This window comes from Bradyrhizobium sp. (assembly GCF_035309285.1).
GTDB lineage: Bacteria > Pseudomonadota > Alphaproteobacteria > Rhizobiales > Xanthobacteraceae > Bradyrhizobium.
Window position 1 is genome coordinate 1 of the sequence record NZ_DATGFH010000171.1, and the last position, 43,397, is coordinate 43,397.

At 63.5% G+C, this 43,397-nt stretch carries 42 protein-coding genes and 1 tRNA gene; 21 read left to right on the forward strand and 22 right to left on the reverse strand.

From position 1 onward, the window contains the following. Positions 1-364: 364 nt before the first annotated feature. Positions 365-2,908: a TIGR02302 family protein gene (locus tag VKR55_RS31110; RefSeq protein WP_324409229.1), complete on the reverse strand. Its 2,544-nt coding sequence runs from the start codon at positions 2,906-2,908 to the stop codon at positions 365-367. A gap of 380 nt (positions 2,909-3,288) precedes the next feature. Between VKR55_RS31110 and VKR55_RS31115 the strand changes: the two genes are divergently transcribed. Continuing rightward, positions 3,289-4,194: an NAD(P)-dependent oxidoreductase gene (locus VKR55_RS31115; RefSeq protein WP_324409230.1), complete on the forward strand. Its 906-nt coding sequence runs from the start codon at positions 3,289-3,291 to the stop codon at positions 4,192-4,194. Positions 4,195-4,495: 301 nt separating this feature from the next. Here the strand turns inward: VKR55_RS31115 and lysA are convergent, their stop codons facing one another. The 3 genes from lysA to argH all read right to left on the reverse strand — a co-directional run bounded on the left by lysA (position 4,496) and on the right by argH (position 7,555). Continuing rightward, positions 4,496-5,761, reverse strand: a complete 1,266-nt coding sequence (gene lysA, locus VKR55_RS31120) for a diaminopimelate decarboxylase (protein WP_324409231.1) — start codon at positions 5,759-5,761, stop codon at positions 4,496-4,498. Between the two features lie 16 nt (positions 5,762-5,777). Further along, the gene (lptM, locus tag VKR55_RS31125) at positions 5,778-6,065 is read right to left on the reverse strand and encodes an LPS translocon maturation chaperone LptM (protein WP_324409232.1); all 288 of its coding nucleotides are present in this window, start codon (positions 6,063-6,065) and stop codon (positions 5,778-5,780) included. A 98-nt stretch (positions 6,066-6,163) separates the two neighbouring features. Continuing rightward, complete coding sequence (gene argH, locus VKR55_RS31130) at positions 6,164-7,555, reverse strand: argininosuccinate lyase (protein ID WP_324409233.1); 1,392 nt, start codon at positions 7,553-7,555, stop codon at positions 6,164-6,166. A 101-nt stretch (positions 7,556-7,656) separates the two neighbouring features. On the opposite strand from argH, the gene tlpA reads away from it, so the two are divergent. After that, positions 7,657-8,340, forward strand: coding sequence for a thiol:disulfide interchange protein TlpA (gene tlpA, locus VKR55_RS31135; protein WP_324409234.1), 684 nt, complete (start codon positions 7,657-7,659; stop codon positions 8,338-8,340). Positions 8,341-8,440: 100 nt separating this feature from the next. Here tlpA and VKR55_RS31140 read toward each other — a convergent pair whose 3' ends face one another. After that, positions 8,441-8,632 carry a putative motility protein gene (locus tag VKR55_RS31140; protein ID WP_414642503.1) on the reverse strand — a complete coding sequence of 64 codons (192 nt, stop codon included), beginning with the start codon at positions 8,630-8,632 and terminating at the stop codon, positions 8,441-8,443. A 71-nt stretch (positions 8,633-8,703) separates the two neighbouring features. On the opposite strand from VKR55_RS31140, the gene VKR55_RS31145 reads away from it, so the two are divergent. Then, positions 8,704-9,123: a VOC family protein gene (locus VKR55_RS31145; RefSeq protein WP_324409236.1), complete on the forward strand. Its 420-nt coding sequence runs from the start codon at positions 8,704-8,706 to the stop codon at positions 9,121-9,123. Between the two features lie 3 nt (positions 9,124-9,126). On the opposite strand, the gene VKR55_RS31150 is transcribed toward VKR55_RS31145, so the two are convergent. The 5 genes from VKR55_RS31150 to VKR55_RS31170 form a co-directional block, all read right to left on the reverse strand. Beyond that, positions 9,127-10,005 (reverse strand): 3-hydroxybutyryl-CoA dehydrogenase, encoded by an 879-nt coding sequence (locus VKR55_RS31150; protein WP_324409237.1) that lies wholly within the window; start codon positions 10,003-10,005, stop codon positions 9,127-9,129. A gap of 153 nt (positions 10,006-10,158) precedes the next feature. Next, complete coding sequence (locus VKR55_RS31155; RefSeq protein WP_324409238.1) at positions 10,159-11,112, reverse strand: electron transfer flavoprotein subunit alpha/FixB family protein; 954 nt, start codon at positions 11,110-11,112, stop codon at positions 10,159-10,161. Between the two features lie 2 nt (positions 11,113-11,114). After that, the gene (locus VKR55_RS31160) at positions 11,115-11,864 is read right to left on the reverse strand and encodes an electron transfer flavoprotein subunit beta/FixA family protein (protein ID WP_324409239.1); all 750 of its coding nucleotides are present in this window, start codon (positions 11,862-11,864) and stop codon (positions 11,115-11,117) included. Between the two features lie 128 nt (positions 11,865-11,992). Beyond that, on the reverse strand, positions 11,993-12,565 hold the full coding sequence (locus tag VKR55_RS31165) for a cob(I)yrinic acid a,c-diamide adenosyltransferase (protein WP_324409240.1): 573 nt from the start codon (positions 12,563-12,565) through the stop codon (positions 11,993-11,995). A 99-nt stretch (positions 12,566-12,664) separates the two neighbouring features. Further along, entirely contained in the window at positions 12,665-12,859 is a 195-nt protein-coding gene (locus VKR55_RS31170; protein WP_324409241.1) for a twin transmembrane helix small protein, read from the reverse strand. 128 nt (positions 12,860-12,987) lie between these two features. Here VKR55_RS31170 and VKR55_RS31175 point away from each other — a divergent pair, with 128 nt between their 5' ends. Further along, positions 12,988-13,881 carry a YihY/virulence factor BrkB family protein gene (locus VKR55_RS31175; RefSeq protein WP_324409242.1) on the forward strand — a complete coding sequence of 298 codons (894 nt, stop codon included), beginning with the start codon at positions 12,988-12,990 and terminating at the stop codon, positions 13,879-13,881. Here VKR55_RS31175 and VKR55_RS31180 read toward each other — a convergent pair. Continuing rightward, positions 13,808-15,061 (reverse strand): ATP-binding protein, encoded by a 1,254-nt coding sequence (locus tag VKR55_RS31180; RefSeq protein WP_324409243.1) that lies wholly within the window; start codon positions 15,059-15,061, stop codon positions 13,808-13,810. The genes VKR55_RS31175 and VKR55_RS31180 overlap by 74 nt on opposite strands. Positions 15,062-15,148: 87 nt before the next feature. Further along, a complete protein-coding gene (gene gluQRS / locus VKR55_RS31185; protein WP_324409268.1) occupies positions 15,149-16,018 on the reverse strand; it encodes a tRNA glutamyl-Q(34) synthetase GluQRS in 870 nt (289 codons plus the stop codon). A gap of 176 nt (positions 16,019-16,194) precedes the next feature. Here gluQRS and VKR55_RS31190 point away from each other — a divergent pair, with 176 nt between their 5' ends. From VKR55_RS31190 to VKR55_RS31205, 4 genes are all read left to right on the forward strand, one after another. Beyond that, complete coding sequence (locus VKR55_RS31190) at positions 16,195-16,995, forward strand: DNA-3-methyladenine glycosylase family protein (RefSeq protein WP_324409244.1); 801 nt, start codon at positions 16,195-16,197, stop codon at positions 16,993-16,995. Positions 16,996-17,182: 187 nt separating this feature from the next. Further along, a complete protein-coding gene (locus tag VKR55_RS31195) occupies positions 17,183-18,937 on the forward strand; it encodes a flavin-containing monooxygenase (protein ID WP_324409245.1) in 1,755 nt (584 codons plus the stop codon). A 128-nt stretch (positions 18,938-19,065) separates the two neighbouring features. Beyond that, on the forward strand, positions 19,066-20,040 hold the full coding sequence (locus tag VKR55_RS31200; protein ID WP_324409246.1) for a peptidyl-alpha-hydroxyglycine alpha-amidating lyase family protein: 975 nt from the start codon (positions 19,066-19,068) through the stop codon (positions 20,038-20,040). Between the two features lie 391 nt (positions 20,041-20,431). Continuing rightward, on the forward strand, positions 20,432-20,989 hold the full coding sequence (locus VKR55_RS31205) for an HNH endonuclease (RefSeq protein ID WP_324409247.1): 558 nt from the start codon (positions 20,432-20,434) through the stop codon (positions 20,987-20,989). 9 nt (positions 20,990-20,998) lie between these two features. Here the strand turns inward: VKR55_RS31205 and VKR55_RS31210 are convergent, their stop codons facing one another. After that, positions 20,999-21,163 carry a DUF4167 domain-containing protein gene (locus VKR55_RS31210; protein WP_324409248.1) on the reverse strand — a complete coding sequence of 55 codons (165 nt, stop codon included), beginning with the start codon at positions 21,161-21,163 and terminating at the stop codon, positions 20,999-21,001. Between the two features lie 377 nt (positions 21,164-21,540). Here VKR55_RS31210 and VKR55_RS31215 point away from each other — a divergent pair, with 377 nt between their 5' ends. The 4 genes from VKR55_RS31215 (at position 21,541) to VKR55_RS31230 (ending at position 27,463) form a co-directional block, all read left to right on the forward strand. Beyond that, a complete protein-coding gene (locus tag VKR55_RS31215) occupies positions 21,541-24,876 on the forward strand; it encodes an adenylate/guanylate cyclase domain-containing protein (RefSeq protein ID WP_324409249.1) in 3,336 nt (1,111 codons plus the stop codon). A gap of 168 nt (positions 24,877-25,044) precedes the next feature. Then, positions 25,045-26,016, forward strand: a complete 972-nt coding sequence (locus tag VKR55_RS31220) for a S1C family serine protease (RefSeq protein ID WP_324409250.1) — start codon at positions 25,045-25,047, stop codon at positions 26,014-26,016. Between the two features lie 83 nt (positions 26,017-26,099). Further along, positions 26,100-27,170, forward strand: coding sequence for a carboxylesterase family protein (locus tag VKR55_RS31225; protein ID WP_324409251.1), 1,071 nt, complete (start codon positions 26,100-26,102; stop codon positions 27,168-27,170). An 86-nt stretch (positions 27,171-27,256) separates the two neighbouring features. Continuing rightward, positions 27,257-27,463, forward strand: a complete 207-nt coding sequence (locus VKR55_RS31230; protein ID WP_324409252.1) for a hypothetical protein — start codon at positions 27,257-27,259, stop codon at positions 27,461-27,463. Between the two features lie 54 nt (positions 27,464-27,517). Here VKR55_RS31230 and VKR55_RS31235 read toward each other — a convergent pair whose 3' ends face one another. From VKR55_RS31235 to VKR55_RS31250, 4 genes are all read right to left on the reverse strand, one after another. Beyond that, a complete protein-coding gene (locus VKR55_RS31235) occupies positions 27,518-28,105 on the reverse strand; it encodes a DsbA family protein (RefSeq protein WP_414642504.1) in 588 nt (195 codons plus the stop codon). Positions 28,106-28,210: 105 nt separating this feature from the next. Further along, on the reverse strand, positions 28,211-28,996 hold the full coding sequence (locus tag VKR55_RS31240) for a sulfite exporter TauE/SafE family protein (protein WP_324409254.1): 786 nt from the start codon (positions 28,994-28,996) through the stop codon (positions 28,211-28,213). 155 nt (positions 28,997-29,151) lie between these two features. Further along, on the reverse strand, positions 29,152-29,598 hold the full coding sequence (locus tag VKR55_RS31245) for a PaaI family thioesterase (protein ID WP_324409255.1): 447 nt from the start codon (positions 29,596-29,598) through the stop codon (positions 29,152-29,154). Between the two features lie 7 nt (positions 29,599-29,605). Continuing rightward, entirely contained in the window at positions 29,606-30,040 is a 435-nt protein-coding gene (locus tag VKR55_RS31250; protein WP_324409256.1) for an acyl-CoA thioesterase, read from the reverse strand. Between the two features lie 108 nt (positions 30,041-30,148). On the opposite strand from VKR55_RS31250, the gene VKR55_RS31255 reads away from it, so the two are divergent. Continuing rightward, complete coding sequence (locus VKR55_RS31255; protein WP_324409257.1) at positions 30,149-30,706, forward strand: TetR/AcrR family transcriptional regulator; 558 nt, start codon at positions 30,149-30,151, stop codon at positions 30,704-30,706. 50 nt (positions 30,707-30,756) lie between these two features. On the opposite strand, the gene VKR55_RS31260 is transcribed toward VKR55_RS31255, so the two are convergent. Next, on the reverse strand, positions 30,757-31,221 hold the full coding sequence (locus tag VKR55_RS31260; RefSeq protein WP_324409258.1) for a hypothetical protein: 465 nt from the start codon (positions 31,219-31,221) through the stop codon (positions 30,757-30,759). Between the two features lie 191 nt (positions 31,222-31,412). On the opposite strand from VKR55_RS31260, the gene VKR55_RS31265 reads away from it, so the two are divergent. Further along, on the forward strand, positions 31,413-31,676 hold the full coding sequence (locus VKR55_RS31265) for a PsiF family protein (RefSeq protein ID WP_324409269.1): 264 nt from the start codon (positions 31,413-31,415) through the stop codon (positions 31,674-31,676). A gap of 172 nt (positions 31,677-31,848) precedes the next feature. Further along, entirely contained in the window at positions 31,849-32,934 is a 1,086-nt protein-coding gene (locus tag VKR55_RS31270) for an AbrB family transcriptional regulator (RefSeq protein ID WP_324409259.1), read from the forward strand. A gap of 165 nt (positions 32,935-33,099) precedes the next feature. Here VKR55_RS31270 and VKR55_RS31275 read toward each other — a convergent pair whose 3' ends face one another. Next, positions 33,100-33,639, reverse strand: a complete 540-nt coding sequence (locus tag VKR55_RS31275; RefSeq protein WP_324409260.1) for a disulfide bond formation protein B — start codon at positions 33,637-33,639, stop codon at positions 33,100-33,102. 171 nt (positions 33,640-33,810) lie between these two features. Here VKR55_RS31275 and VKR55_RS31280 point away from each other — a divergent pair. Both VKR55_RS31280 and VKR55_RS31285 read left to right on the forward strand, forming a co-directional pair. Continuing rightward, a tRNA-Leu gene (locus VKR55_RS31280) sits at positions 33,811-33,895 on the forward strand. 178 nt (positions 33,896-34,073) lie between these two features. Next, on the forward strand, positions 34,074-35,291 hold the full coding sequence (locus VKR55_RS31285) for a tyrosine-type recombinase/integrase (protein WP_324409261.1): 1,218 nt from the start codon (positions 34,074-34,076) through the stop codon (positions 35,289-35,291). Between the two features lie 48 nt (positions 35,292-35,339). On the opposite strand, the gene VKR55_RS31290 is transcribed toward VKR55_RS31285, so the two are convergent. Both VKR55_RS31290 and VKR55_RS31295 read right to left on the reverse strand, forming a co-directional pair. Then, on the reverse strand, positions 35,340-35,606 hold the full coding sequence (locus VKR55_RS31290) for a helix-turn-helix domain-containing protein (protein ID WP_324409262.1): 267 nt from the start codon (positions 35,604-35,606) through the stop codon (positions 35,340-35,342). Positions 35,607-36,027: 421 nt separating this feature from the next. Continuing rightward, entirely contained in the window at positions 36,028-37,761 is a 1,734-nt protein-coding gene (locus VKR55_RS31295; protein ID WP_324409263.1) for a DUF3363 domain-containing protein, read from the reverse strand. Between the two features lie 773 nt (positions 37,762-38,534). Between VKR55_RS31295 and tnpA the strand changes: the two genes are divergently transcribed. From tnpA to VKR55_RS31315, 4 genes are all read left to right on the forward strand, one after another. Beyond that, entirely contained in the window at positions 38,535-39,434 is a 900-nt protein-coding gene (gene tnpA, locus VKR55_RS31300) for an IS66-like element accessory protein TnpA (protein WP_324409264.1), read from the forward strand. Further along, entirely contained in the window at positions 39,428-39,781 is a 354-nt protein-coding gene (gene tnpB, locus VKR55_RS31305) for an IS66 family insertion sequence element accessory protein TnpB (RefSeq protein ID WP_324409265.1), read from the forward strand. Before tnpA ends, tnpB begins: the two co-directional genes overlap by 7 nt. A 69-nt stretch (positions 39,782-39,850) precedes the next feature. After that, complete coding sequence (gene tnpC / locus VKR55_RS31310) at positions 39,851-41,377, forward strand: IS66 family transposase (protein ID WP_324409266.1); 1,527 nt, start codon at positions 39,851-39,853, stop codon at positions 41,375-41,377. Between the two features lie 111 nt (positions 41,378-41,488). Then, the gene (locus VKR55_RS31315) at positions 41,489-41,698 is read left to right on the forward strand and encodes a hypothetical protein (RefSeq protein ID WP_324409267.1); all 210 of its coding nucleotides are present in this window, start codon (positions 41,489-41,491) and stop codon (positions 41,696-41,698) included. 490 nt (positions 41,699-42,188) lie between these two features. Here VKR55_RS31315 and VKR55_RS31320 read toward each other — a convergent pair whose 3' ends face one another. Then, entirely contained in the window at positions 42,189-42,572 is a 384-nt protein-coding gene (locus VKR55_RS31320) for a transposase (protein WP_324409270.1), read from the reverse strand. Between the last annotated feature and the right edge of the window lie 825 nt (positions 42,573-43,397).

The following is a 43,397-nucleotide window of genomic DNA, read 5'->3' on the forward strand; positions in this document are numbered from 1 at the left end:
GAATTACTGTATTGTGGTGGCGCATGGCGGGATCTTCCTTGTGTGTCTCGAACATTTGGCGATGCTCAAGACCGCAGAAGAATCCACGCCATGCGCCATGTCCACCAAAATTAAACCGGACAGCCGTGGGCTTGACCCGGCCATCCATCAAAAAAGCATCTTGCGAAGGTGATGGATGCGCGGGTCAAGCCCGCGCATGACGATTAGTTGTAGGGTGGGCAAAGCGAAGCGTGCCCACCAGTCAGAACCGACGGAAATGAGAAAGGCGGTGGGCACGGCGCAAGTGCGCCTTTGCCCACCCTACGATCTTCTCGTCACAAGCCCGCGCGTGACAATTGAAATGTGTGGAGGCCGCCCGCGCCCCTCAATAATTATTATTCTTCAACAGCCGCTCGATGTAGTCGAGCTCGACCTTCGGCCGCGACGGATCGGCGAGGCGCTTGCGCAGCTCTTCGAGGATGCGGCGGACCTTCTGCACGTCGATCTCGCCAGGGATCATCTTCGAGAGCTCGTCATATTCATGCGAGCGCAACGGCCTCCCTAAGGGATCGGTGCCGTTGGGTCCGGCCTGCTGCCGTCCCATCCGCTCGCCCTGGCCCTGGCCGTCCTGATCGCCCTGCTGCATGGCTTCCGCGAGCTTCTGGGCGCCTTTGCGCAGCGCTTCGAGCGCCTTGCCCTGCGCGTCCACCGCGCCGTCGGCATTGCCCTCACCGAGCTTGCTGCCGGCATCACCCATGGCGCTGTCGGCCTCACCCAGGCCGTTCTCGCCATCGTCACCCTTATCGGCACCCTGCTGATCCTGATCGCCCTTCTGGCCCGGGCCCATGCCCCGGCCGGCGAGGTCCTGCTGCAGCTTCTGCAGCCGGTCGCGCAGGCTCTGCTGGTCCTGCTGCAGGTCGCTCATGCTCTGGTCGCCCTGCTGCCGCTTGCCGCGCATGCGATCGCGCCGCGAATCCTGACCCTGCTTGAAGGTCTTGTCGCGCAGTTGCTGCTGCTTGCGGATCATGTCGTTCAGCTCGTTGAACATCTGATCCATGTCGCTGTCGCCGGGCTGCTGCTGCGCCATCTGCAGATTTTCAAGCATCTCCTGGAGCTGCTCCAGCAAGGCCTGCGCACCTTCCTTGTCGCCCTGGCGCGACAGCCGCTCCATGCGTTCGATCAGGTTGTCGAGATCCTGCTGGCGCAGGATCTTGGTGTTCTGATCGAGCGGACGGGCGAGCTGCTGCGGATTGTTGCGGAACTGCTGGGCGAGCTCGCGCAGATAATTGTCCAGCGCCGCGCGCAGGTCCTGGGTCAGCTTCTTGATCTCCTCCTCGCTGGCGCCGCGTTCCAGCGCCTGCTTCAAGGCGTCCTGTGCCGCGCGCAACGCCTTGTCGACGTCGCTGATGTTGCCGTCCTCGATGGTGACCGCGAGCCCCCAGAGGCTAGCGACCACGCTGCGCAGATCATCGTCGGTGCGGGCGGCCGCGAGCTGGTGCGTGACGTTGTGGAGGCCGAGATACTGGCCGGCCTCCGGCGTGAACATCTCCGGCGCGATCATCAGCGCATCGAGCGCGGTGGAAACCTCGGAGCTCTTGTTGGCGTCGAGCGCGAGGATGCGGCGCTGCTCGATCAGCGCGCGCGCCAACGGCTTGGTGAACAGCCGCTCCGGCAGGCGCATGTTGAAAGCCTCGCTCTTGCCCTCGTTGCCTGCCTCGTCCTTCGCCGTCAGCGTCAGCGTGACATCGGCCCCGGCGTAGGGATCTTCGCTGAGGTCCTTCACGGTCTGGCCGATGCCGTTGCGGGTTCGCGCGTTCGGCAGCACCAGCGGAAATTTTGGCGGCGTGAACAGCGGGCGCGTCGACGGCCCGTTTTGCGCGGCATCAGCCGGGTGCGCCGTGAACTGGGCGTGCGCTTCGGTCACGCCGTAATCATCCTCGATCTTGTAGGCCAACTGCAGCGAGCCGCGCGCCTGCCGCTGCGGCTCCTTGGCGAGCGAGATCGTCGGCGGACGGTCGGGGACAGCGCTGAACTTCCATTGCGGCTGACCGCTTGGTGCGCGCACATGCACGGTGCCGTCGCCTGCAATGGTGAAGTGCTTCTCGTTGGTGCCCTTGGGAGCCTGCTCGGCCGGCGCGGTCTCGGTGACCCCGCCGCCTGCAATCACATCGAGCGTGCCGCCGCTCGAGCGCACGATCAGCGTCGAACCCACAGGAACCGGCAACTGGCCCGAGACCGGCAGCACGGCAGCTTCCTTGTTCGCGGCCGAGAGGATGATTGGCGGCTTGCCGGTATAGGCCGGCGGGTTCACCCAGGCATCGACGCGGATGGTGGTCGGGGTCAGCACGCCTTCCCAATCGAAGGCGGAGGCGACGCGCAGCATGCGCTCGTCGCCGGCGGCAACATACGCAGCAACCAGCATGACCGCGACGAGGCCGCGCAGTGCCCAGGGATCGTACAGCCGCAGCCGCGGCGACGGCAGGCCGGCGCGAATGCGTTTCAGCGAGGCCAGCGTGCGCTCGCGCTGCGCCTGCCATAGCGCCAGCGCGACCGGATCCTGCGTGGAGAGCGTGTCGGTGAGCGTGGTCGCCGGGCGATGGGCGATACCGGAGCCGCGATCAAGCCGGCTCAACCCCTGGTCGCGGCTCGGCCAGCGAAACCACACCAGCGGCAGCACCGCGGCCAATGCCAGCAGCACGAACAGCACAAGCCCGATTGCGCGCGCGATCGCAGGCACCGCGAGCCACAGGCCGGCCCACGACACCACCAGGAACAGTCCGATCACGGTCAGGAGTCGCGCCAGGTGCGGCCAGGCGCGTTCCCACGCGATTGCATATTTGGCCCGCTGCAGGGCCTGCGTCAGCTTCAACCGGGCGAGGGCTTCCGTCGTGCGCTGCGGCTCGGTCGGGTCAGGGGTCACGCCGTTCATCGAGTCTCCAGTAACCGCAAATCACCCTAACACAATGGCGTCAGCGAGGCATCCGTTCCAGCACGGTATACCGCCCGTTTTGCGCATGACACGAAGGCGTGACCGGGCGCAGCCGATACCGTAAGTTCCGCCCGCCATTCCACAGGAAAGCGACCCGTCGTCGTCCCGGGCAAGCCAACGGGTCCGCGCAAAGCGCGGCCCGATGACAGACTCAGCGCGACCCGGGACCCATAACCACAGGCGGTCGTGTTGCGGAGACCCGGAGTGCCGACCTGGCGCAACAACAGTCGCCTGTGGCCATGGGTCCCCGCTTTCGCGGGGACGACATCGAGTGTGTGGCGCGCGACTTCGCCGACAACAGACGAACGGAAGGAATAAATATGGACATCGGATTTATCGGGCTTGGCAAGATGGGCCTGCCCATGGCGCGCCGACTGATCGAGGTGAAACATCAGCTGATCGTATTCGACACCCGCCAGGAGGCGATCGACCAATTGGTGAAACTCGGGGCGCAAGCCGCAACCTCGCCGAAGGATGTCGCCGACCGCACCGAGACAGTGATGGCGAGCCTGCCCTCGCTCAAGGCTTCGCTGGAGGTTGCGACCGGCAAGGACGGCGTGATCGAGGGCAAAAAGGTCAAGCGCTTCGTCGATCTCTCGACCGTCGGCTCGCAAATGGCGGTGAAGATCCACGACATCCTGCAAAAGCGCAACATCGTGCAGATCGACAGCCCCGTCTCCGGCGGCGTCACCGGCGCCGAGAAGGGGACGCTGGCGGTGATGGTGTCAGGCCCGAAGGCGGATTACGAGGCCGTCAAGCCGGCGCTCGATGTCATCGGCAAGGTGTTTTTGATCTCGACCAAGCCGGGTGCGGGCCAGACCATGAAGCTTGCGAATAATTTCCTGTCGGCCACCGCGATGGTCGCAACCTCGGAAGCTGTCGTGATGGGCGTGAAATCCGGCCTCGATCCGAAGGTGATGATCGACGTGATCAACGCGGGCTCGGGCATGAACACCGCAAGCCGCGACAAGTTTCCGCGCTCGGTCTTGCCGCGCAGTTTCGATTTCGGCTTCGCTACCGGGTTGATGGTGAAAGACGTGCGACTCGCGGTCGAGGAGATGCGCTCGCTCGGGCTATCGATGGAAGTCGCGGAAGCCGTCGGGCGCCTGTGGGAAGCCGTGATCCGCGACCAGGGACCGGAGTCCGATTTCACCGCCGCAATCAAGCCGATCGAGAAAGCCGCCGGCGTCGTGGTCGGCGGCAAGGGCGGCGTGATGGGGAAATAACGTTAGGCCATTCTTTTTCCGCTGTCGTCCCGGGCAAGCGAGCATAGCGAGCGCGACCCGGGACCCATAACCACAAGAAGTTGTGGTTTCGCCAGCTCTTGCCTCGTCATTGCGAGGAGCCAACGGGTCCGCGCGAACGCGCGGCCCGATGACAGGCTCCGCGACGAAGCAATCCACACCGCTACCGCTGCGGCAGTATGGATTGCTTCGCTTCGCTCGCAATGACGACAACGTCGCCCTGGGGTTATGGGTCCCCGCTTTCGCGGGGACGACACCGGTTAGGTGGCCACGACGGTGGCCATCACAACCACGGCGCGGGCTTGTCCATCGCAATCAGCGCGTCGACGTCGAGGCGCGGGCGCACGACCGCGTATTGATCGTCCCTGACCAGCACTTCCGGGACCAGTGGCCGCGTGTTGTAGGTGCCGGCTTGCACCGCACCATAGGCGCCGGCGGTCATGATGGCGAGGAGATCGCCCGCCTTCGGCTCCGGCAACGTGAGGTCGAGCGCGAGATAATCGCCGGTCTCGCAGACCGGGCCGACCACGTCGGCGACGATGGTGCGCGCGTCCTTGCCGGCCTGCCTCACCGGCAGGATGTCGTGATGGGCTTCATAGAGCGTCGGCCGGATCAGGTCGTTCATCGCCGCATCAATGATGACGAAGTTCTTGCCGTCACCCTGCTTCACATAGATCACCTGGCTGACGAGGATGCCGGCATTGCCGACGATCATCCGCCCCGGCTCGAACATCAGCGTGCAGCCGAGATTATGCGTGACGCGCTTGACCATCACGGCATAGGCGTCGGGCGCGGGCGGCGCCTCGCGATCCATGTAGTAGGGAATGCCGAGGCCGCCGCCGAAATCGATATGCGCAATGTCGTGGCCGTCGGTGCGCAAGGTCTGCACAAACTCGGCGAGGATGCGAAAGGCGGTTTCCATCCGCGCCAGATCGGTGATCTGGCTGCCGATATGCATATCGGTACCGATCACCTTGATGCCCGGCAGTTTTGCGGCGCGGGCATAGACCTCACGGGCGTGCACGATCGGAATGCCGAACTTGTTCTCGGACTTGCCGGTCGAAATCTTGGCGTGGGTGCCCGCATCGACGTCCGGGTTGACGCGCACCGAGATGCGCGCAACGCGGCCGGTCTCGACCGCAAGCCTCGAGAGCAGCTCGAGTTCGGGCTCGGATTCGACATTGATACAGAAGATGTCGGCGGCGAGCGCGGCACGCAGCTCAGCCTCGGTCTTGCCGACGCCGGAGAACAGGATTTTTTGCGCCGGAAAGCCGGCGGCGAGCGCCCGCTTCAATTCACCGCCCGACACGACATCGGCGCCGGCCCCAAGCTTCGCCAGCGTGCGCAGCACCGACTGGTTGGAGTTGGCCTTCATGGCGTAACACACCATGACCTTCTCGCCGGCGAAGGCCTCGCTGAAGACGCGGTAATGCCGCTCCAGCGTCGCTGTGGAGTAGCAATAGAAGGGAGTGCCGACCGCCTGCGCCAGATCAGACAGGTTGACCGCCTCGGCGTGCAGCACGCCGTTGCGATAGTCGAAGTGGTTCATGGCGGGGCCGGATGTCTTATTTGGTGTCGGGTCGATTATCGAGGAGCGGGTCGAGGATGAACGACCGCTTGGCGCCTTTGGGCGCGGTCGGCGGCGCATCGGTGCCGTAGCTCGAATTGAACACGCTCGGCTGCTTCGCCGCCTCGCCCTCGGTATCGGTCGGCGCGACGGCGGGATTCGCTCCGCTGGCCGATGGCGGCAAATCGAGTCCACCCTTGCGGCCGCAGCCGGCAAGCGACAACGCGACCACGCTCAAGAGAATGACGGCCCACGCGGAAGCGGTCGGACGCAAGTGATTGTTCACGACGAAATCCCCAAATCGGGCCGCACCATACAAAGAATGCCCTGCCATGGCGAGAGCAACATGACCGTGAAATTGCAGCGAAATTCGTATCCGCAACCTTATTTTCGCTGCTTTTCGAGACGCTTTGCCCACCCTTTCGCCTGCGTGGCCACGTTCCTGGGCGCCGTGCCGCCAAAGCTGGTGCGGCTTTTGACGGAAGCCTCGACCGAAAGCACCTTCAGCGCATCGGCTGTCATCTTCGGCTCGATTTCCTGCATCGCCTTCAGCGGCAATTCATGCAGCGCGACGCCCTGCTTTGCGGCCAGCGCGACGATGCGCCCGGTGACGTGGTGGGCGTCGCGGAACGGCATTTTGAGCGTCCGCACCAACCAGTCGGCGAGATCGGTCGCGGTGGCGTAGCCGTCGCCGGCAGCCGCCTTCATCCGCGCCTCGTCCGGCACGAGATCGGAGACCATGCCGGTCATGGCGCGGATTGCGAGCGACAGCGCGGCAAACGCCTCCAATGCGCCCTGCTTGTCCTCCTGCATGTCCTTTTGATAGGCGAGCGGCAGGCCCTTCATCACGATCAGCAGCGCGGTCAGCGCCCCGATCACCCGGCCCGTCTTGGCGCGCACGAGCTCTGCCGCATCCGGATTGCGCTTCTGCGGCATGATGGAGGAGCCGGTGGTAAACTTGTCGCTTAACCGCACGAGGCCGACCAGCGGCGAGGTCCAGACCACGATCTCTTCCGCTAAGCGCGACAGATGGACGGCGCAAATCGCCGCCGCCGACAACGTCTCCAGCACGAAGTCGCGGTCGGAGACCGCGTCGAGCGAATTGGCCATCGGGCGGTCGAAGCCGAGTGCTTTCGCGGTGGCGTTGCGATCGATCGGAAACGACGTGCCGGCGAGCGCGGCGGCGCCGAGCGGCGATTCGTTCAGCCGCTTGCGCGCATCGGCAAAGCGGCCGCGGTCGCGCGCGGCCATCTCGACATAGGCTAGCAGATGATGGCCGAAGGTGACGGGCTGCGCGGTCTGCAGGTGAGTGAAACCCGGCATCACGGTCGCGGCATGCTCGGTCGCGCGTGCCACAAGCGCGCGCTGGAAATCGGCCAGCGCGGCATCGGTTTGATCGATGGTGTCGCGGACATAGAGGCGGAAGTCGGTCGCGATCTGGTCGTTGCGCGAGCGCGCGGTGTGCAGCCGTCCCGCGGCCGGCCCGATCAGCTCGGAAAGCCTGGACTCGACGTTCATATGGATATCTTCGAGCGCGCGCTTGAAGTCGAACGCGCCCTTGCTGATCTCACCGAGGATCGTATCGAGGCCCTTGCCGATGTTTTTGGCGTCGGAAGCCGTGATGATGCCCTGCTCGGCCAGCATCGCCGCATGCGCCTTGGAAGCCGCGATGTCCTGGGCATAGAGGTGCCGATCCACGTCGATGGAGACGTTGATCTCCTCCATGATCGCATCCGGGCGCTCGGAAAACCGGCCGCCCCACATCTGGTTGCTCATCGCTGTCCCGTCGTTCACATCCGCGCGCGCAAGCGCCGCGCACCCTTTGCCGGCTCCGCCCGGCGTAATATAGGCCCCTCCATAACCGTATCTGGACCAGGATGACAAACGATATGCCCGAACCCCCCTTACCGCGCCCGACCGCCACGCGGCGGATTCCGATCGTCGTCGGTGCGGTCGTGATCGGTGGGCTGATCGGCTATGCCGGCGTGGCCGGGCTTGGCGGGCTGAATACGGGCGGCGATCCCGCGTGCCGGGCGGCGGTCGATACCGCCAAGCGCATCGCGCCGCTGGCGCATGGCGAGGTCGCCGCGCTGACCATGGCCTCGAAGCCCTTGAAGCTGCCGGATCTCGCCTTCGCGGACGCCGACGGCAAGCCGAAGAAGCTGTCGGATTGGCACGGCAAGACCGTGCTGGTGAACCTCTGGGCCACGTGGTGCGTGCCTTGCCGCCGGGAAATGCCGGCGCTGGATCGGCTGCAAACCAGGCTCGAGGGCCCCAATTTTGAGGTGGTGGCGATCAATATCGACACCCGCGACCCCGAAAAGCCGAAGAACTTCCTGAAACAGGCCAACCTGACCCGGCTGGGTTATTATAACGACGAGAAAGCCAAGGTTTTCCAGGATCTTAAGTCGATCGGCCGGGCGCTGGGGATGCCGACCTCGGTGCTGGTGGACGGCCAGGGCTGTGAGATCGCGACCATCGCGGGACCGGCCGAATGGGATAGCGACGACGCCGTGAAGCTGATCGAGGCCGCCGTGAAGCCGTCCGCGGCCGGATTTTAGTCTTTGATTGTCATTCCGGGGCGCGCGTCAGCGCGAACCCGGAATCTCGAGATTCCGGGTCTGATCCTTCGGACCATCCCGGAATGACAACGGAGCCAAGTTAAGCCGAAATATTCAGGTTGCTGCCGATACCGGGGCCGACATTGCCGAGTGAAAGCGTCTGCTGGGCGGCGCCAAGCAGGGTTTCGACCGCTGATTTCTGGGCATTGAGGTCGGATTTCAGCGCCGAGGTCGCGACCTGCGACTGCAGTGCCGCCGTCTGATTCATCAGCACCGCCGCCACCAAGCTCATATCCATACGCGAGCACCCCGAAGGTCCTGCGAGGCACCCTAGGGGAGGAAGGTTAACGAGGGGTATTGCAGATGAAAGTCCTCAACATTCTCGTCCGGCGCTGTTTGCCGCTCGACCGGTTCGACGCCGCGGTCAGCTTCCATGAAGAGCTGATCGGCCAGAAGGCCCGACTCCGTTTCGATTACCCGGCCTACCAGCTCAAGCTCGCGCAGGTGGCTTCCATTCTGTTCATTGCCGGCACGGAAGAAAGCCTCGCTCCGTTCGTCGACACCCACGCGACCTTCATGGTCGATGATCTGCAAGCCTACGCGAACCACCTGCCGACGATCGGCGTCGAAATTCTGAGGCCACCGAAGGTCGTGCCGACCGGCTGGAACATGCTCGCGCGGCATCCGGACGGGTCGCTGATCGAATACGTCGAGCACCGGGATAAGCACCCCGCCGATCAGCTTCCTGATGTTCCCTATCCCGAACGAAGGATTGGCAGCTGACCCCTACCGGGTCGGCACCGGCTTGGGGCCGCGGTAGTCGTAAAAGCCGCGCTGGGTTTTGCGCCCGAGCCATCCGGCCTCGACATATTTCACGAGCAACGGGCACGGCCGGTACTTCGAGTCGGCCAGGCCCTCATGCAGCACCTGCATGATCGACAGGCAGGTGTCGAGGCCTATGAAATCGGCAAGCTCGAGCGGCCCCATCGGATGATGGGCCCCGAGCTTCATCGCCGCGTCGATCGCCTCGACATTACCGACACCCTCATAGAGCGTGTAGATCGCCTCGTTGATCATGGGCAGCAGGATGCGGTTGACGATAAAGGCCGGGAAATCCTCCGACACCGCGATCTGCTTGCCGAGCTTGCCGACGAACTCTTTCGCCGCCTCGAAGGTGGAATCGTCGGTGGCAATGCCGCGGATCAGCTCCACGAGTTCCATCAGCGGAACCGGATTCATGAAGTGAATGCCGATGAAGCGTTCGGGACGGTCGGTGGTGGCGGCAAGGCGCGTGATCGAGATCGACGAGGTGTTGGAGGCGACCAGCGCCTCGGGCTTCAGCACGGCGCAGAGATCGTGGAAGATCTTGCGCTTGACCTCTTCCTTCTCGGTCGCGGTCTCGATGACGAGGTCGCAATCGGAAAGCCCATCCAGCGTCTCGCTCAATGCGATGTGGCCCAGCGCCCCGGCCTTCGCGTCCTCGGTGATGACCTTCTTGGCGACCTGCCGCGACAGATTGCCGTTGATGGTTGCCATGCCGGATTTCAGGCGGTCGGCGGCGACATCGTTGAGGACCACGTCGAAGCCCGCCAATGCCGCAACATGCGCGATGCCGTTGCCCATCTGGCCCGAGCCGATCACGCCGATCTTCTTGATCATCGCCATTCTGTCATCCACCGGAACGGCGCGCATATCGCGCCTGCCCTTCAGTCCTTTTGACGCGTTTTCGCGCGAAAAGGTACCCCCTTCGCCCGAAAACGCTCCGAATATAGCAAGAAATACCGGCCGGGAGTGCCCCATCCGGCCGGTGTCTGGTCCTCACTTTCCGAGCTTGCCGAGCGCTTCCGTCAGTTCGGGAACCGCCTGATAGAGATCGGCGACAAGGCCATAATCGGCGACCTGGAAGATCGGCGCGTCCTCATCCTTGTTGATCGCGACGATCACCTTGGAGTCCTTCATGCCGGCGAGATGCTGGATCGCACCGGAAATGCCGATCGCGACATAGAGCTCGGGCGCCACCACCTTGCCGGTCTGCCCGACCTGCCAGTCGTTCGGCGCGTAGCCCGCGTCGACCGCGGCGCGCGAGGCACCGACACCGGCTCCCAGCTTGTCGGCGAGCGGCTCGATATATTTGGCAAAGTTCTCGCGGCTCTGCATGGCGCGACCGCCGGAGACGATGATCTTGGCCGAGGTGAGCTCCGGACGGTCGCTTTTCGCAACCTCCTCGCCGACGAAACTGGAGAGGCCGGGATCGGCGGCAGATGCCGCACTCTCGATCGGCGCAGCGGGAGAACCCGCAGGCGTCGCCGCAAAGGTCGAGGTGCGCACCGTGATCACCTTTCTGGCGTCCTTCGACTTCACGGTCTGGATCGCGTTGCCGGCGTAGATCGGCCGCTCGTAGGTGTCGGGCGCGATCACCTTGATGATCTCCGAGACCTGCATGACGTCAAGCAGGGCCGCAACGCGCGGCATCACGTTCTTGAAGCGCGAAGTCGCCGGCGCGACGAAGGCGTCATAGGACGGTGCGAGCGCCACGATCAGCGCGGCCAGCGGCTCCGCAAGATCGTGCTCGTAAGCAGCACCCTCGGCGACCAGCACCTTCTTCACACCGTCCAGCTTCGCGGCCGCTTCGGCGGCAGCCTTGGTGCCCTGGCTGCCGCCGGCGACCAGGACATGCACGTCGGCGCCCAATTCCTTGGCAGCCGTCAGCGCCTTGTTGGTGACGTCCTTCAGGGTTTCGTGGTCGTGTTCGGCAATCAACAGCGTCGTCATTTTCAGAGAACCCCGGCTTCGTTCTTCAGCTTGGAGACCAATTCGGCGACGTCCTTGACCTTGACGCCGCCCTTGCGGCCGGGCGGTTCGGATGTCTTCAGCACTTCCAGATGCGGCGCGAGATCGACGCCGGTGTCGGCGGCGGTCTTCTCCGCAATCGGCTTCTTCTTCGCCTTCATGATGTTGGGAAGGGACGCATAGCGCGGCTCGTTCAGGCGAAGATCGGTGGTGACGATCGCCGGCCCCTTCAGCTTCACAGTCTGCAGGCCGCCATCGACTTCACGCGTGACCTTGAAATCGGAGCCATCGACCTCGAGCTTGGAGGCGAACGTCGCCTGCGACCAGCCGAGCAGCGCGGCCAGCATCTGACCGGTCTGGTTGCTATCGTCATCGATCGCCTGCTTACCCAGAATAATGAGACCGGGCTTTTCCTCGTCGGCCACGGCTTTCAGGATCTTCGCGACCGCCAACGGTTCGACATTGCCGTCGGCCTTCACGAGAATCCCACGGTCGGCACCCATGGCGAGCCCCGTGCGAATGGTCTCCGAGGCCTGCGCGGGCCCGATCGAGACCACCACGACCTCGGTTGCCTTGCCGGCTTCTTTCAGCCGCAACGCTTCCTCGACGGCGATTTCGTCAAACGGATTCATCGACATCTTGACGTTGGCGAGTTCTACGCCCGTCCCGTCGCTCTTGACGCGGACCTTGACGTTGTAGTCGACGACCCGCTTTACCGGCACCAGAACCTTCATCGATCCTCTTTCGCTTGAATTTGGGGGATTTGACTGCTTCGGCGCGGAACCTAGAGCGCCGGCCCACCCCGGTCAACGCGCGCCGAGGCCAAAAATTGGCCCCGCGGGCCAATCTTTGGCGGTTCACCCTAGCGGTTCTGGCCGGGCACCCAGAGCACGTCGTCGGCGCCATTATGGTTGGCCGCGCGGCTGGCGACGAACAAGAAGTCTGACAGACGATTCATGTATTGGATCGCCGCGTCGCTAACGGGCTCTTCCGGCTTGGCCGCGAGTTCCACCATCATCCGTTCCGCTCGGCGGCATACGGTGCGGGCCAGATGGAGGTACGCGGCGGCAGGCGTTCCGCCAGGCAAAACAAACGACGTCAGGGGCGACAGCTTTTCATTGAGCTTGTCGATGTGGTGCTCCAGTCGTTCGACCTGGCTCGACAAGACCCTCAAGCGTTCCGCCTTGCCTTCGCGTTGGGGTACGGCAAGGTCGGCGCCGAGATCGAACAGATCGTTCTGGATCATACCGAGCATGGCGTCGAGCTCGCGTGCGTCGTCAAGATGCACGCGCGCGACGCCGATCGCCGCATTGGTCTCGTCGACGGTCCCGTAAGCGGCGACGCGCAGATCATATTTCGGGCGGCGCTCGCCCGAGCCGAGCGCGGTGGTGCCGTCATCGCCGGTTCGCGTATAGATGCGATTGAGCACGACCATGTGTCCCTCCGCTCACTCTTTGGTTTGCGCATGATCCCTCGGGTCAAGCCCGAGGGCATGCTTTTCGGAAGACCGCTGCACACTTTTCCGGATCATGCGCTAGTGCGCCATCGCCCAGACCGCGAGCATGGTGATGCAGATTGCAATGAATTGCAGCAGCACGCGCAGCCGCATCAGCTGCTGCGACCGATTGGGCGAACCGCCCCGCATCATGTTGACAAGACCCATCAGCAGCACCAGCGCGACAGCGGCAAGCGCAATGGGGAGGATGAATTTGCTCAGGAAGGTACCCATGGCGCTACATAACACCGCACGCCGAGCTACGCCATCCGGGCCTGCCGTTTTGCGCCGACGATCTGGCCTTTTATATCATATTGTCAGATGCTAACCGGGTCGCATCCGTCGCTCGCGCAAGGTGAAATGTGAAGCCGATCCGCTACCTCTTTCACGTCAGCCTCGATGCGTTCTACACCTTCCTTGCCGACGACGGCTGGGCGATCGCGAGCCATATCGCCCTGTCGACATTGATGGCGCTGTTTCCATTCCTCATCGTGCTCACCTCGCTCGCCGGCTTTTTCGGCTCGAAGGAGCTCGCCGACCAGGCGGCTGCGCTGATATTGCAGACCTGGCCGCGGCAGGTCGCGGACACCATCTCGGGGCAAATCCACGAGGTACTGACCACGACCCGTACCGACGCGCTGACCGCAGGCCTTGTGCTTGCGGTCTATTTCGCTTCCAACGGCGTCGAGGCGCTGAGGGTTGCGCTCAACCGCGCCTATGCCGTGGTCGAGCCGAGGCGCTGGTACTGGCTGAGGCTGGAGTCGATCGGCTATACGCTGGTTGCCGCTTTCACGGCGCTGGCGATGGCATTCCTGATCGTGCTCGGCCCGCTGATCATCGAGGGGGTGCGGCGCTATCTTCCGGTGGTCGTGGAAGCCAATGAGAGCTTTCTCCATGTCGGGCGTTACAGCATCACCATCGTGGCGCTGATCGTGGCGCTGTTCATCCTGCACAAGTGGGTGCCGGCGGGTCGGCGCAGCTTCGTGCAGATCCTGCCCGGCATCGTCTTCACCATGGTGGCCTCGCTGATCTCGGGCATGATGTTCGGCCAGTATCTCGCCCGCTTCGCCGACCGCTACGTCACCATGTATGCGGGGCTCGCCTCGGTCATCATCGCGCTGGTGTTTTTGTATTTCATCGCCGCAATCTTCGTCTTTGGCGGCGAGCTCAACGCCGCGATCATCAAGTCGCGGCTGCCGCGCGGCGTGTCGCTTCAAGCAGCGCAGTCGCTAGCGCCCTCGGAGACACAGGCTTGAGCAGGAAGGCGTCGGCGCCCGCCGCGCGCGAACCTGCCTCGTCTTCGCCCCGGCCCGACACGCCGATGATGGCGATGCGTCCGAGCGGGGGCTCGAGCTCGCGGATGCGCCGGATCGCCTCGATGCCGTCGATCCCCGGCAGCACCATGTCCATCAGCACCGCGTCGAATGCGCCCTGCTCGATCCGTTCGATGGCCGCTTCGCCCCGGCCGATGAACTCCGCCTGATGGCCGAGCTCGGTCAGGATGGTGTTGAGCACGACGCGGCCGAACGGGTTGTCCTCGACGCCGAGGATGCGCAGCGGCGCCAACGGCTCGCGCACACCGGCGGCGCCCGCGCCGACGTCCGATGCTTCGCCCGCGTCCGCCGCCTCCAGTCGCACCGTCAGCGTGAAGGTGGTACCGCCGCCGCGGCGCGGCGCCACGGCGATATCGCCGCCCATCATGCGCGCAAGCTGCTTGACCGACGACAGGCCGAGCCCCGCCCCGCCATAGCGCGAGGCGATCGACACATTGGCCTGCGAGAATGGGCGGAACAGGCGCTTGATCTCCGGCAGCGTCAGCCCGATACCGCTGTCGGAGACGGCGAAGGTCACCGCCAATGTGTTCCTGTTGCCCTTGCCGCCGCGCTCGGGTGCGGCGACCAGCGCCACCGCGCCGGTTTCGGTGAATTTCACCGCATTGTCGATCAGGTTCTCCAGCGCCGCCCGCAGGCGGATGGGATCGCCCACCACGAGCGAAGGCAAATGGCGCGAGATGTCGATCTCGGCCTGCAGGCCCTTGGCGGCCGCGCGGCCCGCCAGCGAATCTCCGGCGCTGCGGGCGAGCGCGCGCAGGTCAAACAAATCCTCGCGGAGCGCGGTGGGCATGCTGTGGGACTTGGCGGCATCGACGAACAGCGTCGCCAGGTTCGCCAGATGCTCGGCGCCCGCCTTGATGGTGTCGACCCATCGCCGCTCGCGCTCGCCGAGCTCGGAGGTCGCGAGCAGATCAGAGATGGCGAGGATGCCGGTCAAGGGCGTGCGCACCTCATGGGCAAAGACGGCGAGCGCGGTTTCCACGACGCCGGTTGCAGCGACGCGCTTGTGCACCCTTGCCGCTCCAGCGTCGGACTTACGCTTCTTCGCCGGCCGCTTTTTCGGCGAGCGTTTCTTGCGCTGGTCGCGCGAACTAGCCGCCATGAGACTCCCGGCTCCCCCGCCTGCGCCACCATGGCATGGCGAGGCCGCCGGAGTCACGGCACCGTTTCGAACTTGCCACCAGGGATTTTACGGGAGTCCGATCCGACGACGCAGTTCGGCCGCACTCATGCCCGAAGCGCGCAATTCGCGCAGGCCTGTCGCGCCGGTCGATTTGGAGAGCTTGAGCCCCGCCTCATCGCGAATCAGCCGATGATGCCGGTAAGCAGGCTCGGCGAGGCCAAGCAGATGCTGCAGCAGCCGGTGCACGCTCGTGGCATGGAAAAGGTCCTCACCCCGCACCACCTCGGTCACTCCCTGTAAGGCGTCGTCGATCACGACCGAGAGGTGATAGCTGGTCGGCGTCTCCTTGCGCGCCAGCACGACGTCGCCCCAGGCGTGCGGGGCGGCCGCGATCCGGCCGGTTTTGCCGTTCGGCCCCTCGCCGCGCTCATGCCAGGAGAGATCGCGTGCGCGCGCGATCGCGGCCGTCATGTCGAGTCTCAGCGAATAAGGCGCGCCAGAATCGATCAAGCGTGCGCGTTCGGCGGCCGAGAGCCGCTTGGCGTTCCCTGGATAGAGCGGCGCGCCGTCGGGATCGCGCGGCCAGACGCCGTGCGCCTCGCGCTCTGCCACCAGTCTTGCGATCTCGGCGCGGCTTTCGAAGCTCGGATAGATCAGCCCCTGCTCCGCCAATCTCTCCACGGCCCGGCGATATTCATCGAGATGCTCGGACTGGCGTCGCACCGGAACCTCCCAGGCAAGCCCGAGCCAGGCGAGATCCTCGTAGATCGCGGCCTCGAATTCCGGCCTGCAGCGGGTCGGATCGATATCCTCGATGCGCAGCAGGAGTCGCCCGCCGCTCGCGCGTGCCATGTCGAAATTGAGCAGCGCCGAATAGGCATGACCGAGATGAAGCGGGCCGTTCGGGCTTGGGGCGAAACGGAGGACGGGGGGTATTGGCATCAGTTGTCATTGCCGGGCTTGACCCGGCAATCCATCCTTCAAGAGTCTGTTACGATATGAGATGGATGCGCGGGTCCCGTCTACGCCAAGGCTTCGCCGGGCTCCAGTGCCTGGCCGGCGAAGCTTCTTTGCGAAGACGGCAAGCCCGCGCATGACGACTGAGCCACGCAATGACCATCCACCTCAACACCCAGGACGACCTCGAGGAAGCCATCCAGGCGCTGGTCAAGCAGGACCCGCGCCTGAAGCCGATCCTGGAGCGCGTCGGCATGCCGAGTCTGCGGCGGCGCGAGCCCGGCTTCGTCGGGCTCGCCCATATCGTCTGCGGCCAGCAGCTCTCGACCGCAAGCGCCGGCGCGATCTGGGACCGCCTCTGCAAGGTGTTCGATCCGTTCGACCACGACGCCGTGCGCCGCGCGCGGACTGACCGGCTCGGACGGCTGGGACTCTCGGCCGCCAAGATCAAGACGCTGAAACTTATCGCGCGCGAGCTTGCGGCCGAGCGGCTGAACCTCGATGTGCTGGCCGAGGAGGACGCCGACGCCGCCCATCACACGCTGACCGCGCTGCACGGCATCGGCCCCTGGACCGCCGACGTCTACCTCCTGTTCTGCCTCGGCCACGGCGATGCCTGGCCGGCCGGCGACCTCGCCGTGCAGGAAGCGATCAAGATCGGACTGGACCTGAAGCTGCGGCCGACTGCAAAGGAGATGGCGCCGCTAGCCGAACCCTGGCGGCCGCTGCGCGGTGCTGCGGCACATCTATGGTGGAGCTTCTATCGCGCGATCAAGAAACGCGAAGGCGTGATCGCGCGCCAAGAAAACACCCAAGACAATACCGACGATAAAGCGAACGCAGTTTCAAACATTGTTGCTGTTGCAAAACGGCGCGTGGCAAGCGCAAAGATCGCGGCAGGCAAGAATCCGGGATCGAAACGTGCCAGCCGCCGATTTCATCGTCGCACGAAGTGATTGTCAGCACGCGCCGTCGAGGCCCACGGAGCAGGTCTGCCGCGACATCCTCGAGGGGACCTATTCCGCCTGATCAGGGCCACATGCTCTCATTGGCCGCTTAGCCAGCTTTCTGCGCGCGTCCGATGGGTATAGCCTTGGCTCTCGGGAGAGGCCGCGGAAAGCCGGCCGGCGAACGAGGTCGCGCATGCTCGACAAGACCGATGACATCTCGGTTTCCGCCGAAAACTGGCTGGTGCGGTTCGAAGCCGCTCTCGCTGACGCCGATGACGGGACGTTGAAGGCGCTGTTTCTCGCCGACAGCTATTGGCGCGACGTGCTGGCGCTCTCCTGGAACCTGCAGACGCTGAACGGCGCCGACGCGATCCTGAAAGAACTGCCCACGCTGGCCCGCCGCGCGTTGCCGAAAAACTTCCGGATCGACCCGGAGCGCGCTGCCCCGCGCCGGGTGATGCGCGCCGGCACCTCCTCGATCGAGGCGATCTTCAAGTTCGAGACCGAAATCGGTCGCGGCCACGGCATCCTGCGCCTGGTGGCGGATGCGAGCGACGGCAACCGGCCAAAGGCGTGGACGTTGTTCACCGCGCTCGAGGAACTGAAAGGCTTTGAGGAAGAGCAAGGGAGCACCCGGCCGCGCGGGCAGGCTTATTCACGCGATTTCCGCGGGCCCAACTGGCTCGATCAGCGCAAGGCTTCCGCGGACTATGCGGACCACGACCCGGCGGTGCTCGTGGTCGGCGGCGGACAGGCGGGATTGTCGATCGCCGCGCGGCTGAAGCAGCTCAAGATCGACACGCTGATCGTCGATCGATGGCCGCGCATCGGCGACAACTGGCGCCAGCGCTATCACGCGCTGACCCTGCACAACCAGGTGCACGTCAATCACTTGCCCTATATGCCGTTCCCGCCGAACTGGCCGGTCTATATCCCCAAGGACAAGCTCGCCAACTGGTTCGAGTCCTATGTCGACGCCATGGAGCTGAACTACTGGACCGGTACGGAGTTCATCAGCGGCGCCTATGACGAGAGCCGCGGCCGCTGGAACGTCGACCTGCGCCGCGGCGGCGCGATGCGCCATCTGCATCCGCGTCACATCGTGATGGCGACCGGCGTCAGTGGCATTCCGAATGTGCCGGATCTTCCTTCTCTGAAGAACTTCACCGGGAAAGTCGTGCATTCCAGCTGCTATGACGATGGCGAAAACTGGCACGGCAAGCGCGCGCTGGTGATCGGCACCGGCAATAGCGGACACGACATCGCGCAGGATCTCTATTCGAGCGGCGCTATGGTCACGCTGGTGCAGCGCTCGCCGACCCTGATCACCAACATCGAGCCGTCGGCGCAGCTCGCCTATGCCGCCTATAGCGAAGGCACGCTGGACGACAATGATCTGATCGCGACCTCGATGCCGCTCAGGCTCGCGCGCCGCAGCCACCAGATGATCACGGAGCAATCGAAGAAGCTCGACCAGCCCCTGCTCGACGGACTGGAGCGCATTGGTTTCAAGCTCGACTACGGCGATGACAACACCGGCTGGCAGTTCAAATACCTGTCCCGCGGCGGCGGCTATTACTTCAATGTCGGCTGCTCCGATCTCGTGGCGAGCGGCGCGATCAAACTGGCGCAGTTTTCCGACGTCGACGCTTTCGTCGCCGAAGGCGCGCGGATGAAGAACGGCGAGACGCTGCCGGCCGATCTCATCGTGCTTGCGACCGGCTACCGGCCGCAGGAAGAGCTGGTGCGCAACCTGTTCGGCGAAAACGTCACGAAACGCATCGGTCCGATCTGGGGCTTTGGCGACGGCCAGGAGCTGCGCAACATGTATGTGCGCACGAAGCAGCCCGGCCTCTATTTTATCGCCGGCAGCCTCGCGCAATGCCGCATCAACTCGCGCTATCTCGCACTGCAGATCAAGGCGATCGCGGAAGGACTGATACAGTAACAGCCGTCATTCCGGGGCTCGCGAAGCGAGAGCCCGGAATCCACAACCACCACCTGTGAGTATGGATTCCGGGCCTGCGCCTAGCGGCGCATCCCGGAATGACGACGCGGTTAAACGGGAGAACGCCAATGAAAAACATCCTCGGCTCCGGAGAGCATCGCTATCGTGTGGTGGAGAACTGGGCAAAACTGCCCGACGGCTGGCAGCTCACAGATGTCGCCTCCGTTGCGGTGGACAGCAAGGACCGCATTTACGTCTTCAATCGCGGCGCGCACCCGGTTGTCGTGCTCGACCGCGACGGCAATTTCCTGCGAAGTTTTGGTGAAGGCCTGTTCTCCCGCGCGCACGGCTTGCATATCGATGCCGATGACAACCTTTATTGCACCGATGACGGCGACCACACCGTGCGCAAATGCACCACCGACGGCAAGGTGCTGCTCACCATCGGCGTTCCAGGCAAGCCGGCGCCCTACATGAGCGGCGAGCCGTTCCATCGCTGTACCCACACCGCGCTGTCGCCGAAAGGCGAGATCTACGTCTCCGACGGGTACGGCAATGCCTGCGTGCACAAATACACGCCCGACGGCAAGCTGATGAAGACCTGGGGCGAGCCCGGCACCGACCCCGGCCAATTCAACATCGTGCACAACATCGCAACCGACGCCGACGGATTCGTTTATGTCGCCGATCGCGAGAACCACCGCGTGCAGGTGTTCGACGGCAACGGCAAATATCAGACGCAGTGGAACAATCTGCACCGGCCATGCGCGCTGTGTTGCTGTGGCGGCAAAGTGCCGAACTTCATCATCGGCGAGCTCGGACCCGGCATGCCCGTCAATCTCAAGGTCCCCAATCTCGGCCCTCGGCTTTCGATCGTCGATGCCAAGGGCAAGCGCATCGCTCGCCTCGGCGGCGAGCACGGTCCCGGCGTCGAGGTCGGAAAATTCCTCGCGCCGCACGGCATCGCGCTGGATTCGAAGGGCGACATCTATGTCGGCGAGGTCGGCGTGACGAACTGGAGGACCAGCTTTCCGGATCAGGAGATGCCGGTGTCGGTGCGGACGAGCCGGTGTTTGCAGAAGTTGGAGAAGATCGCGTCGTAGGATCCGCCACCAGCGCTTGGCTTCCCCCTTCTGATAGTGCGCAACGCCCGGGCGCGAATTTGGCGCCGGTCACCTTCTCGGAACCACGCCAGCGGTCATCCCGCCGGGCGAAAACGGCACGATCATGGTGATGGGCGTGCGGGTAATCCCGCGCGGACGCGATGCCGCCGCATCCAAGCCAGAGTGCGGCCGCAATTGCAGCCGCGAGCCATTCGCCGCATCGACGCCTCCCACCCTGACTCATTGTCCTCAAACAGGCTTGCGGACACGCGTGGAACGCGGACCGTACTTGCGGGATAAGCTCTTCTAAGCTCTTCACAATCCCGTCACGCTGCATGTAGTATGTCAACACATGCTGCTTCGCAGCCGATATGGGAGTCAGGAGCGTTATTTGAACGCACATGTCTCGCAAGGCGGTTGGCCGGTCCTGGTGCTGAATGCGGATTTCCGGCCGCTGAGTTATTACCCGCTGTCGCTTTGGTCGTGGCAGGACGCGATCAAGGCTGTGTTTCTCGATCGTGTGAACATTGTCGAGCACTACGACCGTGCGGTAAGAAGTCCGAGCTTCGAAATCCAATTGCCCAGCGTCGTTTCGTTAAAGTCCTTCGTCAAGCCGACCACCCACCCCGCCTTCACCCGCTTCAACGTCTTCCTCCGCGACCGCTTCGTCTGCCAATATTGCTCGGCGAGCGACGACCTCACCTTCGACCACATCATCCCTCGCTCGAAAGGCGGCCAGACCACCTGGGAAAATGTGGTCGCGGCCTGTTCGCCCTGTAACCTGAAAAAGGGCAACATGACACCGCAACAGGCGAAGATGTTTCCCAGGCAGGCGCCGTTCGCGCCGACGGTGCACCAGCTCCATCGCAACGGCCGGCTGTTTCCGCCGAACTATCTGCACGATAGCTGGCTCGACTATCTCTATTGGGACACCGAGCTGGATCCGTAGCGCGCGAGCTTAGTTCGAGCTGGCGTGCATCGTGCGGAAATAGTGCTCGGCGTGCTGCAGATAGTTTTCGGCGGCGATCGGGTCGCCCTTCAGCTCTTCAGTGCGGGCCAAAGCCAAGTAGGTTTCATAGCTTTTTTGCGCCTTTCGCGGATCCATCGCGTCCTCGCGAGGCATGTGTTCTCGTCTGGCGTTTGGGAGCATGGTTGCTCGCCGCATCGGGTTGGCTGCTTTCGATGTCGGGCGCGGCCGTACGGTCGTCTGCGTTGGTTTGAAGGGGGCTTTCATGTGCTCCATGGCAGCGCGAGGAACCGCACTGCATCGTCCTGGAAATGTCGGTTTATCAAGGGATCGGGTTAAAGGCTCCGACCAGGCAGCGTGCCGTTCTTTTCTGCAGCGGTTGATCCCAAAGGACCACCGAACGGCGCACGATCAACGACCCATCATGTAGGGCGAAAGGCGTCTTTTTCAACCTGGCCGGAAATCCCCAATACCTACCCAAACAAATAATCGCGCGATAACTTGACCCGGTTTGGCAAGGGAGGCCGGCCAGGATGGACGTCGGGACGTGGCTGCGCAGTCTCGGCCTCGATCAGTATGAAGATCTGTTCCGCGAACAGGCGATCGAAGCCGATATCCTGCCGGAGCTGACCGATCAGCATTTGATCGAGCTCGGTGTTCCGCTCGGACACCGGCTGAAGCTCTTGCGCGCCATCCGCGAGCTCGCAAGCGAGCCGCCCGCCTCCGAGCCGATGGCGCCGGACGCGCCCGAACGGCGGCAATTGACTGTCATGTTCTGCGACCTCGTCGGCTCGACCGAGCTGACGGCGCAGCTTGACCCTGAGGACATGGCCGACCTGATCCGCGCCTTTCAGGGCGCGGTGGCGGCCGCGGTCGGCCGTTTTGAAGGCCACATCGCCAAATGGATGGGCGATGCCGCGATGGTCTATTTCGGCTATCCGCGCGCACATGAGGACGACGCCGATCGGGCAGCAAGGGCGGGGCTTGCGCTGGTTGAGGCGGTCGCAAAGCTCCGCCAGGAGCATGCGGCGGCGCTCGAGGTGCGCATCGGCATCTCGACCGGTCTCGTCGTGATGGGTGAGCTGATCGGCGAAGGCGAAGCACGCCTGCGTGAGTTGGTCGGTGACACGCCGAACCTTGCGATGCGGCTGCAATCGGCGGCCGAGCCGGACACGATCGTGGTTGGCGAGGCAACGCGCCGGTTGCTCGGCGACGCCTTCGTGCTGAAGCCGCTCGGGCCACAGACGTTCCCGGGTTTTGCCGCGCCACTCCCGGCCTGGCTGATCACGGCCGAGCGTGAAAATGTCGGCCGGTTCGAGGCCTCGCATCCGGAAGCGCTGACGCCATTCGTCGGTCGCGACGAGGAGATCGCGCTCTTGCTCGACCGCTGGCGTCGCGCGGCCAAAGGCGAGGGCCAGGTGGCGATGCTGTCGGGCGAGGCTGGCATCGGCAAGTCGCGCATCCTGGCGCGGTTGCGCGAAAGCCTGAGTGGCGAGCCGCATGTGCAGCTCCGCTACCAATGCTCGCCACATCACGTCAACGACGCCTTCCATCCGGTGATCGGCCAGATCTGGCGCGCCGCCGGCTTTGTCTCTGGCGAGCCGGCCGACGCACGCCTCGACAAGCTGGAAAGGATGATCGCAAGCGCCGGGCTCCCGATCCAGGACATCGCGCCGTTCTTTGCATCGCTGCTGGCAATCCCGACCGGCGATCGCTATCCCCCGCTCGACATGGCGCCCGGCGAGATGCGGGAGCGGACCATCACCGCGCTGCTCGCCCCGGTGCTGACGGTCGCGAGGCGAACGCCGGTGTTGATGATGCTGGAGGACGCGCACTGGATCGACCCCACCTCGCTCGACCTTACGAGCCGGTGGGTCGAGATGGTGCGGCACCTGCCGGTACTGTTCGTGATGACGTTCCGGCCCGAATTCGTGCCGCGCTGGCTCGGCGGCGATCACGTCACGGCACTGTCGCTCAACCGCCTCGCCCGCGACCAGGCGCTCGCGATGATCGACGGCGTCGTCGAGCACAAAAGGCTGCCGGCCGAGGTGCTGGACCAGATCCTGGCAAAGACCGACGGCGTGCCGTTGTTCATCGAGGAATTGACCAAGAGCGTGCTGGAATCCGAATATCTGCGCGAGGAAGACGACGGTTATGTGCTGACCTCGGCGCTGACGCCGCTGGCGATCCCCTCGACGCTGCACGATTCGCTGACGGCGCGGCTCGACCGGCTGTCGCCGATCAAGGAAACCGCACAGATTGGCGCCGCGATCGGCCGCGAGTTCCCGCACGCACTTCTGGAAGCGATTTCCCCGATCAAGGGCGCGGCACTGAACGACGTGCTGCGCCAGTTGATGGAAGCGGAGCTGATCTACCGTCGCGGTATCCCGCCGAAGGCGAGCTACGTTTTCAAGCACGCGCTGGTTCAGGACGCGGCCTATGGCTCGCTGTTGCGCAGCCGCCGCCAGCGCATCCATGCGCAGATTGCGCTGGCGCTCAAGGAGCGCGTAACCGAAGAAGAATATCCGCCGGCCACCATCGCGCATCACTTCACCGAGGCGGGCCTCGCCGCGTCCGCAGCGCCGGCCTGGCTTGCCGCAGCGGAGCTCGCGCTGTCGCAGTCGGCGCCAGTCGAAGCCGAACGTCATGCCAGCGCGGGGCTGGCGCTCATTGGCAGCATCGCGGAGGGCGGCGAACGCGACGCGCTCGAGCTGGCGCTCCTGGTCGCCCGCGCCAATGCGATGGTGCCGCTCAAAAGCGCTTCGGCGCCGGAGACCTTTGCCGCGATGATGGCGGCAAAACAACTGCTCGACCGCGGCATCGGCACGGATCTGCAGCGCGTCTCCGTCCTGTACGGGCTCTGTGCCGGCACCACGCTCGCAGCGCACCTTACCGAGGCGCTTGCCTTTGCCCGCGAGATCATCGAGGTGGCGGAACGGCTGGACGATCCGGCCTACCGGGTTCTTGGCTACCGGCAATTGGCCACGATCCAGTTCTATTCCGGGCAAAATCGCGAAGCACTGGCGAGCCTGCAGAAGGGCTTCGCCTATCGCGACCAACAGCGGCAGCGGGCGCTGAGTTACCGCTTCGGCTGGGATCAGGGCATCGCGATCCTGTCCTTCGAGGTGCTGGTGCGGATCTCGCTCGGGCTGCTCGACAGTGCCGCCCACATCCGCGACCAGGTGCTCGCCGAGGCGTCCGGCCATGGCCACGCTACGACAGTCGCTTCCGCGAACTTCTGCGTTCGAACCTGGCCCCAGCTTGCGCTGCATGAACTACCCGAGCTGGAGCGCGACTCCGCCGAACTGGCTATTTTCTGTGCCGAGAAGAAGGTCGAGCAGATCCGGCTGCTCGCGAGCGTTCATCATGCCTATGCGCGGGCGATGCGCGAGCCTGGACCGGCCAATATCGCGGCACTTCGCCAAACGCTCGATGCGCTGAAGCGGTCGGGCGGAAATACCGGAAACTCCATCATGCTGTCCAATCTCGCCGAAGCGGAGCTCGCAGCGGGCGATCTCGACGCCGCGGAGGCTGCGCTGAACGACGGCTTTGCCTTTGTCGCGCAATCCGGCGAGCGCTACTGGCTCGCCGATCTGCATCGCCTGTCCGGACAGGCGGCCTTGCAGCGCCGCGGACGCGACCCCGCGCGCGCCGAGGCGTGTTTTCACCACGCGATCGAAGTCGCAAGGGGCCAGGACGCGCGTCTGCTCGAACTGCGCGCAGCGATCGATTTGGGCCGATTGTGGCAAGGCGCGCGAGCAAGCGATGACATTCGCGCGCTGATCGAGCCGATCCTTGGACAAATCGAAGGCGGCGAGTTCGCGCCCGACGTGCGCAACGCCCGCGCCTTGCTTTCCGAGCTCGTATGAACACAACGTTCACATCCCGCTGTGCTTACCATGACGGAACTGGTGCGCTTTCAGCCAAAGATGCTACATTAAGCGGTGAAAGCTGCTTGGGCGCCTTACGCGAAAAAGACGCAGGGCGCCGATCGTCCCCGGCGCGCTGCTTCGCGCCGACACCACAGGAGAGCCGCGATGCCCTCTTTGACCGAATGGAAAGTGCCGCCCGCCTTCCAGCCTCATGACGGTGATTACGGTTTCGACGTCGACCGCGTGCTTTCCTCCGTCGTCGGGCTGCATTCCATCATCCCTCAAGACGGCTTCACGGCGGAGACGCTGGGGACCGAGCGCGCCGGCAACGGCGTCGTGATCGACGACGGGCTCGTGCTCACCATCGGCTACCTGATCACCGAGGCCGAGAGCGTCTGGCTGCATCTTGGCGATGGCCGCGTCATGGAAGGCCATTCGCTCGGCTTTGACGCCGTCACCGGCTTTGGCCTGGTGCAGGCGCTGGGCCACATGGATATTGAGCCGTTGCCGCTCGGCTCTTCGGCCGCGTCGCGGATCGGTGACCGCGTCGTGGTGGGCGGTGCCGGAGGGCGCACGCGCTCGGTCGCAAGCCAGATCGCGGCCAAGCAGGAATTTGCCGGTTACTGGGAGTATCTGCTCGACGAGGCGATCTTCACCTATCCGGCGCACCCGAACTGGGGGGGCGCCGGACTGATCGCCAATAGCGGCGAATTGATCGGAATCGGCTCGCTGCAGCTCGAGCGCGAGCGCGGCGGAAAGGCCGAGCATGTCAACATGATCGTGCCGATCGACATCCTGAAGCCCGTGCTCGACGATCTGCGTCGCTTCGGCAAGGTCAACCGCCCGCCGCGGCCCTGGCTTGGCATGTATTCGACCGAGATCGACAACCGCGTGGTGGTGATCGGCATTTCCGGCAACGGGCCGGCGGCGCGCGCCGAGCTGAAGACCGGCGATGTGATCCTGGCGGTGAAGGGCGAGAAGATCACGAGCCAGGCCGGCTTCTACCGCAAGCTCTGGGCGCTGGGGCCTGCGGGCGTCGACGTGCCGCTGACCGTGCATCATGAAGGCGTCACCTTCGACGTCGTGCTGGCCTCAACCGACCGGGCGAAGCTGTTGAAGGGGCCAAGGCTTCATTGACAAGGCTTCATTGACGAGGCTTCACTCTCGAGGCTTGACTGACGCGATTTCACCGGTGCCGCATTGAGCTTGAGAGCTTGGCAATGAGCGAGGCCGTGGTCGATGACATCGTGGCCGTGCTGCCGCCGCTGTTGCAGTCGCTTGAAGCGCTGTCCTTTGTCGCCCGACATCTCAACCCGCCGGATTTCGGCCGCGTGATGGAGGCGATCGGCGCGCCTGACGAAGCCTTGCGGTCTGTACGCGCGCAACTTTGCGAGTGGCCTGATGATTTCGTCGATGTGCGCGCCGCGCTCGAGACGGCAAGCGATGCTGCGCTTTCCGCCTTCACCGGCTTGCGCGCCGTGCTGCATGGGCAAGGCGATCTGGTTGCAGTGTTTCGCGCCCTGCGTTATTCGGCTCGCGCGCAGGAAGCGCTCTATCCGCTATCAGGACGATTTCCGCCGGTCAGCGACTTCTTCCTCGATCCCTCACGCCGCGATGACGAAATCCTCAAGGCGCGTCTTGCCAAGCCCGCCGCCGACCACAGCGGCGTGATGCACGACCACAACGAGCCCGGCAGCCGCGGCGGCTTCTCGCTTTACGTTCCCGAATACTACACACCTGATCGCGCCTGGCCCCTGGTGGTGGCGATGCATGGCGGCAGCGGCAACGGCCGCAATTTCGTGTGGAGCTGGCTGCGCGACGCCCGCAGCTTTGGCGCCATCCTGATTGCTCCGACCGCGACCGGCCCGACCTGGGCGCTGATGGGCGAAGATGCCGACACGCCGAATCTGTTGCGCATACTTGCGTCCGTGCAGAGCCGCTGGAATGTCGACCCCGCGCGGATGCTGCTGACCGGGATGAGCGACGGCGGCACCTTCTGCTATGTCAGCGGGCTCGATGCCGCCTCCCCCTTCACTCATCTCGCTCCGGTCGCGTCCACCTTCCATCCGCTGATGGCGGAGATGGCCGACAGAGATCGGCTGCGCGGCCTGCCGATCTATCTCGCGCACGGAAAGCTCGACTGGATGTTTCCGGTGCAAGTCGCGCGCCATACGCGAGAGACGCTATCGCTTGCCGGCGCCGACGTCACCTATCGCGAGATCGACGACCTCAGCCACACCTATCCGCGCGAGATCAACGCAGACGTGCTGCGTTGGCTGAATGGGAAATGAACGAGAGATTGCAGCGCAGAGAACTCTTCTCAAGACGGAACCAACCCGCATGAACCGCGTTGATGGCCGTCACCGGAGAGGTTGCCATGCAGTTTTTTATCGGACTGATTGTGGGAGCGCTGCTGCTGTTCTGCGGCGTCTACGTGTACGACTCGACGCAGACGTCGAGCGTGGCCAGTGGCCAGGTCGCCCAGACCAATCGCACCATCGTGAACTGGGATGTCGCGTCGGCAGACTGGAACGCGCTGAAGAGCCGCGCGCATCAGGACTGGATCAGGATTTCGTCGAAGTAGTTGCGGCGTGAAGCGCGCATCGAGGCGGCGTCTTCGCTTTCCGCGAGGGCGCCGTTACGTTTTATTGATCGCCTTTTTCGCCTTGCGCGCGTCGGCGATGACCTGCTCGAATTCATCCATGCTCAAGACGCCGGGCACGCGGAATTTGCCGACGATGAAGGACGGCGTGCCGCGGAAACCCAGCCCTTCGGCCGTCTCGTTATTGCGCGCGAGCATCGCGTCGATCGCCTTGGCATGGGTGTCGAGGTCTTTTTTGGCGCGGTCGACATCGACGCCGGCGTCTGCGATCAATTCATAGATTCGCGGCTCGGTCAGTCTTGAGCTGACGCCGATCATCGCATCATGCGCCTTGTCGTATTTGTCCTGGTATTTGCACGCAAGCGCCACGCGCGCGGCCACGACTGACACCGGCCCGAGAATCGGCCAGTCCTTCAACACCAGGCGCACCTTGCCGTCGTCCTGCACCACCTGGCGCAGCTCCGGCTCGAGCTTGCGGCAATAGGGGCAGTTGAAGTCGAACCATTCGACAATGGTGATGTCGCCGTCGGGGTTGCCGAGCACCGGATTGTCGGGATCGCGCAGCACCGCGGCTTCAGTCGGCTCTGCTTGGGCCCACGCCGTACGCGGCATGACGCCCAGCATCGCCGCGCCGCCGAGCAGCGCCAGCGCATCGCGGCGGTTAGGTGTCAGTCCAGTGAAATCGATCCAGTTGCGCATAAGTCGTCCCGCTTCGGCCCTTACTAACTCCTACGCCGCGAAATAGGAGATGTTACGCGCCAACATATAGAGTGCCACCGCGATAATGACAGCGGCGAACACGATATTCAGCGCGCCGCGCCGCTCCGCCAAGAGCCGCGCCGATCGCGTGCCGGCAAGCCCGCCCGCGATGCCGCCGGCGATGAACAGGCCGGCCAATCCCCAGGACACCAGGCCCGACCAGGCATAGCTCAAGGCCGTGGTGAGGCCGAAAGCCGTGACCGCGACCAGCGACGAGCTCACCGCATTCATGATCGACATGCCGGTCGCCAGCATCAACGCCGGCACGATCAGAAAGCCCCCGCCGATGCCGAAGAAGCCGGATAGCGAGCCGGTGGCGAGGCCAAGGCCGACGATCGCCGGAAGGTTTGCCATGCTCATCTTGACGTCGGAGGCGCCGACCTTCGCCCGCGTCTTCAGCATCAGAAGTGCAATCACCAGCATCACCAGCGCAAACAAGGCGAGCAGCTTCTGGCCGTCGAGCATCTTGCCGAGCAGCGATCCAAAAAACGCGCCGACAATACCGGCGGCCGCGAACATCAGCGCGCAGGACCACACCACCGTGCCGCCTCGGGCATGGTTGGAGAGGTTGATTGCGGCGTTGGCGGCGACCGCGATCGCACTGGTGCCGATCGCCACATGCGGTTCGGGCACGCCGACCACATAGACCATCAAGGGCACCGCCAGGATCGATCCGCCGCCGCCGACGAGGCCGAGCGAAAAACCGACCAGCATTCCCGATGCCAGCCCGAGCAGGCTATGCGCGAGGGAGATCATTGGAGGGGGAGACTCAGTTGCACCGAGTGCCTATAGAAGAAATTACTCTGCCTGGCCATGCCAATGGCACAAAGCCGCACTGCAAGACGGCCAGGGGAGCCAAAAAGCCACTACCTGCGGCGCCGGGACCAAGGTCCAAAGCGCTCGAGCCCTTGTCAATCAGGACGGCGTGGCATCGCCATCAGCGTCCCCGTCATGGTCGCAATCAGGCTTTCGACGCCATTTGCCATCGCATAGGCCCGGCCTTCGCACACCGTCAGCGTCCGGCCCGGCTTGACGACGGCGGCGCGAAACTCGAACCGCTCGCCTTTGGCAGGCGCCAGCAGGTTCGTCTTGAACTCGACCGTCAGGATGTCGGACCCCTCGGGCATCAGCGTGAAGGCGGCAATGCCGCAGGCGTTGTCGAGGCCCGCGGTGATGATGCCGGCGTGGACAAATCCGTTCTGCTGGCTGAAGTCCGGCGAATAGGCCATCGCCAGATCGACCTCGCCCGGCTCAAGCCGCGCAATCGAGATGCCGAGCGTCTTCATCGCCGGCTGCGCCTCGAAGGTCGCGGTCGCGACCGCGCGGAAATCCGGATTCTTCGGCTCGAAGCGCTTCATGCACAGCTCACGCGATCGCTGCTTCTGTGACCGCAAGGTGGCTGGCCACCGTCTCGCGAATATCAGCCGTAAACGCTGTCGATTTGCGCAAAGCGCGGTCCAGATGCACCGCGGTGATCTCGCAGGTCGCCGCGGTCTCACCGGTCTCCGCGTTGCGCATCTCGTGCAGAAGGCGGATCGATTTGGTGCCGATCTCGAGGAGCCGGCTCCGGACTTCAACGATATCGCCGGCCAGCAATTCTCGTTTGTAGGAGATGCTTTGCTGCACCGCCGCCTTGCCGCGGCCGGACTGGCGAAAATAGGCCGGCGTCAAGCCGAGGTGCGCGAAGCAATTCCAGTTGGCCTCGTCGAACTTGCCGACGTACCACATGACGTTCATGTGGCCGACGTGATCGCATTGCCAGGGATAGACCGTGCCGCGATAGGTCACCTCTGCCGCCATCAGCCGCTCCTGTTTTGCCTGTTTTGCGCTCTGATACGGTAGCGTATCACGCTGCGGACGGGCTAGCAATACGGTACCGTATCAAGAATCGGTTAGAGAGACTGCTTCATGGCCGAAGTCACGAACGAGAGCTGGATCAGGGCCGGATTCACCGAGCTGGCGCGCTCGGGCGTAGACGGCGTGCGGGTCGAGGTGCTGGCGAAACACCTCGGCGTCACCAAGGGCGGCTTCTACCGGCGCTTTCGCGATCGCGCGGCGCTGCTTTCCGAGATGCTCAACGAGTGGAGCCGGGGCCGCATCGTGGCGATCGAGCAACAGGCGAGTCTCGATGGCGAAAGCGCGCACGATCGGCTGAAGGGGCTGATCCTGCTCTACTCCGAGCGGATGAATACCGAAGGCATGGCGATCGAGCTCGCGGTCCGGCAATGGGCGCGCTCGGATGAGGCGGCGGCGCGAGCAGTGGCGGGCGTGGATGCAGCGCGGCTGAAAAACGTCGCGCAGCTTTATCGTGCGACGGGCCTTTCTCCGGAAGAAGCCGACGCGCAGGCATTCCTGTTCTATTGTTTCATCTTTGGCCAGAGCCTGCTCTTCCTCGAGCGCGGCTCACGCAGACGGGCGCAGCTTGTCGCGAAGTCAGCCGCAAAGCTGCTCGAGGAACCAGGCTGATTGCGGCCGGACGGCTGTCGCATCCGGCCGCATCCTCGACGTTCAGGCGATCACGCCCCTTTCAGGTGCTTGTTGCACTGTGAGTAGTAGCCACCGCCCTTCTGGATCCACTTCATGCCGGCATTGCCGCCGGTCGCCTTGTTGGCGTTGTACTGATCGACGCAGGTATGCATGCGGCCCTTGCCCGGGGTCTCCTTGGCATATTTCGGATCGATCGCATTCGGAAACACCGCATTGCCGGCCGCGGCCGGAGCTGCTGGCGCAGCCGCAGGCTTTGCGGCCGCCGTGCTCGGCGCAGGCGCGGCTGCGGGAGCTGCGGCAGGCGTCGCATCGGCACCGCATTGCGCCTTGCGGAAGTCATTCCACTTCATACCGTTGAGTGTGCCGTCCTTCTTGGCGGCCTGATATTTTGCGCTGCATTCCTGTCGAGTCAGCGCATTCGCCGGCGCGGTCGCTGCGAACGCAGCAAAACCGGACACCGCAACTGCGCAAAGCAGCTTGTTTTTGAAGGTCATCCCTGAGTCTCCCTTACGACGTGCTGAATGGGGAGCACATCCTATCCGCGAGGCGCCTTACCACAAGCCCGCGACCGCCAAAATATAGTCTTCGCGAGGGCGGCGTTGAACCGGCTTCATTCATCGGAGGTTCATCATCGTGGCGCGAGGTTGCCTTCCTTATCTCTTTTCTTTCCCGAGGTGCCTCCATGATCACGATCTCCTCCCGTGCGGCCGGCCTTGCGCTCGCCGCTTCGCTCCTCTTTGCGGGCGCTGCCTACGCGCAGACGCCAGCTCCCGCCGCCAGTCCGGCGCCCGCTGCCAAGACCGCAAAGACCACAAAGCCCCGTAGCGCCGCCTCGCTCGAATGCTCGAAGGAGGCGGATGCCAAGGGCCTGCACGGCAAGGAACGCAAGAAATTCCGCTCCGACTGCAAGAAGGAGCAGGCCGGCAAGGCCGCGCCCGCGAGCAAGTAGTCTCATCCCTTCCCTTTTGCCCTCCCTTGGCCGCCGCAAGTCGGGCCTGCCCGACTTGCGCACCATAAGCACGCAACCGGCATAGATCCCGGTTGCGTGGCAAGATGACACGCGCATTGCTGCATCGCATTAGCGCATTTGTTCCCCTCTTTCGGATTTGCCATAAGGTAGCGTGAGGCAAATCCTTTCATCGATCGCTGTTTCCCTTCCGAGCCGGAATAAGGCGCTGATCGCGCTTGAGACGCTGGCGATCGGCGCAGCCGGCGGCCTCTTGTTTCTCTGGGCGAACCTGCCGGGCGGGTTGATCTCCGGCGCCATGGTCGCAACCGGCGTCGCGGCGATTTGCGGCCGCCAGCTCGCAGTCCCTGCGTTCGTCACCCAGGCCGTGCTGGTCGTGCTCGGCATTTCGATCGGCGGGGTGGTGTCGCGCCAGCTCATCGCCCATGTCAGCGCCTATCCCTTCACGATCGGCCTGCTTGCGCTCGCGACCTTCTGCTCGACCCTCGGCTCCAGCCTGTACCTGCAGCGTGTCCATGGCTGGGACCGCACCTCGGCCTTCCTCGCTGGCGCGCCCGGCGCGCTGTCGCAGATCACGATTCTTGCGGTCGAGCGCGGCGCCGACCTGCCGGCGATCGCTGTGGTGCAGACCGTGCGCGTCATCATCCTCACCGCGGCGCTGCCGATGGTGCTGGCCTTGAGCGGGCTCGCCCCCGCCAGCGGCTCGGGCATCCTGCTGCCCGCCGCTTCGCCGATGAATCTCATAGCCCTGGTCGCGGCTTCGCTGGCGCTGTCGCTGATTCTCCGGATCCTGAAATTTCCGGCGAGCTGGATGTTCGGCGCGATGATCGCCTCCAGCGTGCTGCATGGCGCCGGCCTCGTCGATGGCGGCGTGCCGCCCTGGGTGCGCAGCGTGGCGCTGGTCGGCATCGGCGCGGTGATCGGCAGCCGCTTTGCGCGGATGAAGCTAAGGGTGCTGGCCGGCCACCTCAACGCGGCGCTCGGCTCGTTTGCGATCGCGATCGCCATTTCCGGCCTCTTCGTCGGCGTCATCGCGCTCACCACCCAGGTACGCTTCTCCGACGCCGTCGTTGCCTTCGCGCCGGGCGCGATGGACGCCATGCTGGCGCTGGCGCTGACACTGCATATCGATCCGATCTTCGTCGGCGCGCACCATCTGTCGCGCTTCGTGTTCGTCACCATCGCGATCCCCGGCATCGTGCACCTGTTCGGGCGCACGCAGGACGACGTGGACGATTAGATCTCATTCTCTATCCTGTAGGGTGGGCAAAGGCGCGAAGCGCCGTGCCCACCAAAAATGCATCGACACCATTGCTTTGAACGGTGGGCACGCTGAGCCTGTCATCGGGCCGCGCGCTCGCGCGGACCCGTTGGCTTTGCCCACCCTACGACCTCGGCCTGCGGGTCAACGCTTGGCCGCCTTCGCCATTCCCCACGCCGCGATCGCGGCCATCAAGAGCGAGATCAGCGCGTTGTAGCCGGCGAGCGAAATGCCAAGGAAGCGGAATTGCACCTCGTCGCAGCGGATCACCTTGACCTTGTCGAGCTGATCCAACAGGTTGCCGGCCTTGCGGAAATCGACCAGCGGCCCGGTGCACTCGGTCGGTCCCTTCCAGAAGCCCCATTCGACGCCTGCGTGATAGGCGCCGAACACGGCACTGCCGAGCGCTGCGAGCGCAAGGATCGCAAGGCCCGCCAGCACCACGCCGCGCGGCGCGCCCTTGCTGGCCGCGATCGCCAACAGCGCCGCGAACGGCACCGCGAAATAATAGGCGTAGCGCTCTTCGAGGCACATCGGGCACGGCAGGATCTGCAGCACGAGCTGGAAGAACCAGGCGCCGGCGAGCGTCGCCGCCGCGATCACCAGGATCGCGAGCGCGGAAGCTGCGGCCGGGCTGGCCTCGATGCGGCTTGCGAGCGGAAAATGCGATATCTCTGACGTCACGTGCTGCCTTTCCCGGTAAACAGATCGGTAAACTTGGTATCGCGCATCCCCAAAGCTGTCGAGCCGATGCGAAATCACATCCGCGCGGGTTGACCCCCATCTGCCGCCCGTTATAGTCCCGCCGCTTCGCCGCCCTGTTCGGCCTTTCCGGCCAAAGGGGACAATGCGAATGCCCCTGTGGCGGAACTGGTAGACGCGCTCGACTCAAAATCGAGTTCCGCAAGGAGTGCTGGTTCGATTCCGGCCAGGGGCACCAGTCGGGCATTCGCCGTCATCCGCCAATGTTCACTTTCCTCAATAACGACGGCCACAAGTCGCATTTTTGACTTCGCGGCCGTTCGCCCAAATTTCATGGTATCCGGCGACTTTCATGGTATTTTCCATGGTAGATTGTTGGGGTCATGGTATCGCGACTTTTGGGTGGAATCGAACCGATGCCGGTCAAGAACGACACCTATTTTCGGCACCTGAAAGCTGGCGAAAAAGACTACAAGCGCTCCGACAGTGGCGGCCTCTTCATGCTCGTCACCAAGACCGGATCAAAGCTCTGGCGCTACGCGTACAACTTTGACTCCAAGCAGAAGCTGCTCGCGCTAGGCCAGTATCCTGTCACCTCTCTCGCAGACGCGCGCATCAAGCGCGACGATGCCAAGAAGCTGCTTGCCGAAGGCATCGACCCCTCCGTCAACCGCAAGGAAGAGCGCCGCAATGCGCGAATGGCGCGAGCCAACACTTTTGAAGCCGTGGCCAAAGAACTCATGGACAAGTCCGAGGCAGAGGGCGATGCCCCGAAAACGCTGAAGAAGAAACAGTGGCTGCTTGATTTCGCCAACAAGGAATTCGGCAAGCGGCCGATCGCGGAAATCAAGGCGCCGGAAATCCTTGATGCGTTGCGGAAGATCGAGAAGCGCGGGCGGCACGAAACAGCCACTCGCGCGCGTGGCACTATTGGTGCCGTATTCCGTTTCGCCATTGCAACGGGTCGCGCGGAACGGGATCCAACCGCAGACCTGCGCGGCGCGCTGATCACACCGACGGTTACTCACCGGGCCACGATTGTCGAACCCAAAGCTGTCGGTGCGCTGCTGCGGGCAATTGATGGCTTTGAGGGGCACGCCGTAACGAGATATGCCCTAAAGCTGGCACCGTTGGTTTTTGTGCGACCTGGCGAGCTTCGCCAGGCCGAATGGGCCGAGTTCGACCTGACTGGCACGGAATGGCGCATACCCGCTAAAAAGATGAAGATGAGACGACCGCACCGGGTACCGCTGGCGCATCAAGCGCTCGCTATTCTTCGCGACCTCCAGCAAATAACGGGTGGATCAAGATATCTCTTTCCGTCGGTGCGATCCTGGCATCGCCCGATCAGCGACAACACGCTGAACGCGGCTTTGCGCCGTCTCGGATACGACAAGACCGAATTGACCATTCACGGTCTGCGATCCACCGCGTCAACGCTCCTGAACGAAAGCGGCAAATGGCATGCGGATGCGATCGAACGTCAACTTGCCCATCAGGAGGCGAATGAAATCCGTGGCGCCTACACCCATGCCGCCGAGTTCTGGCAGGAGCGCGTGCGGATGATGCGCTGGTGGGCGGATGAGCTCGATCGGATGAAAGAGCTCGGCCGCGTCATAAAAATGAGCGCCTGACGAGGAAAACGTGGAAAGCGGAATTAGTCGCACTTGAGTCGCACACCATCACACGGAGGTGTTCGACTCAAGGAGCGAAAGAAGTGAGCGCACCACCACCAATCGGCGGCGTCCGACGGTTGTGGTCGCAAGATGTCCATCTCCAATCAACTCGTAAAGCTTCGTGCGCCCGAGGCCTGTCATCTCACACGCTTCGTTAATCGTGCAGGTGAGCTTCTGGACGAATGGAACCGTCTGCGACCTCACGGCTTCCGGAGCGGATGAAGTAATCTGCAACTCTTCTACTTCGTCGTTCTCTCGTCGCTTGCGCCTCATGGATTCTCCTGTTCGCAAAGAACTCGACAGGGGCCAGACTTGTCTTTGCGATGAGCAGCGTCAATGCGGACGTCCGAGGGTCACAGCGTACGACAGCGCGCGTCGACGGTTATTCGGCTAGTTTCGGATATCAGCGGTGCCAAATAATTTTTCGATGTGTTGTGAGAGGGTGCGACCACGGAAACGATTGGGCTCCCCACTCACGCCGGCGCCAGCATATGGTGGTTCTGCAGGCCGAGCGCTGCAAAATTGATTATGGGGACCGTTTAGCCATCCCGCGGAGCCGCCGTCGCTCGCTCGCGTGAGCGCAGCATTGGCGAGCGACGGCAGCGGAGAGGGGTGGCCAATCCCTTGGTGAGTCCGAGCATCGTCAGACGGCTTTGCGATTCAAACTCGGGCCGCCTGTCGTTTGATCACGGCGTTATAGGCTCAGCCCCCTGTTCCTTCCCAACGTCCACTCGATTCCGCCGTCCTCGCGCTGTAGGCCGGTGATGTGCCGGCCGATGTGCTTCTCGAGGAGCGGTTGCCAGGGCACGAGCTGAAAGCCGAGCCCGTTGTCGATCATGGCGAAGCGTCCGCTGACGAGGCTGGCGACGCCGGCGAGGCGGCCACTGACATACTCGCCAGAGTTTGCTGGCATGTAGGTTAACCCGCGCTCTCTCGCCATCTGATGGCCGACACGCTCAATCTCCCGTCGCTCAAGAGTCGCCACCGTGTCCACGGGGACGAGAACGTGGCCATCCTTAGCGGTCGCAAGGCCCATCTCGACAAGTCGCCGAGCCCGATGGCTGATAGCTTTGTTGACCTCTCTGCCAAAACCGCTGTCCCTGATTTCCGAGCGGTCCTCGGCAATAATCTGTCGGTCGAGCCAAGTCGCACCATCGCTGGCAATCTGCCGGTCGAGGCCGACCGCCGAGAGCGTCCGTATCCTCAGCCCGTCGCCGCCCTGGCTCAGGTCGTACGCCTGCCCACGCTCGACGATGTTCTTCGGAACCTTCCAATGGTCGGCATCGACCCGCTCGACAAGGCCCGCCCGGCGCAGTGCTTCCAGGCGGCGGACGTGGGAGCGGACATAAGCCTCGGGGTCCTTACCCTGCCGCTCAAAGCTGCCGTGGACGCGCTCCAGGTGGCGGCTCGGCCGGTAGATGCCATTGTTCTCCTCGGCATTGCTGGCGATGTTGCGGTCGGCAGGTCTTGGGCCGGACACGACTGGGGCCGCTTCGACGATCATGTCGCGCCCGACCTCCTCGATCCGGCTCGCCTCCTTGAACTCGATGTGATGGACCCGGCCATCGATGCTGTCGACGACCAGGTAGACCCGCTCGCCCATCTCGTCTCCAGCCAGGCCTTTGGCCAAGACCCGGCCGACGATCCTCTCGCCTAAGCCTTCGCCGTGAAGGGCGAATTGGCCGACACCACGCTCCTCGGCGAGACCATTTCTGCTGAGCGCCCGGTGGATCGAATTGATGGCCTCATTGCGGTGGTCCAGATCCTTCAGGACTTGCTCCGCGCGGTCGGAAAGGGACCATCGCCCCGGCTCAAGCTGGGTTGCTATTCCATAGCGCTCCAGGTGCCTGACCCGGCTGATCATGAGGTTACGGTTCTCGCGGACGAGGAACGTCGCCCCCTCCCCGGGTCGCAGGTCGATCACGCCCTGCTCCTGCTGCTCGCTCAAGAGCATCTTGTCGAGCCGGGTCACGCGCTCAGCCTCGACCTCGTTCTGCAGCTTTGTCTGCAGCTCGATCTCGCTTTGGTGGCCCAGTTCCCGGGTCACCAGTTCGCTCGCCCGATGGCGGACGCCATGGGCGATGTAGTCGCCGGCGATGTTGAGGATCCGGCCGTCATCGAGCACGCCCCGGACGATGATGTGGGTGTGGGGATGACCGGTGTTGTGATGGTCGACCGCGATCCAGTCGAGGCGGGTGGCGAGATCCAATTCCATCTGGCGCATGAGGTCACGGGTGAAGCCGCGAAGGTCAGCCATTTCGGCAGAATCCTCCGGCGACACGATGAAACGAAATTGATGGCGATCTTCCCGGCCGGGCTCCACAAAAGCCCTGCTGTCGACCTCGTTCTCGAAGGCGGAATAAGCCTTGCCCCGTTCGCCATCTCGCGTAACCCCGTCCCGTTCGAGGTAACGGAGATGGGCGTCCACAGCCCCACTCACTGTCGTACGCATCTTCGGCGCCCGGGCGCCCCGCCCTTGCGGATTGAGACGGACCACCCGTGCCTTGACCACCACACGACGCGTACGGAAGCGGCCCGCGCAATCCCGTTGCCAGCCTCCGTTCCCACCCTCTCGAGGGAGCGAGGCAACCACCTTCGCGCCTCGGCCGCGGGCATTGAACCGGCCTGTGCTTTCTCCTTCCCGGCGACGGCCCGATCGCGCCCCAGCACCTATGCGGCGGGGATCGCCCCCCGCCTTGCGGACCGCGATTTGGACCTGCTTGAGGAACGGCTGCATCCGCCGATTGATGCGCCCTCCGCCGCTGCGCGATCGCCCAGGTCTGACCCGAAAATTTTCGCTCTCATCCCTAGCCATGGCGAGACGATTGATATCGAAATGAGCTCGCACAAGAGCTACCGAGCATCGATCGCATCAAATCGCGTCAACGTGTAGCATAGCGAACAATTGGCAGGCACTCTCATCCACGCACATTGCGGGCGCCATCGCCTGAAGAATTGAAATCAAAAGGGAAATTTCTGAGAGCGGCGGCGCGCCACCTCGTGGGGTGCCGTCCAGACGGCGTCGCAAGGTGCAAAAACCAATGTGCAGACAACCCTTTGCGACCGGAGGGAGCCAGCGAACGCCAGTTCGCTTTATCTTGCCTTCCTAATCGGGCGTGGTAAGCGTCCGAACCCTGCACGTCTTTCCAATATTTTGTTCTCGTTCCATTTCGGGTTCTCTGCTGCACTGGAGAATCTCCGGTGGGTTCAAAACATTTCCAGAACAAGGCGAGGCGCGAGTGGTGGTCGATCCACATCGAAGCCTGGCGACGCAGTGGCCTTTCGCGCAAGGCGTATTGCCGTCGGCATCGATTGGACAACGGGACGTTCACGCGCTGGCTTAACGTGCTCGCTGGCGAGGAGGCTGCACGCAAGCTTGTGGAATATCAGACGGAATTGCGCCGTGAGAAACGCCGTGAAGAGCGGGAAAAAGGACTGCGAAAGCGGCGTCGGCAAGCTTTTGGCATCAGCACGAATACACGCAATCGCGCCATGCAAGCGTTCTGGGCGGTGCATGTGGAAGCCATGAACTGGAGCGGAATGGGCGTCCGCGAATATGCAGCGGCGCTGTCGTTGTCGCCGTACGCGTTGCGCACATGGTGTGACCGGCTGGACGATGGCGAGGTTGAAATCGACTGGCGCGCACATCTTCACCCCTCCGCTCGCCCGCTCGTTAGCACTAGTGCCAAGGAATCGACCTCGGAAAGCAGCTTGACAGACGTTGCAAATGACGTTCCCCAAGCGCCGGCGACGCCCGCCCGGCGCTTCTTCAGCGACGAGCAGAAGCTCGCGATCGTCATGCAAACCGAACAGCCCGGCGCGACGGTCTCCGGCGTTGCGCGCAAGCACGGCATCGTCACGGGGCTGCTGTTCCGCTGGCGTGTGGAGTTCGGCGTGGCCCAGAAAAATCGAGCGAAGCTTGTGCCCGTCACCCTTCCCGACGACACGGCGTCGGCGCGGCTTCTGCGCGACCTGGTACAACCGCCCGAGGGAATGATGGCCGTTGAGCTGACCGATGGCCGACGCGTCTTTGCGCCAAAAGATAGCGATCCCGACGTTGTCCGGGCGCGCGCTGAGAGCGGAGAGATCGCGTCATGCTGATCGTTCCGGCTGGTGTGAAAGTGCATTTGGCGCTCGGCTACACCGACATGAGGAAAGGCATGGATGGGCTCGCCATGCTGGTCCAGGAAGTGCTGAAGAAAGATCCGTTCTCGGGCCACTTGTTTGCGTTCCGTGGCAAGAAGGCGTCGATGCTGAAGATCCTGTTCTGGGACGGCAACGGTCTTTGCCTGTTCACCAAGCGGATCGACCAGGGTCGTTTTGTCTGGCCCGTGATGGCAGGTTACGATGGCTCGATCACGCTGACGCCGGCACAGCTCGCGATGCTGATCGAAGGTATCGACTGGCGCGCGCCGGAGCGCGTTTGGAAGCCAGTTCTCGCTGGTTGAATCGCAGAAACCCCTGTCAAATACGGCGAAGTTGCTTCTTCGAATCAGCGCGTTCGAGTAGAATCGAATATGCAGCTCGATCTCAACGATCTCCCGACAGATACAGCACTTCTGCACCGCCTGGTGCGCGATATTGTCGGCACGATCGAACATCGCGACGGCGAAATCGAGCGTCTGAAAGCGATCATCAAGCAGTTGCAGCGAGCGCAGTTCGGCCGCCGTTCCGAGCGGCTCAATCCCGATCAGCTCGGGCTTGACGATATCGCTGGTGACATTGCTCGTGAAGAAGAGAGCCGTCCGCGGGCCAAGAACCAACAAGCCGAACGATCTTCCCATCGCAAGCCGCTGCCTGACCATCTGCCGCGCGAGAATGTGCGGCTCGATATCGACGACATGATCTGCGCCTGCTGTGGTGACGCCCTGCATGTCATCGGAGAGAGCGTGAGCGAGATGCTGGACTGGATTCCGGCTCAGTTGCGCGTGATCCACACCACTCGTCCCAAATACGCCTGCCGAACTTGCGAGATAGTGGTGCAGGCGCCAGCTCCAGAGCGGGTGATCGCCGGCGGCGTGGCGACGCCAGCGCTGCTCGCCCAGGTGCTGGTCGGCAAATATTGCGATCACACACCGCTCTATCGGCAGTCGCAGATCTTCGCCCGGCACGGCGTCGATCTTCCGCGGTCGACGCTCGCCGGATGGGTTGGCGGCGCATGCTGGTGGCTCGAGGCGTTGCACGAACGCCTGTGCAAGAACGTGTTCGCCTCGGACCATCTGTTCGCCGACGACACGCCGGTGCCGGTGCTCGATCCCGGACGTGGGCGGACGAAGACCGGACGTCTCTGGGTCTATGCCCGCGAGCAACGCGGCTGGGGCGGACCGGAGCCGCCGGCGGCGGTTTATCTGTTCGCGCCAGACCGCAGAGCTGAGCGACCAGCTTCGCACCTCGAACACTTCAAGGGCGTTTTGCATGTCGACGGCTATGCTGGCTTTGAGCCTTTGACTGGCAAAGGCGACATCGTGCTCGCTGCATGCTGGAGCCATACGCGGCGGCGGTTCTACGAGGTGGCGCAAGCCACAAACGCGCCGATCGCGACCGAGTCGCTTCGCCGGATCGCCGAACTCTGTGCCGTCGAAGCTGAAGTTCGTGGGCAGTCGCCCGCCCATAGGCTCGCTGCACGTCGCAATCGCTCGAAGTCCATTGTCGATGCCATGCGGCTCTGGTTCGAAGCGCAGCTTCCCCTTGTACCCGGCCGCAGCACTCTGGCCGAAGCTATCCGCTACGCGCTCTCGCGTTGGGAAGGTCTGACGCGCTTCCTGCATGACGGTCGTATCGAGCTCGATACCAACCCGGTTGAACGCGCAATCAGGCCTGTTGCACTCGGTCGCAAGAATCATCTCTTCGCTGGAAGCGACGGCGGCGGACATCGATGGGCTGTGCTGTGTTCGCTGATCGAAACGTGCAAGCTCAACTACGTTGAGCCGTACGCGTATCTCCATGATGTGCTCTCGCGCATGGTCGACGGACATCCGGTCAACCGCATCGACGAACTGTTGCCATGGAACTGGATATCTGAGGAATCCGCTGCTACCGTGTGAGCAGAACCGACATCTTGCCAAGCAGCGAAGTTCGAGCAAGCTGCAGCGGCACCGGTCGTGTATTGTAGCAGTCCTGTTGGTCGAAACTTGCGACGTGATGAGGATAATGAGGTGACACAGTCTTCTGGAAACGAAGCAGATGCCAGGCTGCTTGCCGAGGCTATTGCTGCGCTTCGCGAACTGACCTCGCGCGTGCAAGAAGTCCACGATTGCTCGTTCGACGACGGCCATTCCGTTGATACCTGGCAGAGCGATGAACTCCGAGCGGCGATAAAGCGTGCCGAAGCAGTGATCGCGAAGGCAGGGCCTCCTAAAGAGTAGTAGGCTGCCGTCACGCCGCCGCCCTCTAGTCCGCTGCAAATACCCAGGTGTGGCGGCGGATCTCGAAATATTGTCAAGGCCAAGCGTCATGTGCAGTCCCCGGACGCTTACCGGGCGTGCAAAGTCAACTCCCTCCTACGCTTTTTTGCGATTTCTCTAAACAAGCAGCGCTCCTTATCTCGCTGCTTCGATTGCGAGCAGCGTTCGCTATCAGCACGGTCGCGACTTGCATTCACCAGGCGTGGTCCATGCGTTCCTTCGCGTTCATCACTTGGGCTGTCGCATGCTCCTTATCAGGTTCGTAAACAGGGCTGTCCAAGCAGTCAGGCGCTCTCATCCCCGAAGGGCGGCAGCAGGCATGAGATAGCGGACATTCCTCGTTTCGCGGCCCCGCCTGGGGGACGCTCACCGCGCGCGCGGATCTCTAATGTTTGCTCCTCCTCAACATGCTGGCTGCAAGACCGGCAGCAGTTCTTGACCAGCGCAGCAATTACTGCGCAGATTTCAATCTGAGCCGTTGCGTTGCCTTGGCGCGGAACCCGACGTGGAAGTTGGTCTCGCTGACCCACATCCGATGCAGAATGCTTGCGAGCTTGCGCGCAACGGCGACGATCGCGCACAGCAGGTTCGACCGCTTGGCGATCCGCAGGCCCCACGCGCGCAAGGCGGACCATGTTCTGACGCGCAGCAGAAGGCTTGCAGCCGCCTCGCAAAGCACCTCCCGAACGGCGATATCACCCTGCTTGGTGATACGGGCTTCATAGTTGATGGAGGTTCCGGACTGATGTCGTCTCGGGGTCAATCCAAAATGCGCGCCGACCGTTCGCGATCGCGCAAAGCGCCGAGGGTCATCGACATCGACTTTGAACGGCAGCTAGGACAGCTGCGCTGGCTTGATCGACATCGGCGCCAGTCACATATGTACAGGATCGGGGATCGTTGGCCCGACACATTGGCAACGCACCAGCCGCCTCAAATTGAGGCAGTGCGTCCAAATAAGAAGAGGCACCGCGTTCGAGCGGCGCTCGACGCAGCGCACCTCTCTGCAAAACGCAACGGCACGAGCCGTCGAGGGAAGCCTTGGCGGCTTTTGCGTACGCACCGTCTTAGGTATGACGACATTCGCCGTGCCGCGGCGGCGAAAGAGGAATGGTCGCCGGCTTCGCTCTATCTGAAAATGAAAGAACGGTGGTCGGCTGCCGATCGATCGTGGCCCGTCAACGGTGAGGCTGTGATCCGGAACACCTTAGAAATCCATTGCCCGACTTGCGCGTGCTACGACGGCGGACCAAAAGTGTTCATGCATATCGACCGTGGCGTTTGGGCATTATCTGCTGCATCTGCTGCGAACTAAAGCCAACGATCCGGGTTGCTTGCGCCCTTGATTGCGGCCCGCGATTGGTAGCAGCGGGTTAGCCACGACCTCTCTTGGTCTTCGGCGGCGGCTTCGGCTCGGACTGCGCGGTATTGCGGACGGCCTTGGCCAGCATCTCGCGCAGCTCAGCCTTGGTCTTCTCAGCCTTGGTCTTCCTCGGCTCGCGGCGTGGGGGTTGCCATTCGTGCGCATTCCGGTGAAGGCGACCATGGATTCCGACGCATGGCGACCACTTGATCCGGTCGATGACGACCAGGGCGGCGCATGAGCGAGATGGCGCCGTTGGATGCAGGTTTTGATCTCAGTATTCGAGGTTTCGGTCAA

Coding starts and splice junctions, on each gene's coding strand:
- VKR55_RS31110 (WP_324409229.1), bottom strand. CDS start 2,908: ATGAACGGCGTGACCCCTGACCCGACCGAGCCGCAGCGCACGACGGAA.
- VKR55_RS31115 (WP_324409230.1), top strand. CDS start 3,289: ATGGACATCGGATTTATCGGGCTTGGCAAGATGGGCCTGCCCATGGCG.
- lysA (WP_324409231.1), bottom strand. CDS start 5,761: ATGAACCACTTCGACTATCGCAACGGCGTGCTGCACGCCGAGGCGGTC.
- argH (WP_324409233.1), bottom strand. CDS start 7,555: ATGAGCAACCAGATGTGGGGCGGCCGGTTTTCCGAGCGCCCGGATGCG.
- tlpA (WP_324409234.1), top strand. CDS start 7,657: ATGACAAACGATATGCCCGAACCCCCCTTACCGCGCCCGACCGCCACG.
- VKR55_RS31140 (WP_414642503.1), bottom strand. CDS start 8,632: ATGAGCTTGGTGGCGGCGGTGCTGATGAATCAGACGGCGGCACTGCAG.
- VKR55_RS31145 (WP_324409236.1), top strand. CDS start 8,704: ATGAAAGTCCTCAACATTCTCGTCCGGCGCTGTTTGCCGCTCGACCGG.
- VKR55_RS31150 (WP_324409237.1), bottom strand. CDS start 10,005: ATGGCGATGATCAAGAAGATCGGCGTGATCGGCTCGGGCCAGATGGGC.
- VKR55_RS31155 (WP_324409238.1), bottom strand. CDS start 11,112: ATGACGACGCTGTTGATTGCCGAACACGACCACGAAACCCTGAAGGAC.
- VKR55_RS31160 (WP_324409239.1), bottom strand. CDS start 11,864: ATGAAGGTTCTGGTGCCGGTAAAGCGGGTCGTCGACTACAACGTCAAG.
- VKR55_RS31165 (WP_324409240.1), bottom strand. CDS start 12,565: ATGGTCGTGCTCAATCGCATCTATACGCGAACCGGCGATGACGGCACC.
- VKR55_RS31170 (WP_324409241.1), bottom strand. CDS start 12,859: ATGGGTACCTTCCTGAGCAAATTCATCCTCCCCATTGCGCTTGCCGCT.
- VKR55_RS31180 (WP_324409243.1), bottom strand. CDS start 15,061: ATGGCGGCTAGTTCGCGCGACCAGCGCAAGAAACGCTCGCCGAAAAAG.
- VKR55_RS31190 (WP_324409244.1), top strand. CDS start 16,195: ATGACCATCCACCTCAACACCCAGGACGACCTCGAGGAAGCCATCCAG.
- VKR55_RS31195 (WP_324409245.1), top strand. CDS start 17,183: ATGCTCGACAAGACCGATGACATCTCGGTTTCCGCCGAAAACTGGCTG.
- VKR55_RS31200 (WP_324409246.1), top strand. CDS start 19,066: ATGAAAAACATCCTCGGCTCCGGAGAGCATCGCTATCGTGTGGTGGAG.
- VKR55_RS31210 (WP_324409248.1), bottom strand. CDS start 21,163: ATGCCTCGCGAGGACGCGATGGATCCGCGAAAGGCGCAAAAAAGCTAT.
- VKR55_RS31215 (WP_324409249.1), top strand. CDS start 21,541: ATGGACGTCGGGACGTGGCTGCGCAGTCTCGGCCTCGATCAGTATGAA.
- VKR55_RS31220 (WP_324409250.1), top strand. CDS start 25,045: ATGCCCTCTTTGACCGAATGGAAAGTGCCGCCCGCCTTCCAGCCTCAT.
- VKR55_RS31225 (WP_324409251.1), top strand. CDS start 26,100: ATGAGCGAGGCCGTGGTCGATGACATCGTGGCCGTGCTGCCGCCGCTG.
- VKR55_RS31230 (WP_324409252.1), top strand. CDS start 27,257: ATGCAGTTTTTTATCGGACTGATTGTGGGAGCGCTGCTGCTGTTCTGC.
- VKR55_RS31235 (WP_414642504.1), bottom strand. CDS start 28,105: ATGCTGGGCGTCATGCCGCGTACGGCGTGGGCCCAAGCAGAGCCGACT.
- VKR55_RS31240 (WP_324409254.1), bottom strand. CDS start 28,996: ATGATCTCCCTCGCGCATAGCCTGCTCGGGCTGGCATCGGGAATGCTG.
- VKR55_RS31245 (WP_324409255.1), bottom strand. CDS start 29,598: ATGAAGCGCTTCGAGCCGAAGAATCCGGATTTCCGCGCGGTCGCGACC.
- VKR55_RS31250 (WP_324409256.1), bottom strand. CDS start 30,040: ATGGCGGCAGAGGTGACCTATCGCGGCACGGTCTATCCCTGGCAATGC.
- VKR55_RS31255 (WP_324409257.1), top strand. CDS start 30,149: ATGGCCGAAGTCACGAACGAGAGCTGGATCAGGGCCGGATTCACCGAG.
- VKR55_RS31260 (WP_324409258.1), bottom strand. CDS start 31,221: ATGACCTTCAAAAACAAGCTGCTTTGCGCAGTTGCGGTGTCCGGTTTT.
- VKR55_RS31285 (WP_324409261.1), top strand. CDS start 34,074: ATGCCGGTCAAGAACGACACCTATTTTCGGCACCTGAAAGCTGGCGAA.
- VKR55_RS31290 (WP_324409262.1), bottom strand. CDS start 35,606: ATGAGGCGCAAGCGACGAGAGAACGACGAAGTAGAAGAGTTGCAGATT.
- tnpB (WP_324409265.1), top strand. CDS start 39,428: ATGCTGATCGTTCCGGCTGGTGTGAAAGTGCATTTGGCGCTCGGCTAC.
- tnpC (WP_324409266.1), top strand. CDS start 39,851: ATGCAGCTCGATCTCAACGATCTCCCGACAGATACAGCACTTCTGCAC.